Origin of the sequence: Neobacillus soli NBRC 102451, from assembly GCF_001591665.1 — a bacterium.
In the GTDB taxonomy this organism is placed as follows: domain Bacteria; phylum Bacillota; class Bacilli; order Bacillales; family Cytobacillaceae; genus Neobacillus; species Neobacillus soli.
Map to the genome: position 1 here is coordinate 1 of NZ_BCVI01000018.1, position 57,671 is coordinate 57,671.

General features: G+C 38.9%; 49 protein-coding genes and 7 pseudogenes. 17 read left to right on the forward strand and 39 right to left on the reverse strand.

Annotation, left to right across the window (positions count from 1 at the left end; translation table 11 throughout):
• Positions 1-115: 115 nt before the first annotated feature.
• The 5 genes and pseudogenes from BSO02S_RS26205 to BSO02S_RS28440 form a co-directional block, all read right to left on the reverse strand.
• Positions 116-295: pseudogene (locus tag BSO02S_RS26205) on the reverse strand (LysE family transporter); the annotation flags it as partial.
• 351 nt (positions 296-646) lie between these two features.
• The gene (locus BSO02S_RS06640; RefSeq protein ID WP_066064305.1) at positions 647-1,744 is read right to left on the reverse strand and encodes a HupE/UreJ family protein; all 1,098 of its coding nucleotides are present in this window, start codon (positions 1,742-1,744) and stop codon (positions 647-649) included.
• 711 nt (positions 1,745-2,455) lie between these two features.
• Positions 2,456-5,497: a LamG-like jellyroll fold domain-containing protein gene (locus BSO02S_RS06645; RefSeq protein ID WP_066064308.1), complete on the reverse strand. Its 3,042-nt coding sequence runs from the start codon at positions 5,495-5,497 to the stop codon at positions 2,456-2,458.
• A gap of 636 nt (positions 5,498-6,133) precedes the next feature.
• Positions 6,134-6,559: pseudogene (locus BSO02S_RS28435) on the reverse strand (DeoR/GlpR family DNA-binding transcription regulator); the annotation flags it as partial.
• A gap of 30 nt (positions 6,560-6,589) precedes the next feature.
• Complete coding sequence (locus BSO02S_RS28440; protein WP_342351998.1) at positions 6,590-6,925, reverse strand: DeoR family transcriptional regulator; 336 nt, start codon at positions 6,923-6,925, stop codon at positions 6,590-6,592.
• A 95-nt stretch (positions 6,926-7,020) separates the two neighbouring features.
• Between BSO02S_RS28440 and BSO02S_RS27890 the strand changes: the two are divergent.
• Positions 7,021-7,293 (forward strand): annotated as a pseudogene (locus tag BSO02S_RS27890) (hypothetical protein); the annotation flags it as partial.
• Positions 7,294-7,619: 326 nt separating this feature from the next.
• Here the strand turns inward: BSO02S_RS27890 and BSO02S_RS06655 are convergent.
• From BSO02S_RS06655 to BSO02S_RS26905, 6 genes and pseudogenes are all read right to left on the reverse strand, one after another.
• The gene (locus tag BSO02S_RS06655) at positions 7,620-7,877 is read right to left on the reverse strand and encodes a hypothetical protein (protein ID WP_066064311.1); all 258 of its coding nucleotides are present in this window, start codon (positions 7,875-7,877) and stop codon (positions 7,620-7,622) included.
• 206 nt (positions 7,878-8,083) lie between these two features.
• Positions 8,084-9,856, reverse strand: a pseudogene (ltrA, locus tag BSO02S_RS06660) (group II intron reverse transcriptase/maturase).
• A 954-nt stretch (positions 9,857-10,810) separates the two neighbouring features.
• Positions 10,811-10,990, reverse strand: a complete 180-nt coding sequence (locus BSO02S_RS06665) for a hypothetical protein (protein WP_066064314.1) — start codon at positions 10,988-10,990, stop codon at positions 10,811-10,813.
• An 862-nt stretch (positions 10,991-11,852) separates the two neighbouring features.
• Positions 11,853-12,332, reverse strand: coding sequence for a GNAT family N-acetyltransferase (locus BSO02S_RS06670; protein ID WP_066064316.1), 480 nt, complete (start codon positions 12,330-12,332; stop codon positions 11,853-11,855).
• A gap of 190 nt (positions 12,333-12,522) precedes the next feature.
• Positions 12,523-12,906: a VOC family protein gene (locus tag BSO02S_RS06675; protein ID WP_066064320.1), complete on the reverse strand. Its 384-nt coding sequence runs from the start codon at positions 12,904-12,906 to the stop codon at positions 12,523-12,525.
• A gap of 572 nt (positions 12,907-13,478) precedes the next feature.
• Positions 13,479-13,640 carry a hypothetical protein gene (locus BSO02S_RS26905; RefSeq protein WP_156482168.1) on the reverse strand — a complete coding sequence of 54 codons (162 nt, stop codon included), beginning with the start codon at positions 13,638-13,640 and terminating at the stop codon, positions 13,479-13,481.
• A gap of 1,028 nt (positions 13,641-14,668) precedes the next feature.
• Between BSO02S_RS26905 and BSO02S_RS06680 the strand changes: the two genes are divergently transcribed.
• Positions 14,669-15,892, forward strand: coding sequence for an IS110 family RNA-guided transposase (locus BSO02S_RS06680; RefSeq protein ID WP_066064323.1), 1,224 nt, complete (start codon positions 14,669-14,671; stop codon positions 15,890-15,892).
• A gap of 481 nt (positions 15,893-16,373) precedes the next feature.
• Here the strand turns inward: BSO02S_RS06680 and BSO02S_RS06685 are convergent, their stop codons facing one another.
• Positions 16,374-17,528 carry a glycerate kinase gene (locus BSO02S_RS06685; protein ID WP_066064327.1) on the reverse strand — a complete coding sequence of 385 codons (1,155 nt, stop codon included), beginning with the start codon at positions 17,526-17,528 and terminating at the stop codon, positions 16,374-16,376.
• 485 nt (positions 17,529-18,013) lie between these two features.
• Here BSO02S_RS06685 and BSO02S_RS06690 point away from each other — a divergent pair, with 485 nt between their 5' ends.
• Positions 18,014-19,438 carry a PQQ-dependent sugar dehydrogenase gene (locus BSO02S_RS06690; protein ID WP_066064330.1) on the forward strand — a complete coding sequence of 475 codons (1,425 nt, stop codon included), beginning with the start codon at positions 18,014-18,016 and terminating at the stop codon, positions 19,436-19,438.
• Positions 19,439-19,473: 35 nt separating this feature from the next.
• On the opposite strand, the gene BSO02S_RS06695 is transcribed toward BSO02S_RS06690, so the two are convergent.
• The 3 genes and pseudogenes from BSO02S_RS06695 to BSO02S_RS06700 all read right to left on the reverse strand — a co-directional run bounded on the left by BSO02S_RS06695 (position 19,474) and on the right by BSO02S_RS06700 (position 21,720).
• Positions 19,474-19,863 (reverse strand): cupredoxin domain-containing protein, encoded by a 390-nt coding sequence (locus tag BSO02S_RS06695; protein ID WP_066064334.1) that lies wholly within the window; start codon positions 19,861-19,863, stop codon positions 19,474-19,476.
• A gap of 255 nt (positions 19,864-20,118) precedes the next feature.
• Positions 20,119-20,277, reverse strand: a complete 159-nt coding sequence (locus BSO02S_RS26215; protein WP_157081399.1) for a class I SAM-dependent methyltransferase — start codon at positions 20,275-20,277, stop codon at positions 20,119-20,121.
• A 282-nt stretch (positions 20,278-20,559) separates the two neighbouring features.
• Positions 20,560-21,720 (reverse strand): annotated as a pseudogene (locus BSO02S_RS06700) (YhgE/Pip domain-containing protein).
• A gap of 170 nt (positions 21,721-21,890) precedes the next feature.
• Between BSO02S_RS06700 and BSO02S_RS06705 the strand changes: the two are divergent.
• Positions 21,891-22,508, forward strand: coding sequence for a TetR/AcrR family transcriptional regulator (locus tag BSO02S_RS06705; protein ID WP_066064337.1), 618 nt, complete (start codon positions 21,891-21,893; stop codon positions 22,506-22,508).
• 127 nt (positions 22,509-22,635) lie between these two features.
• On the opposite strand, the pseudogene BSO02S_RS28245 reads toward BSO02S_RS06705, so the two are convergent.
• Both BSO02S_RS28245 and BSO02S_RS06710 read right to left on the reverse strand, forming a co-directional pair.
• Positions 22,636-22,791 (reverse strand): annotated as a pseudogene (locus BSO02S_RS28245) (PEP-utilizing enzyme); the annotation flags it as partial.
• A gap of 51 nt (positions 22,792-22,842) precedes the next feature.
• A complete protein-coding gene (locus tag BSO02S_RS06710) occupies positions 22,843-23,328 on the reverse strand; it encodes a TraR/DksA family transcriptional regulator (RefSeq protein WP_066064339.1) in 486 nt (161 codons plus the stop codon).
• 280 nt (positions 23,329-23,608) lie between these two features.
• On the opposite strand from BSO02S_RS06710, the gene BSO02S_RS26910 reads away from it, so the two are divergent.
• From BSO02S_RS26910 to BSO02S_RS06720, 3 genes are all read left to right on the forward strand, one after another.
• Entirely contained in the window at positions 23,609-23,761 is a 153-nt protein-coding gene (locus BSO02S_RS26910) for a lmo0937 family membrane protein (RefSeq protein ID WP_142303729.1), read from the forward strand.
• Positions 23,762-24,114: 353 nt separating this feature from the next.
• Positions 24,115-24,285 (forward strand): hypothetical protein, encoded by a 171-nt coding sequence (locus BSO02S_RS27900; RefSeq protein WP_235846876.1) that lies wholly within the window; start codon positions 24,115-24,117, stop codon positions 24,283-24,285.
• 271 nt (positions 24,286-24,556) lie between these two features.
• Positions 24,557-24,778 carry a hypothetical protein gene (locus BSO02S_RS06720; RefSeq protein WP_066064343.1) on the forward strand — a complete coding sequence of 74 codons (222 nt, stop codon included), beginning with the start codon at positions 24,557-24,559 and terminating at the stop codon, positions 24,776-24,778.
• 368 nt (positions 24,779-25,146) lie between these two features.
• Here the strand turns inward: BSO02S_RS06720 and BSO02S_RS27660 are convergent, their stop codons facing one another.
• Positions 25,147-25,320 (reverse strand): hypothetical protein, encoded by a 174-nt coding sequence (locus tag BSO02S_RS27660; protein ID WP_174524227.1) that lies wholly within the window; start codon positions 25,318-25,320, stop codon positions 25,147-25,149.
• Between the two features lie 339 nt (positions 25,321-25,659).
• On the opposite strand from BSO02S_RS27660, the gene BSO02S_RS06725 reads away from it, so the two are divergent.
• Entirely contained in the window at positions 25,660-26,007 is a 348-nt protein-coding gene (locus BSO02S_RS06725) for a PadR family transcriptional regulator (RefSeq protein ID WP_066064345.1), read from the forward strand.
• The gene (locus tag BSO02S_RS06730) at positions 25,985-27,004 is read left to right on the forward strand and encodes an HAAS signaling domain-containing protein (protein WP_235846877.1); all 1,020 of its coding nucleotides are present in this window, start codon (positions 25,985-25,987) and stop codon (positions 27,002-27,004) included. Before BSO02S_RS06725 ends, BSO02S_RS06730 begins: the two co-directional genes overlap by 23 nt.
• A gap of 161 nt (positions 27,005-27,165) precedes the next feature.
• On the opposite strand, the gene BSO02S_RS06735 is transcribed toward BSO02S_RS06730, so the two are convergent.
• Positions 27,166-28,038, reverse strand: coding sequence for an SDR family oxidoreductase (locus BSO02S_RS06735; protein WP_066064349.1), 873 nt, complete (start codon positions 28,036-28,038; stop codon positions 27,166-27,168).
• A gap of 201 nt (positions 28,039-28,239) precedes the next feature.
• Here BSO02S_RS06735 and BSO02S_RS06740 point away from each other — a divergent pair, with 201 nt between their 5' ends.
• Positions 28,240-28,677, forward strand: a complete 438-nt coding sequence (locus BSO02S_RS06740) for an Rrf2 family transcriptional regulator (protein WP_066064351.1) — start codon at positions 28,240-28,242, stop codon at positions 28,675-28,677.
• 86 nt (positions 28,678-28,763) lie between these two features.
• On the opposite strand, the gene BSO02S_RS06745 is transcribed toward BSO02S_RS06740, so the two are convergent.
• Together BSO02S_RS06745 and BSO02S_RS06750 are read right to left on the reverse strand one after the other, a co-directional pair.
• Positions 28,764-29,606 carry an aldo/keto reductase gene (locus BSO02S_RS06745; protein ID WP_066064353.1) on the reverse strand — a complete coding sequence of 281 codons (843 nt, stop codon included), beginning with the start codon at positions 29,604-29,606 and terminating at the stop codon, positions 28,764-28,766.
• A 232-nt stretch (positions 29,607-29,838) separates the two neighbouring features.
• Positions 29,839-31,089, reverse strand: coding sequence for a dicarboxylate/amino acid:cation symporter (locus BSO02S_RS06750; RefSeq protein ID WP_066064356.1), 1,251 nt, complete (start codon positions 31,087-31,089; stop codon positions 29,839-29,841).
• A 242-nt stretch (positions 31,090-31,331) separates the two neighbouring features.
• Here BSO02S_RS06750 and dcuS point away from each other — a divergent pair, with 242 nt between their 5' ends.
• The 4 genes from dcuS (at position 31,332) to BSO02S_RS06770 (ending at position 35,081) form a co-directional block, all read left to right on the forward strand.
• Entirely contained in the window at positions 31,332-32,942 is a 1,611-nt protein-coding gene (gene dcuS, locus BSO02S_RS06755) for a DcuS/MalK family sensor histidine kinase (protein ID WP_066064359.1), read from the forward strand.
• Positions 32,935-33,648, forward strand: a complete 714-nt coding sequence (locus BSO02S_RS06760; protein WP_066064362.1) for a response regulator — start codon at positions 32,935-32,937, stop codon at positions 33,646-33,648. The genes dcuS and BSO02S_RS06760 overlap by 8 nt, the downstream gene beginning before the upstream one ends.
• 329 nt (positions 33,649-33,977) lie before the next feature.
• Positions 33,978-34,490 carry a hypothetical protein gene (locus tag BSO02S_RS06765; protein ID WP_066064367.1) on the forward strand — a complete coding sequence of 171 codons (513 nt, stop codon included), beginning with the start codon at positions 33,978-33,980 and terminating at the stop codon, positions 34,488-34,490.
• A 294-nt stretch (positions 34,491-34,784) separates the two neighbouring features.
• On the forward strand, positions 34,785-35,081 hold the full coding sequence (locus tag BSO02S_RS06770; RefSeq protein ID WP_066064369.1) for a DUF3243 domain-containing protein: 297 nt from the start codon (positions 34,785-34,787) through the stop codon (positions 35,079-35,081).
• A 101-nt stretch (positions 35,082-35,182) separates the two neighbouring features.
• Here BSO02S_RS06770 and BSO02S_RS06775 read toward each other — a convergent pair whose 3' ends face one another.
• The 10 genes from BSO02S_RS06775 to BSO02S_RS06820 form a co-directional block, all read right to left on the reverse strand.
• A complete protein-coding gene (locus tag BSO02S_RS06775) occupies positions 35,183-35,884 on the reverse strand; it encodes an ABC transporter ATP-binding protein (RefSeq protein ID WP_066064372.1) in 702 nt (233 codons plus the stop codon).
• 11 nt (positions 35,885-35,895) lie between these two features.
• Entirely contained in the window at positions 35,896-36,672 is a 777-nt protein-coding gene (locus tag BSO02S_RS06780) for an ABC transporter ATP-binding protein (protein WP_066064375.1), read from the reverse strand.
• 3 nt (positions 36,673-36,675) lie between these two features.
• Positions 36,676-37,971: a branched-chain amino acid ABC transporter permease gene (locus BSO02S_RS06785; RefSeq protein WP_066064378.1), complete on the reverse strand. Its 1,296-nt coding sequence runs from the start codon at positions 37,969-37,971 to the stop codon at positions 36,676-36,678.
• A gap of 9 nt (positions 37,972-37,980) precedes the next feature.
• Entirely contained in the window at positions 37,981-38,967 is a 987-nt protein-coding gene (locus BSO02S_RS06790) for a branched-chain amino acid ABC transporter permease (RefSeq protein WP_096190878.1), read from the reverse strand.
• Positions 38,968-39,052: 85 nt separating this feature from the next.
• Positions 39,053-40,243, reverse strand: a complete 1,191-nt coding sequence (locus tag BSO02S_RS06795; protein ID WP_066064384.1) for a branched-chain amino acid ABC transporter substrate-binding protein — start codon at positions 40,241-40,243, stop codon at positions 39,053-39,055.
• Positions 40,244-40,595: 352 nt separating this feature from the next.
• Positions 40,596-41,615 carry a threonine aldolase family protein gene (locus tag BSO02S_RS06800; protein WP_066064813.1) on the reverse strand — a complete coding sequence of 340 codons (1,020 nt, stop codon included), beginning with the start codon at positions 41,613-41,615 and terminating at the stop codon, positions 40,596-40,598.
• Between the two features lie 19 nt (positions 41,616-41,634).
• Positions 41,635-42,588 (reverse strand): WD40/YVTN/BNR-like repeat-containing protein, encoded by a 954-nt coding sequence (locus BSO02S_RS06805; RefSeq protein WP_066064387.1) that lies wholly within the window; start codon positions 42,586-42,588, stop codon positions 41,635-41,637.
• Between the two features lie 119 nt (positions 42,589-42,707).
• Positions 42,708-43,076 (reverse strand): coiled-coil domain-containing protein, encoded by a 369-nt coding sequence (locus BSO02S_RS06810; RefSeq protein WP_066064391.1) that lies wholly within the window; start codon positions 43,074-43,076, stop codon positions 42,708-42,710.
• A 134-nt stretch (positions 43,077-43,210) separates the two neighbouring features.
• A complete protein-coding gene (locus BSO02S_RS06815) occupies positions 43,211-44,461 on the reverse strand; it encodes a serpin family protein (protein ID WP_169802726.1) in 1,251 nt (416 codons plus the stop codon).
• A 79-nt stretch (positions 44,462-44,540) separates the two neighbouring features.
• Complete coding sequence (locus BSO02S_RS06820; RefSeq protein ID WP_066064397.1) at positions 44,541-45,080, reverse strand: HXXEE domain-containing protein; 540 nt, start codon at positions 45,078-45,080, stop codon at positions 44,541-44,543.
• 729 nt (positions 45,081-45,809) lie between these two features.
• Between BSO02S_RS06820 and BSO02S_RS06830 the strand changes: the two genes are divergently transcribed.
• Positions 45,810-46,718: an MBL fold metallo-hydrolase gene (locus BSO02S_RS06830; protein ID WP_066064404.1), complete on the forward strand. Its 909-nt coding sequence runs from the start codon at positions 45,810-45,812 to the stop codon at positions 46,716-46,718.
• Between the two features lie 149 nt (positions 46,719-46,867).
• Here the strand turns inward: BSO02S_RS06830 and glnQ are convergent.
• From glnQ to BSO02S_RS06850, 5 genes and pseudogenes are all read right to left on the reverse strand, one after another.
• Positions 46,868-47,026: pseudogene (glnQ, locus tag BSO02S_RS27665) on the reverse strand (glutamine ABC transporter ATP-binding protein GlnQ); the annotation flags it as partial.
• Positions 47,020-48,135 carry a mandelate racemase/muconate lactonizing enzyme family protein gene (locus BSO02S_RS06835; RefSeq protein WP_066064407.1) on the reverse strand — a complete coding sequence of 372 codons (1,116 nt, stop codon included), beginning with the start codon at positions 48,133-48,135 and terminating at the stop codon, positions 47,020-47,022. The gene BSO02S_RS06835 and the pseudogene glnQ, both read right to left, overlap by 7 nt.
• A gap of 229 nt (positions 48,136-48,364) precedes the next feature.
• The gene (fdhD, locus tag BSO02S_RS06840) at positions 48,365-49,186 is read right to left on the reverse strand and encodes a formate dehydrogenase accessory sulfurtransferase FdhD (RefSeq protein ID WP_066064409.1); all 822 of its coding nucleotides are present in this window, start codon (positions 49,184-49,186) and stop codon (positions 48,365-48,367) included.
• A 32-nt stretch (positions 49,187-49,218) separates the two neighbouring features.
• A complete protein-coding gene (locus BSO02S_RS06845) occupies positions 49,219-51,576 on the reverse strand; it encodes an FdhF/YdeP family oxidoreductase (protein WP_066064412.1) in 2,358 nt (785 codons plus the stop codon).
• 150 nt (positions 51,577-51,726) lie between these two features.
• Positions 51,727-52,086 (reverse strand): Na-translocating system protein MpsC family protein, encoded by a 360-nt coding sequence (locus BSO02S_RS06850; protein WP_066064415.1) that lies wholly within the window; start codon positions 52,084-52,086, stop codon positions 51,727-51,729.
• Positions 52,087-52,455: 369 nt separating this feature from the next.
• Here BSO02S_RS06850 and BSO02S_RS06855 point away from each other — a divergent pair, with 369 nt between their 5' ends.
• Together BSO02S_RS06855 and BSO02S_RS06860 are read left to right on the forward strand one after the other, a co-directional pair.
• Complete coding sequence (locus BSO02S_RS06855; protein ID WP_096190879.1) at positions 52,456-53,571, forward strand: C40 family peptidase; 1,116 nt, start codon at positions 52,456-52,458, stop codon at positions 53,569-53,571.
• An 82-nt stretch (positions 53,572-53,653) separates the two neighbouring features.
• Complete coding sequence (locus BSO02S_RS06860; RefSeq protein WP_066064417.1) at positions 53,654-53,836, forward strand: hypothetical protein; 183 nt, start codon at positions 53,654-53,656, stop codon at positions 53,834-53,836.
• A 73-nt stretch (positions 53,837-53,909) separates the two neighbouring features.
• On the opposite strand, the gene BSO02S_RS06865 is transcribed toward BSO02S_RS06860, so the two are convergent.
• From BSO02S_RS06865 to BSO02S_RS06875, 3 genes are all read right to left on the reverse strand, one after another.
• Positions 53,910-55,799: a Xaa-Pro dipeptidyl-peptidase gene (locus tag BSO02S_RS06865; protein WP_066064420.1), complete on the reverse strand. Its 1,890-nt coding sequence runs from the start codon at positions 55,797-55,799 to the stop codon at positions 53,910-53,912.
• Positions 55,800-56,023: 224 nt separating this feature from the next.
• On the reverse strand, positions 56,024-56,575 hold the full coding sequence (locus BSO02S_RS06870) for a DUF2062 domain-containing protein (RefSeq protein WP_066064423.1): 552 nt from the start codon (positions 56,573-56,575) through the stop codon (positions 56,024-56,026).
• Positions 56,576-56,874: 299 nt separating this feature from the next.
• Positions 56,875-57,615, reverse strand: coding sequence for an HAD family hydrolase (locus tag BSO02S_RS06875; RefSeq protein ID WP_066064426.1), 741 nt, complete (start codon positions 57,613-57,615; stop codon positions 56,875-56,877).
• Positions 57,616-57,671: the final 56 nt, after the last annotated feature.

A 57,671-nucleotide genomic window follows, 5' to 3' on the forward strand; every position in this document is an offset into this window, starting at 1 on the left:
TAACGAATATTCAAAAAAAAAAAAACCTTCAGATAAACAATTCTGAAGGGTTTCATTTTATTTTTGATTTAGCTTAAACTTATTTATTTTAGGGGGCATCGGAGTTTTAATAAGTTTAGTTAGGAGCTTTTGTTTGAAGCAGCTTAATCCCCATGCCAATAAAGATCACTCCAGTTATTTTGTTTAATACCATTCCAATTTTCTGGTTTCCTCTTAGTTTATTTATTACATATGAAGAAAAATACGCAACAATTAAACACCATAACAACCCAGTTGTTGTAAAAGTCAGTCCTAGTCTTGTAGATAAAGATGATGATGTTCCGGATGCCTATAGTATATGTCCGGATTGTACTCGAGAAATTAACCTAGAGAATGATGGTGGCAATGGCACTGCGTCCCCAGGTTTGTTCCGTCAAATTGCGGTTCATGCCGACCTGCATCTCTTGTACAGTAGTCCTCCGACACATAATGTGAACCCCGATCAGATATGATCTCTTCACGAGCTGCCTGTAAGCACGAGGCGACTAGGCTCTTACCTCGACCGGACTATACCAGCTAGTTGTCCCTGACTTGGTTAGACACGCAATAATAAAAAAGAGCTAGCAAAAATACTGCTAACTCTCGTATTGATCAATTAATGGCCTAATTACAATCTTTGATTCAACCAATAAAATGCTAAAACAAAAATAAGGCAAGACGCTGAGATCATCATTTTACGATACCATGGGAACCTTCGCAGCCATATTAAGAGGGGCAGTACTAGGCATAAGATTAATAGTTGGCCTGTTTCCACACCTAAATTAAACGTCAGGAGTGAGCCAAGCAGATTTCCTTTTGGAAGTCCTGTTTCAGCCAAAGCCCCGGCGAAGCCCATACCGTGAATCAGGCCAAATATGGCTGTCAATATCCACCGCCATTTCGCCTTTTGAACAAACATATTTTCCACTGCCACATAACAGATCGTCAAGGCAATCAAGACTTCGACCCAATGCGAACTGACCTGAATACGGTCGGTGGCCACCAAGAATAGTGTTATGCTGTGGGCGATTGTAAAAGCAGTAACAATTTTAAAAGCATCCTTGAAGCGAGATGCGATTAATACTAAGGATAACAAAAACAGCAAATGATCATAACCTGTCAAAATGTGTTCGATTCCAAGCTTAAAGTATTTCCACAAAACATCGCCAATCTTAGGCTGGGGAACGTTGCTCAGATTATCACTTTTAGTGCTATCAATATGGGGAAGGTTGATCAGTATATCTCTATTAGTGCTATCAATCATATCCTGCTGAAAATATTCCCCTGCATGGACCATAAGTACACTCGTATGAGCAGGAGCATCGTCAAACACCAGATCGTAATGAAGATTAAATTGTTCGATTTCTTCATCGGCGATAAACTTCAGTTGAAATTCCACGCCTCTTGCAGCACCCTTTTGCGCCATGTTCATCGAAACCACTTCCATTGTTAAGGGCTTCGAATCCGTATCTATGCGAAGACCTTTCTGTAGATAGGATTCGATTTTTTGCGAGGCGAGTTCGTCGTTCACCTGATTATCCAAATCAGTACCGAATTGTGGAAACAGGTCTTTTTGTTCAATAAAAAGATCATAGAGAATCTCGTTCCGTTCAATGGTTAAATCCGAGTAATTCATATTTATGGAATGCGCAAGTGAAGTTGTGGCAGTCCCAAAAAATAATAAGATCATGATGATGAACATGGACAGAAATGAACGCTGCTTCATAGCGGAACCTCTTTTCATGAAATGTTAGTATTACAATCTGCAATATAGTTTATCCGGTTACGAACGTTCATTCTGCAAAGTGAACATGTTGCTCGACTTATTTCAAGCTGTCCAAGAGTGTTATTACATTACATATGAAATATGAGCCGGTATCCCGTTGCAGAGCGAGGAAATGTAGCTTTAGTACACCTTTGGTACCATTAATCGTCCAAATCGATGAGGGGGAGAAAATTGATCTCCCCCAGTTTCATTATCGATCTATCCTAAATTTCGCTAATGTGATGACACCTGCGTGTATACTTTTGGTTTCAAACATTTGAATTGCTCTACTTTTGTGTCAATACATATTGAGCGTCTCGCAGCAATATTCAGCCGCTTCGCTTGAGATGTGCTTCCCGCTTTGAGCCTTCACTTCATTTACAAATCTGATCAAATCGTTGTCTGCCAATTTTTATACCAGACTATCGGTAATACCGGCATTATCGATCCCATTGTTATCAGCAAAGCGTGTCACCAATGCCTTTAAAGAATCGATGCTGGCCACCGTCGTAAACTGAGCGGTCTTGCTAACCCAGTTGCTGGCTAAGTCGGTGGAGGATACAACAAACGTATGCTTCCCAAGCGTCACCGTCGTTTTGCGTTGTCTACACCCGACAACGTATCGGATAGTGTAATCCGGGATGGCTGCGGGCACTGTTATGCTCTTTAACGTCACGGTTGAACGACTTGGAATGTCTTGCGATCCACTACCTTATAACCGTCATTGAGCAAAAAGAGTACATCATAAGTGCCAGGGGCCAGTCCATTGTTTAAACTAACTCTTCCAGATCCAGAATTTAAATAACTCCATCGCAAAGATTCACCGGCACCTGGAGGAACATCTCCGGTTCTGTAGATGCCGACCCAATCTTTCCCATTTAACGCTGCCCCAGTATAGGATAGGGTAATAGCTTCCCCTTGGATGTACTGGGATTTGTCTAGTGTTATTGGGCCTGTAGTTGCTCCAACTGCATGAACAGTTACGTTAATGCTTGTTGTCAATGGAACGCTGTTCGGGTTTTCAACTCCGGAAGGCAGGGTTACGGTCCCTGGCACCGAGAAGGTCTGCACCGTCTTGATAGCCGGATCGTAACTAACGCCACTTAAATCCCAAGTCACACTTGCGTCCACATTTCCTCCATCGGTTGCAAGATTTACTTCTGTGGGCAATTTAAGAGCTTCCGCTGTCTTGGCCGTTCCGTTGTTCGCAGATACCGATTCAGGCGCAGTGATGCTGTTTAATTTAACACTTTTACCCTCAATTTCAATGTCCTGCGACGTACGGTTATACATGGAATCGTCAGCGAATACCCTGAGTATATATGGAGTAGTCGGCGACAAACCTGTAAACTTATATTGTCTGTGCTGATCGAATGGCTTGTCTAGCGGCAGTGAAAGACTGTTAAACGATTTGTCCACTTTCCCGGTGAGCTTGTTGATAAGCTGAATATTATATTCCAAAACGCGCACATTGTCATCGGCTTGTTTTATTGTAAAAGCAAGTTCGTTATTTTTGTAGGAATCGACCTTAATATCCTCTTCAAACTGTGGAGCTATGAGTTCCCTTATATCACTCTTGCTATAAGTAAACGCCTCTTTGCCTTCACCAACGATTTTTACAGAAGGGATGCCTACATATTCATCTGTACTTAAATTATACTGTTTGATAATTACTTTTGAACCGTAAACCTCTAAGAAATTCACGATGCGAGGTGTGGTTTTATAGTTGATATACGCACCTTCAATATATCCACCGTATGGACCGTCATCAATATAACTGGAATATGAACTCGCACCGCTGTCGAGATACGTAGCCGCACCTTGATAGTGAGAACGCTCGTCAGTCGGGTCGTATTGCGTATGACCTGACATATATACCACTTGCGAAAAGTCATGGTCGGCAATATATTTACCTACATTATTACTTGCAGCGCTGCTCCATCTCCCTGACCACACGGTTCCGGTTATAGGGTAGTGAGAAGATACAAATATCGGTTTTGTTGGATCGTAATCTGCTTCTTTTCTAATTTCATCAAGGAAATTTTTGGCTTTTCCAGACGTGTTGTTATTGTCATAATTTCCGTCAAAACCGACAATATTATATCCTTTTACCTTTACCCGATAAGCACTATTAAAGAAATTGTTATCGTATGAATTTGTTGCGGCATTCCACGCGCCTGCTGAACCGACAGGTATAAATTGTTCGGCACCGCCCATATCATGGTTGCCTCTTACCATATAAAGCTTTGTATTATCAAACAGACCCTCACCTTTAAGTTTATTGTATATGTCTGTCAGATTTTTCATCCACACATATTCATTGGCGTTGTTTCCGCCAGTAACGTCGCCAGGAATAAAGAGTACGTCGGCCTGTGGGAATAGCTTCAGTTCCGTTCTGTAATCTTTTTCAATGCGCGCGATTGTTGCGGGATTAGCACTTACTTCCGGATCGCTGTCCACAATCATATTTAAATCAGCGGGAGTTAATGTTTTATTACTTTTTTGATAGATGAATATGGCGCTGCTTAGTTCACGTTCGTAATAATTGATGGTTTCCTGTGTAAATAATTTTTCCTTTTGCGTTGTGGCAACCGTAGATGCCGTATTCAAAACCTTTTTCAAATGATCAAAATCGGTTTCGCTGAAGCCGTTGCCGAGACCTTTTTCTACTATTTTATTTGCTTCTGCTATTTTGTCGTTAAGTGCCTTCAAATTTACTTTATTTACAGCGTAACTAGTATAATTCGCTTGAACTACGTCACTGCTAAATGCACCTTTCCAAACATTCAGATCAGCTATATCGAATGAATTTCCACCATTTTTGCCCAATCCGTCGCTACCAATATTTAATGGGTTCGATGTATCTAAAGTTCCGCTCCCTAGTGACGTTTCCGTCATTTTATAACCATCAATATACAATGATCCGAGCATTTTATCTCTGTCGACAACAAATGTCACATAACGCCATTCGGAAGCATGAAACGTGTCGCGACCAAATTTTACTGATGTGGTCGGGAATCCTAAATTCATATTGACCGAATTAGCTGTTGTATAAATCGCCCAGCCTTCGTTAGAGCTCTTAGTAAAATCCTTGTTTGATAATATTACCTGATTATTGTTCGTGTCACCCTTATACCAGAAGGATGTAGTAAAACTGTCTTTACCATAATTCAAGCTATGCTTCGTACCGACATAATTGCCGTCTCCGCTTTCTAAGTGCAGAGCTTTGGTCCCGGGTAATACACCGTCTACATAACTATAATTCCCGTTCCCTTTCAAGTTCTCTTGATTTGCATCGTCCTTCAAATTATTATCGAATTTCATCGATGCCATAAGGGGGTTGGCATTTAATACCGCGTTCGTAGGCAATGACGTTTTTCTGTCTCCATTTGCTGGTAAACCAACTACAACGCGCAATTTTTTACCAATATCATTTACCGATACGGTGTAGCTTTTGGATGTGCCAGCCGATTTTACATTAATATATTGATTGCTTGTCCGTGATTCTTGTACTTGCCATTGATAGGATAGATTTTTGCCGCCTGAACCTTGACCCATGGTTGCACTGGCGGTGATCGTTTGACCGTGAACCGGCTGCATATTATCGATTTTGATGAGTTTTTCGCCCGATGTGTTTGCAAATGCCTCTGTGGCGTTCGATAACATAACGAATATCATCATTAATACGAGGGTAATAGATAAGCTTCTTTTCATTACAGAAAACCTCCAAATTTTATGTATTTTACGAGCCTGTTCAAAAGGTTCGTAAAATGGAGTAAAAAACGTGCCGTAGCGATCTTGATGCGGAACCATTGATTATATCGATCATGTCGACGACTCCATTATGCCGGAGAAGGTCGCCCCGCTTTACAAAGATGGCGGGCATCCTCCCATCGTTCGGGATGAGAGGAGATTTTTCGTCACGGAAATCCCCCTTTCGTTTCCAATATTGGAACCTTGATTTTCTCCTTCTACTGCTCTCATTAAACTGAAATGGTGCTTTAATCCTGGTAAGCCGATATTTTGAACCATCACCTCCTAGAATAGGGGGAATACATGACAATAGACGCCACCTCAAAACAGCATAAAATATAACACAATCACACAAATTAACTATTGTATAAACAAATAATACACAATAATTATTGATTTTTTGTAAATATTGTGTATTATTTGTTTATATTAAAAAAACACACAAAAACACAAAAACACACAAAGAGCTGCTGGTGGATTTTATTTTCCTGGCTGAAAAAAATAAAAGATTTACTTTGCTACTTGAAATTTGAGGAGAGAAGCTGAAATGAGATAAACTGAGTTTAAATAACACATAAAAAAAAGGAAAGTAGACGGCTACTTTTCCTCCAAATTAATCTTATTCACAATTTCAATACCTTCTTTTTTATATTTCTGCAGTACCTTTTCGGATAGATTTGAATCAGAAATAATACGGTCGACCCTTTCAAAATTGCAGACTTTCAATAATGATGCAACATCAAATTTACTGCTATCCGCTAGTACAATGCAACTTTTAGAATTCTCAAGCATTTTCTTTTTCACTTGGTATTCACCTAACCCGTAATCCGTCAGCCCTTCCGTCAAGGAAATACCACTGATGCTCATAAAAAAAGTATCAATGTGAAACCCTTTAAAAAATTCTTCCGCAAAAGAACCTACTAGACATAATTCTTCATTTCGGAGTACACCCCCGGGAATCAAAATCGTATAATGAGGCATTTCTGAAAGTTCATTGGCAATGATTAAGGAATTTGTTAAAACGGTAAGTCTTTGAAACCTGCTTTTTAATTCTTACGCCAATTCGGTATTTGTTGTACTGACATCTAATGCAATGGATTGTCCTTCTGTAACATAATGTGCAGCAATCTTCGCTATTTCCTTCTTTTCCTCAATTTTTTTGGTTTCCCGCAATGAGAAATTGATTTCTTGACTGTCCGTATTATCTAAAACCGCTCCACCGTGCACCCTTCTTAAATACCCTTCTTTCTCGAGATATTCAAAATCCCTGCGGACTGTTTCGGTAGACACACCAAACGTTTTTGTGATCCAAGACACCTTGACAGACTTATTTTTTCGCAAGCATTCCATTATATTTTCATGACGCTCATGAGCTAACAATATTTTCACATGCTTTAGTTATTGGGCAAATTTGGTATTTCTTATTTTTTTTACTTATTCTATAAATAACACAAATTCGCATAAATTCACAACCTAACTCATGTTTTTTTGCGATTGGGGACGAAGTTCCGATTGAAGGAGTCATTCAACCTAAGTGGAAGGATATTATTATTGAAACGGATAGTAAGGGGATAGAAAGGGTTAACCGAATCAATTATGAGATCGCTGTTTTACAATCCCTTCGCACGGGACTTCGATGTAAAGAAATTTGGATTGAGGGCGCTGAACGATACCGAAACCCCGATGAAGATCTACCTCAATATTTCGAAGAGCACAAAGATGAATATTTCCAAGCGCTAAAAGCACCACTCAATGTGCTTTTCTAGAGGGATTACACGAATCCATCCCTTATTATTCCTACTGGTAATCCTAACCCTAACGTTGCTTTTATCCTCGAACCCTTGATTCAGTAAATGGAGCTTTTCTTTCATCAATTGTGTGATGCCCGAGATAAAAGGCTCTAATGCACCTTTCTCCTGTGTTCCCCATCATCTCTCCACTTATATGCTACTTTGCGGTCTAGAGCAGCAACCCTGTCACTAGGCCTTCAACTATTCTGCCCAGTTAGTGGAACTAGAAGAAGAGCCGCAGCTACGACCGCGACCATTTAGTTGAACAAAAATACAGTTATTTATGGAGTATACTAATCTGATTGATTTGAAATTAACGAAGTATGTTTTTCCCAATTTCCGCCTGGATTTCCCCAATAATCTCCCGTCTGTTTATCAAAAATTATACTGTAATCATCAGCCATTTTGATAAATTCATAACGATTTTGCTCCTGTTGTATCTTAACAACATCATTTTTTTTGAATCTTAAAGATTGTGAAATATCCCAAGAACTTAATACAATACATAACCCCAAAAAAATAATTGAAAGTGCCATTATGTTTTTATTCATAATTACCTCCATATTTTCCCTTTAATAATCTTTATTCTACAACATCAAAAATAACTCCTTCTTAATACAGATAGGTAAGGGTTTGAAGTTATCGCTCCCTTTTCCCCCTGTTCACACCGTACATGCGACTTTCACCGCATACGGCGTTCCAACTAATCCAATTTATTCGTTCTATGTATTAAGCAGACGAGTGCTGTTTTTCCAAGTTAGATTATTTCATTTAGACATCTTAACCGTAGCTTATTTACTTTTTCCTTCTGCTTACTAGTAAGCTTTAAAGATTGTAAAAGAGTTTCTATTTTGACTTTTTCTTTTAGATGAATTAATTGATGAATTGCTTTATGAACAATAATTAAATTTGAATAACTATCATCTTTCGAAAGATAATAAGGGTTTATGTGATGACAATGCCATTCATGAATCCCTAACTCTTCTCCTAATATCGCACATTTGCCATACTGGGCAATAAATTTACTGATTCGATTGTCGTTATATTCAATGGATCTGCTTGGAATGTAATTTCTCATGATGTAAGAAAGAGTATTTTTATCAATAGCCTTTAGGCTATTATGAATTTTCGCTCTACCTTCGGCAGTAAAGTTACATATTACTTGGGAGAATCCAAGTGTCTTTTTCCACCGTTGTGCGTGGATGGGGACAAAAACCATTTTTTGTATCCTATACAGTTTTGTCTTATATCCCTTGTATCTTTTCTGTAAGCTTTTAGTCATCTCATGAAAACTTGCCTCGGTTCTAATGTTCCTTAACTGATTATATAACGTTCTGCGTAGATGAGCGTTTAACTCATTCAGATTGATAGCGATGTTAGTAGCGACCGAGTAATAGTTTTGGATTCCCATGACGACTGTATTGAAATTCCAAACTGTCTGAATGCAAGGCTTTTTCTTGATTACTTTTATAGCTTCCTTAATCTTTTGAAAGGCGTTTTCTTTAGCCTTTTTCGACATATCAGACCTTGCTACATAGCCAAATCTTGTTTTTCCTTTCCTTACAACTTTCATTGAAAATCCAAGAAACTCGGAAGAGTTTTTCTTTAGATTAATAACCTTCGATTTCTCCTCACTTGTTTCCAACTGAAGTCTTTTTCTCAAGAAGTCTTTCAATGCGAAGTTCATTTTTATAGCGTTTGACCTAGTTCGGCACATTACCTTGAAATCGTCCGCATAGCGAACGATGAAGCACTCTTTCAAAGCTGTTTTCTTTAAATGTTGATATTTACTTCCATCTGTAGAGTAAGTATATCTGCTTTCAAACGTTTCCCATTGGTCACTTATCCACCAATCCAATTCATTCAATACAATGTTTGAAAGTAAAGGTGATAGTATACCTCCTTGCGGAGTACCTTTTGTAGGAATACCTTCTCCCTCAATCTCTGCTTTTAATAGCCTGGATATTATAGAAAGAAGTGATTTATCCCTTATACCTAGTGACCACAATTGTTTTAAAAGTTTACTGTGATTAACATTATCAAAGAAACCTTTAATATCAACATCAACACAATGATGGAGTCCAGACTGATTGATAAGAAATTCAAGCCTAGCTTTGGCGTGATGAGTGCTGCGGTTCGGTCTGAATCCATAACTATGTTTATGGAATTTTGCTTCACAAATTGGCTCTAAAATTTGAAGTATGCATTGTTGAAAGATTCTATCCCAAATCGTTGGAATCCCCAAAGGTCTAGTTTTTCCTTTTCCTTTCGGGATGAAAACACGCCTTACTGTTTGTGGTTCATACCTTTAAAACATGGATTGAACCTTAGCTATTACATCTTCCACTGTTAAATGTAAAATATCGTTAATAGTTAATTTATCTGTTCCCGCAGTTTTACTACCTGTGTTTCTTTTAATGTTTCGGTAGGCAAGTCGTATATTATCTTCAGAACGCATTAATTCTGTTAAGTCATAGAAGTGATGACCACTGACACTTTTAGCATATAGTGTATCGAAACAATCTTGCATACTATAATACTCGCTGTGTCTCAGTTTCTTCCGTTTCAATAAGTTGGTGACTCCTTTCGGAGTTAAACCTCTTTTAGTCTCACGAGAACCTTATTAATCGATAAAGAACTGCCTTACTTGGTTGAATAAATCTTTATTAGTCTAGTGGCTATCCCTCCATGTGGATTAGACATTTCATTGGTACTGTGCCACCACTTTCACTGATATAAAAGTAAGTTATCCAACAACTAGTTTCATTATTGTTTTCCTTACTAACGTTTCATTAGAAGTAAGTCCTCCACGTTATCAGCTTACAACGTTGAGTTATATCTATTATAGAATGAACTTAGGTGCTTCCTTTAAGCCTGTTAGCATTCATACGCCTGTAACGTATCATGGATTTTCATATTAGTTATTTTTACTCGCCCACATCTAACCTCACAATTTGGTGATATACACATTTCTATGTATCGCAGGTATAGACCTGTACATTCAGAAGTTCGTCAGCTTAACCTTTTATTCTAGGTTTATTCGCATTCTCACCATATTCATTCAACTCAAGCATCATGAATTACACCACTCCATCGAGTAGGCTTTCGTCAGCCGAACTGGTACGGTAATTTCTCACGCCTTTTCACCGAGCTTATAACACTATCATTCTTACTAAATCCAGTGCTATTCGACTAAGAGAGAACCCTTCAGGGCGTTACCCCGTCATTTGATTCTTTGATATAACCCTTCAGTTCCGTAAGGAACTGTCTAGCCTTTAGCAGAGAGATGTAACCATCCTCCATTTAAGCTAGAAACATTTCGCACAACTAAACTGCTACGTTACTTCAATAAGAAAAAAGCATTACCGTTGTTCCAGTAATGCCCCCGTTAATTTAAGTACAATCCTTCACAAACTTACAAATTGCATGAATAAATGATTGGCATTACCCCATTGTGAAGTAATGCTCTCGTTCCTTGAACAAGTTATTTGCTTTTTTCTAAAACTATAACTAATCTAATTATCCAATATAATATTATCCAAGGTAGAATGAACTTTGTAGCCCATTCTATTGCATTAAGCAAAGCATCTGATGTGAAGCCGAAAAACGGGAGTATGAACCAAAGAGCAAAGAAAACAATAATACCAATAATAATATTCTTCATTTTAGATTCCCCCTCTACAATACCATTCTACCATAAAAAACCATTTCTTTTCTTCAACAATTCTGCCTCGTTACTTGAATAAGAAAGAGGCTTTACCCCTTATAAAAGTAAAGCCCCTGTTAGCTTAGTAAGAAATTATTAAAAATTCTTCGATCTCTTTTCAAAAAATGTCCATATCAAGTAGATGAAAATAGATACACCAGCTATTATAAACCCTGCATTTGAGATAAATTCAAAATCCAATTCATTCACTATCTTTTTATCGATACCGAAATAATTTTGAATTACATAATTTGAATCCTTGTACTCCAGAAATAAGTAGGATATTAAGCCTCCAATTATTATTCCACCCAGTAATGATAAGAAGGTTTTTTTAATTAGTCATTCCCCCCGTACCTAATAATTCAATTGAACTATATGTCATCATATTTAATGTTGGCTCTCTTAAAGATTATTCGCTTAAAAGTGGAAAATTCCTCCTGAAATCAGTAAACTGCTTCTTTACAACTTTGCAACCAAAAAAGCTGTAAATAAACAGGTCCTTAATAAATTCCTGTATATTTACAGCTTAGTAGTTCTGCTTCAAAGCTATTAACGCACCCGTTAGTTGATTGTACTATTTGGGTACGATGGATGCACAATTAATTAGGTTGGCGAACATGTTTCTAAACGGAAAGTATTACCTAGTATTTAATTGACCTTTTAATTCTCATATAATGCAAACTAAATCACAACGAATGAATCCATTTTAATCAATCTTTATTTAAAATTTATGGTAATTAGCTAACCGTTTTTCTATTTGTATAATTGATAAATTTGGTGCATCGTAAAATGCAGTTATTTTTAGTTATGGTCTTATACATTATTTTATTGATAGTCTCATGATAATTTCTTCGCCGATACGTCCTATTTGTCTCTCATTTGTATCTTCAAATCCTACTTTTAAATATAGTTTTTGTGCTGGAATATTATCTTTATCTACAACTAATACAATTTCATCACATTTAGGGAATTCTGATTTAACAAACTCAATTAGTAATGACATCCCTTGTTTAGCGTAGCCTTTTCCTTGCTCTGTTTTATTAATTGATAGTGCAGGTAATAACAAAGCGTTCAGATTAGTGGAGTATTTCTTTACTCGTTCATTTGAATTTAGTAGAAAGAAACCAACAGGTGTTTTATCACTTAAAATAACAATACGATACTGTCCTTCTGAAACTTCCCCAAATTTGTTTGGTAATGCAGAAAATTGTTTTTGTTCTTCTGTAAGTACAAAAGAGTTCAATACTATCATATGCTCACTTGAAAAATGCTTTAGTTCAACACTGCTAAAATTTCCCATAATATAATTCCCCATTCATTTTTTCTATATCCTACCACTCTAAATGTAGTGATTACATCATTAAAGATAATTTATTTATCTATCCTTGTTAAACTAACCTGCTCGTTAGCACAATAAGCGATAGCCGTTGTTCTGCTATCGCACCCGTTACTTTAAGAATAATATTTCACAATCGCGACAATGTAGTTGCCTACTCTTCGTATGGACAACCAATCTCCCAATGGAAACCGAATGGGTCAGCCAAGCGTCCCACCCGCCAACCGTGTGCATCTTGCACAGGATAAACTTCTGATGCACCAGCAGTTAGAGCCTGCTGGAACACCAAATCTGGGCTTTGCACTGTCAAGATCATCCGAACTGAGTTGCAGTTTTCCGCTCCGATATCGTCGCTTACCCAGAATTCTGCCCCGCCTACTACAATCCTTGACACTATAGCACCACTTGGATCTTCCATATGATAGACTTCCTTTGCCTGAAAAGCACTTTTGTAAAATTCGACTGCTCTTTTCCCACTACGTACCGACAACCAAGGAGTTATCGTACTTACGAACGTAGAACCATCTGTTTCCGTCACACTAATCGACCTCCTTTTCTCACTTTCAAAAGCTAAATAATTTGTTTACATCAAACATTATAATCTACAAACAAATCAGATAGTCATAACTTCTACCTTCTTTGCAATCTTGGTCGTAATTAGATGGGTATCTATCTTTTATCATAGGACTTTGTTGCTAACCTATCCTTATATGTAGTATGATTTTTCACCGTATTCATCGTAAGTAAAGATACGAAAAATACCAAATTTGTATCTTTGTAGAAGCATTATATATAGTAAGTAATTATAGTTTTTAACGTTAACAAACATAGGACTTTACGTGGAGAATTGGGTATGATAGGCTTGGATGCCTGATGAAACAACGGCTTCAGGCTTTCATGACAAATCATGCCCACAGAGGCTCCACGTCAAGTTCTTAAACGCTTATCTATGGTTACATATAAACAATGATAAAGGGTGCACCATACCAATGTTTTGAAACGAATACTATATATAGCTGCCAGTTAGCACAATAAGAAAAGCCGCCAAAATAGCAGCCTGGTCTTGAACTCTTGCACCCGTTAGTGCAATGAATCCCGAAGCATTGTTTCCTAATTTTTCTCTAATATAACAAGTGAATAAACTGTTGCAACTGAACCACCTGACATAGCACTCTGAGAGACAACCTTCCATCCCTCTTGCAAAAGTTGATTTAAATCACTTAAGTTATTCTTCTTATCGGTAACATAATAAACTACGATTGCCTTTTGCATGATACACCTCCTGAACAAAATATATCCTACATATCCATTAAACTGCCCCCGTTACTTGAAGAAGAAGGCAATATCGTTGTTACAGTAAAGCACCCGTTAGCCATCCATGAAGCGCAAAAATCGGCGCTTCACCACAGAGAATGAAAATGGTTACCCTTGCCTATACTGTTTCTACGGCTGACGAAGAAGGTCGATCTATGGTGCCATAGAGCCCATCCGTTAGTCTGACTCCAACGATCACGGTGTACCACCGACTGTCGCGCCCTATATGGGTAGCACTCATGGGAGATTAATCCTTATTCTAGTCGTTGCGTCAGCCAATTCTATACTTTTAATAGAAGGAAGGTTTTTGATTACCTGTCAACTCAATAATGAACTCTCTGAAGGCTCAGCCTTTTTTTAAAAAGCGTTTTTACTGGGTCAATTATGCATTTTTCTGGATTTTGAGCTTTTTTAATTTTCATGGGAGTTGAGTTAGGATTTTTACTTACTGTCTTTCAAAAAATTAGAAATTAGGGATATTACTAAACCTAAAAATGAAACGCCTAATCCAAATGTAGTTGCGGAACCACTGGATGTTAGTATAAGTGCTATACCAAAAAGTGATATTGAAATACCTAAAAGTGATAAACGCATTTTTATCTTCACCCCACCTTAATGTAATAATTCTACACAAAGTCTAAATATCCCTGTTAAACTATCCTGCAACGTTAGTGCAATAAGAAAAAAGGAATCGCCGTAGCAATCCCATCTTCAACATAAGCACCCGTTAGCCATCCATGAAGCGCAAAATCAGCGCTTCACCACAGAGAATGAAAATGGTTTGAATCCGTCAATACTGATTCTACGGCTGGAGAGGAAGGTCGATGAACTATGGTGCGTTAGAGCCCATCCGTTAGTCTGACTCCAACGATTACGGTGCACCACTGACTGTCGCTCCCTTACGGGAAGCACACATGGTAGATTAATCCTATTCTGATTGCTGCACCAGCCTCCAATAATAAGAGCCGTAGAAAGGAATGTTCTCAATGGATATAGTCATTGAGCGAGCATGTGGTATGGATGTTCATAAGGCCAATATTACTGCATGTATTATTACTCCAAAAGGAAAGGAGATTCAAACGTTTTCTACTAAAACTGTATTTCTATTACAGTTGGTTGACTGGGTTAAACAACATAGTTGTACCCATGTTGCCATGGAGAGCACGAGTGTTTACTGGAAACCTATTGTGAATTTACTAGAGGCTGAGGATATTGAGTTTTTAGTTGTGAATGCCCAACATATGAAGGCAGTTCCAGGACGTAAAACAGATGTCAAGGATGCAGAATGGATTGCCAAACTTCTTCGCCATGGACTACTCAAAGCTAGTTATATTCCTGACAGAAATCAACGTGAACTGTCTGAACTTGTTCGCTATCGTCGGAGTATTATCGAAGAACGAGCTAGACAACATAACCGAATCCAGAAGGTGTTAGAAGGAGCCAACATTAAATTGGGATCTGTTGTTTCTGATGTTTTAGGTGTTTCATCTCGGGATATGCTTAACGCTATTGTCGAAGGCGAAGAAGATCCCGAAAAACTAGCAAACTTCGCTCGACGTACAATGAAAAAGAAAAAAGATGAACTAATGCTCGCCCTCAAAGGCTATATCAATTCACATCAACGCCTTATGTTGAAAACAATTTTAAAGCATATTGATTTTTTGACTGAGCAAATCGAGATGTTGGATCAAGAAGTTGCGGAAAGAGTAAGTACCCATCAAGAAGATATCGAACGGTTAGATTCCATTCCTGGGATAGCTAATAGAATGGCTGAGCAAATTTTATCTGAAATCGGGACTAATGTTAAGGATCAATTCCCAAGTGCGGCTCATATGTGTTCCTGGGCAGGCTTGGTTCCTGGGCACAACGAAAGTGCTGGAAAAAGGAAATCTGCTAAAACAAAAAAAGGAAACAAGTATTTGAGATCCGCATTAACAGAAGCAGCTCATTCTGTAAGAGGATCTAAAAACTATCTCGGAGCACTGTATAGACGTACAGCCTCACGAAAAGGTAAGAAAAGAGCAGGAATTGTAGTCGCTCATGCCATGTTACGTATCTCTTACTATCTATTAACCCGAAAAGAAATGTATGTAGACTTAGGCGAAGACTACTTTGATAAGCAGAGACAGCAATCGATTGTTCGGCATTCCTTACGAAGGCTTGAAAGTTTGGGATACACTGTTTCATTACAAGAACCTGAAGCATCATAATCTAGTCCACTCACTTACAATTGATCAATGAATTTGGCGCTCTCCCCTTTTTAAAAAATGACTGAGCTGCGTCTTCTTTAGTATTGCCTTTTACCCTATATTACAGAAGTTAATTTTCATGGTAGTTTAAGTGTAAAATTTCACAATCTATGTATTATCTCTATTACCATTTTAACACAAATATCCAAGTACCTTTGTTTCTGAGTGTAATTCACAGTTCAAATCGCGGGAAATTCACAGGACGGAAATAATTATTTCAATATCTGTGAAAATGGGTGTGATTTTCTATGTTAATTTAAAACAAAGGAGCGACAAATCCCTATATAGCTATAAAAATATCGCAGTGAATTCTAATGTGAATACCACTGCGATATTGTTTGTGAATGGCTTGTTTGCACCTCTGAAGTAAACTCGTTACCCTTATAGAGGGACGGTTTTCTTTTGATCTATGTTTGATTTATTCTTGTTGTTGGATAACAGGTTACAATTTTATTCCGGTTTGAACTGCTTGGAGTAACCGGAATAATTGCTTTGTTGATGTTCTTAAATTGTTGTACGTAACTTTTGAATTCATTGCTTCTTCCAGTGTCATCGGCGCATTTACAATCGAAAAATAAGAAGTGATACCAAGTTCATTTAATAATGACGTCTCTTCATTCACACCACCCGCCAGTGCAATGACAGGTATTTGATGCTTTTTGGCAAGTTGTGCTATACCAAGTGGTGCCTTTCCCATGGATGTTTGTCCGTCCATTTTTCCCTCACCAGTAATAACCAAATTGACACCTTGCAACTTCTTTTCCACCTCAATAATATCTAATACTAGCTCAATTCCTGATTGAAGTTGGGCATCTAATAACCCTGCAAATGCACCACCAAGTCCCCCTGCAGCGCCTGCACCAACTATATGATGAATATCTTTACCTAGCTCCTGAAGAACAATTTCGGCAAAGTTTTCAAGCCCTTTGTCTAGCTCTTTTATCATCTCTTCCGTTGCTCCTTTTTGAGGCCCAAATATATATGCTGCTCCGTTTGGACCATAAAGAGGATTGTTTACATCACAAGCTACTTTGAATGTGCAATCCTTTAACTCAGGGATTACATTGATACTATTAATCTTTCGAATATTTTGCAGTCCTTGCCCTCCCAGATCGATTTCCTCGTTAAGATGATTTAAGAAGCTAAAGCCCAGTGCTTGAAGCAAACCGACCCCGGCATCATTTGTAGCACTGCCGCCCAGTCCAATAACTAATTCGCGACAGCCTTTATCTATCGCATCCCTAATAAGTTCACCAACACCATATGTAGTTGTAATAGAAGGATTGCGCTTATTAGCAGGAACAAGGGGTAACCCGCATGCTGCTGCTACTTCAATAACGGCCGTTTTCTTATCTCCTAGAATTCCGTATATTGCTTCTACTTTTTCTTTTAATGGTCCAGTTACTTCTTTTTGGATAAAGTGTCCTCCCGTAGCATGTACTAACGCTTCCACAGTTCCCTCCCCACCGTCTGCTAACGGAAGAGTCATAATCTCTGCATTAACAAAAACATCTCTTATTCCTGAAGAAATAGCTTTACTCCCATCAACTGAAGAAATACTTCCTTTAAATGAATCAATGGCAATTAAAACCTTCATTTATCTACACCTCTTTTGATAGCTCACCGATAAATTTCGAAATATAATTATTTCTTATAAGACGATCAATATTTTCCATAATCATTTCTAATTCAAGTTTGGTATTTTCACGAAATTATTATTCATCGTTTCTTATTTCCTTTTCAATAGATTATCTTTTTTACTATTTTACCATCTTCGATTCCCCAAGTAGATGAAAAAAATGGATAACCCTGAATTCCTACACTTTGTTAGGCGGCCTTTTCAACATAAATTTGACCAAGAAATAGCAAACATCTATACTTTACCATCATCAACCACTGCCCGATTTGTAAGAGCCGTATTTGGAATAAAAAACTCTCCTTACTAAGGTAAGAAACGATGATAAATTAGCTATAGACCCAATCCCGACTTTCGGAGAAGGTCCACATCCTGATTTGGTACTAATAGAACAGTTCTACTCATATTCTTATAAAAGAAAATCATAAGAAGGAGTGGAAAGTTAGGTGATAAAAGTTAAGGTTCGTTTACGACCCATTGTTAGTAAGATCAATTTACCCACTGTTTTGAGAACAACTATACTTCCAGGTGACACAATTGAAAGGTTATTTATTGCAACCCAGGTAGGAGAGATCTTTTACATAGACAATGGAGTTATACGGACTTTTTTAGATATACGTCCGCGAATCATAAAACTAGGTACTTCTGAACCAGGAGTTTCTCGTGGTGGATATGATGAACGGGGATTGCTGGGTCTGGCATTTCATCCCCAATTTACTTATAACGGTCTATTTTATCTTCATTTTTCAGCAGCTGGAACACAAGGTCCAGGTGCTCTTTCTGAACATTTTAAGCCTGACCAGTGTGATCCAAACACCTTAAACTTAAGGTGGACAAATAGAGAAACTCAATATAATCATATTGATACAGTTGAAGAGTGGATTTTACAATCGAATAGTCAACCTCAAAAACGACGGACATTACTTAACTTAAGAAGACCATTTTTCAATCATAATGGTGTCAATAGCTTAAACTTTTCACCTGAAACAGGAAAACTTGTTTTAACAACCGGAGATGGCGGAGCAGGCTATGATCCATTTAATTTAAGCCAGGATAATATGGAAATAGCCGGTAAAATAATTGAAATTGACGTAGAAAAAAATACAAATATCTATAATCCACCCGTAGTCACACGTTTTAATGAACTTCCCGCACCTATACAGGAAACGCTTATGGTCATTGCCAAAGGGGTTCGCAATATACCAGGCATTTCATTTCAAAGGTTTTATAATCAGTATATCAAATATGTGGGAAATGTCGGACAGGATTTGGTAGAGTCGATTTTTTCATTCGTTCATTATAAACCAATACCGGTTACTCAGCTTATTCAAGCTTCTTTAAGAAACACTGAACCTGACCAAGCAGGATTTATTAACTTTGGCTGGCGAGGGTGGGAAGGTGCTTTTCCTACTTCGACTATAGGGCGCTGCGCTGAAAATCCGGCTTTGGATGAGAAAACAATTGCTTATTACGATGAAGCTATAAAAACTTCTGTGCGGCGTCTTCAGCCTTTAATTAGTTATTTTCAAAAAGATCCCCGTCCCGATAAGTTTGGAGGAACTGCACTTACAGGAGTGCAAGCCTATATGGGGAATGGAATCCGCGATTTAACGGGAAGCGTTGTATTTACCGATCTTGCCCGGGCTGATGAATCTCCAGTTAGAGGAGTTTTAGCTTATACTAAGGTAAGAACAGATGGTAAACTAAATGATTTAAGTGTTATTGAAACTGATTATAATTTTGGGTCTCAATCAGCTTATTATGTTAGTCTGGGAACGAATCTGGATCAAACCAGACTATATTTAGGGGTTTATAGCTCTATGAAAGTGACTGATTATAACCAAGGTACTGTTTTTGAAATTGTTCTATGATAACTAAAAAAGCAAGGCCCGATTGGCCCTGCTTGTTATTTGACTATAACTTTTCCAACCATTCCTCCCCTGAAATGGTACCGACATACCAGGTCATATGTACCGGGCTGAGTCGGTTTCATTGTAATGGTTTTTTCTTTTCCCGGCTGGACCTCGGCATCAATTCCGAGCTTTTCCACTGTAAAGGTGTGCTCTTTCACACCTTTGTTTTTCAAAATCAACGTGGTGGCTGTTCCATTGGGAATAGTGATGACTTGCGGATTAAAGTAATCATCGTTCAACTCGACCTCAATGGCTTTCACCGTCTCTATGGGCTGAGTTACAACACTGGATTCGGCAAATACGTCGAGTGAGCCCAGAGCTGTCACAACCACAATCATCGCGAGCAAAACGACCAGTCCTGTTAACCACTTTTTCGCAGACATTCGCAATCCCTCCTTTTCTATGAATTATTTTTTTCTAATTCATCAAATAATATTACTAATTTGGGTCCAACGAATTTTTGTTCTAATGATTTAATTTCATTGATTATAACTCGACTTATCCATTCCTTACGCTACCGGTGGGATTTTCGCTCCGCGTAATCTCGTTTCTAAACCTTAATCCCAAAAAATAAAAATAACACCAAGAAACGACCAACAACAGAAAGTTTAACTAACCAAAAATATACAAAGAACCAGTCACCTATTTAGACCAGTACCACTCCCATAGTCTATTAAAGATTTTGATTTACTATTTCGTGATTCTGGTCTTACTTCCTTAACTATAACTTTAGCTAATTCCATTCTTTCTTCTGTATCATATCTTTTTGCCATTTGATCAAAAACGTTATTTTTCATATTCCACTCCCCTATTTATTAAATATTAAAGCTACATCGTGGTCATTATAGCAAAAATCAAAACCTTAAGGCACGATTCTCCCCCTTAAACCCTTTCGTAATAGCCCCCGGTGGGCGCGGAAAATCTACATAGTGTCATTTGTTGTTCCACTTAACGTTTAGTTTTATAAGAAAAAAGAGTTGCCTAAGCAACCCATGAATTTCATCTAAAGCACACCCCGTTTAAGTGCGTAAACTTTTGCTAAAACAAGCGTATCCCATAAGGAAACAGCTTGTTTATTGTTAACCCTCTAATTTTTGATTTTGTGTTTCGCTTTTCATTGAATAAAGTTTTAAAGCAGAAGTTAGTATGATTACCATACTTACTACTCCAATCCATACAAGGATAGATAAAGGTGAACTCCAAGTTAATCCCTTTCCGAAGAAGAACAATTCACGCAAACCTTGTATCATAAATCGCATTGGCAACCAAGAATAAATCCAATCTCGATAAAATGGAGACATCATTTCTGGAGCCATCGCAAGCAATGGTGCACCAAAGAATTACATCAAGGCAAAAACAGCGATACTTTTAATTCCTAACAACGAAAGTACTGCTAAAATCATTAGGAAAAAGCTAAAGGATGTAATCGTTAGAAATAAAGCTGTATCCGTAAATTGTGGAATATTTAATCCTACCATTCCATCTGCTAACCACGTTAATCCAAATCCTACTACAAGTGAAACAATTGCCCCCATTAGAATTTGTACTAGCTTTGTCGCAAGGTCCTCTTTTCGATTAGCAATTGGTAATTTGCTAGCAGCAAGAAAGATAATAGCTGGAATAAGGAAATAGGAGAATTGCCGTTTGCACTATTAGTACCAATTTCATTCACATTAGTAACTGTTTTTGTAATAGGAGTTGCTAAGCTTGCAGCTTGTTTTGCTGTTAGGGTTGCTCCTTGTTTTTCAAAACCATCAAGGAGTTGTTTATGGACATTGTTGTTCATATTGTCAACTATCCCATTCAATACCTGTCCTGCCATTGTTGAAGCTGCTGTATTCATTCCCTGATTGATATATATTTGAACTTCAGGAGAAGAAGGTGCTGGAGTCCTTAATGATGCCTGCCTAGCACTGAAATCTTTCGGAATGACCAATGTTGCATAATATTTTTGGTTATCCATTCCTTTTTGTGCATCTTCTGCTGTTTTTACTTTAACCCATTTCACAGCAGGGTCTTCATCTTTTGTTTTTTGAATTTTTTTGCATCATTTCTACAATCGTTTGACCCGTATTCATTTTTGGCTGATTAGGAATTTCCACTCCTTCATCCTCATTTACGATTGCAATCGGCGGATTTTTGGTTTGTGGCTGGACCGATGGAAATAATGTAAGTGAGAAAATAAAAATAACTGCCAATGCAATGATTGGTGAAACAAATAACAGTTTGTTTTTGAACATATATTTATTCCTCCCTGTTTTTTTGTTATAATAATAAACAACCTGTTGCTGATTATATTTCAAATTTTATAATTGAATCCTTTTCTGTTCAATTATCTAAAATGTCGGATGTGTTGGTTACGGAACACTTTTTTATAAATGTGTTGGATAAAAGTTAGGGAGGAAGTACCTTGCGAGATAGTAATACTGATTTACGGGTCATTCGGACAAAAGAATCAATCCGAGAAGCACTAGTAGAATTAATCGATGAAAAAGGTTTCGAGGCAATTACAGTTAAAGACATAACAACCAGAGCGAAGATTAATCGGGGAACATTTTATGCACACTATCAAGACAAATTCGATTTAATGACTAAATGCGAAGACGAAATTATGCTTGAGATGTCCAGAATTGCAAAACAGAACTTCCCAAGTATTATTGCCGCACTTGAAACCAACTCACCGACCTCAACACCATTTTCCATTGCAGTTTTAATATTTGTGTATCTTAATGAAAATAGTGGTTTTATGAAAGCTGTGTTAGGTCCAAAAGGCGATTTATCTTTTCAAACAAGACTAAAAGATTTTATGTGGAAAACAATGTTTGGAAATGAACCAAACGCAATTTTAAAGGAGAATAGTTTACTTGTTCCAGGACAATATTTAGCTTCTTATGTTGCGTCTGCACATATAGGAGTAATTCAACAATGGTTAGACAATGGCAGGAAAGAATCTCCTCAAGAAATGGCACGAATCCTATCAACCATAACAGTTAATGGACCCTTTTTTGCAGCTGGGTTAAAAAAATAGAAAAGTCAAAGCAAAAGAGGCAATACCTTAGAAAAAACAGGTACTGCCTCCTTATTTTTAAATGCTTGTTTAACTATTCTGCATCCGTTCCTTTAAGATGGAAAAGGCAATCCTAAGGCTTCAGCAATTACACTATTTCGATGTACCCTTCTGTTCCATTGACAAGGATTCGTTGCCCATCTTTTATCAGTTTGGTAGCATTATCCACTCCAACAACTGCTGGTAAGCCCTATTCACGTGCGATCACTGATCCATGGGTCATCAGACCACCAACTTCGGTGACGAAGACCAAGGGAACGGTTCAACCGTCCTTCTGCTCTTTATATAAGCGTGGTTACTTCGTTTTATACGATGAATTCCCGTGTTCGTACTGCAGCTCATCTACCGTTTGAAGGCGATAATCACCTCTTTGATCGTCTATCGGAGTGGAAAAGGACAGCTCTGTTTGAGGAATGGAATCTGCCAATTCATCAAACTTTTTTTGCGCATTTACCGTACGTTTTGCATAGGGAAGAACCTCTAGCCTGTCATAAGGAATGTCATCTCCGGTATCCACACATTTTCCATATGTTCCGCTGCCAATTCGGTCTAACGCTTCATTTACTTCATTTAATATATGCTGAGCTGAATCTTTTATTGAAAATTGTACTTCTCTTTCTTCCAATTGTGAGGCCGTATCAGCAAAGTGGTTATCATAGCTTGCCAATTCCCCATAATCCTCGAATGATAATGGCTTGTTCGCTTCGATTACTTCAAGCATTTCCTGTTTCTTTCGTGTTAATTTTTTCTTAAAATGGATGAGTTCCCTTTCTGTTAACATATTATTTCCTCTCTTTCGTTTCTTTTACCTATTTTACATACCCTTTCAGCATAGAATTATAACTTGGACTTCAAATGAAATTTCGGGCTCAATAAAAAAAGCCATCCATCACAAGCGTTATGGATGTAACCAAATAATGAATCTGCTACATCCGAAGGCTGACCATCTGGCATTAATAAAGCATTCTATCAAAAAAAAATGATAGAAATCGATACTTTTTAGAAAAATGGGTATTATACCTTCTAGAGCAAATTATTTTTCTAAGAAAGAAGGGATTATCTTGATTTGGACAATTATTGGATTTTTACTATTATTTTGGGTTCTCGGGCTTGTTTTCCATATTGCTGGAGGGCTTATTCACCTGTTACTCGTAGTGGCTGTCGTGGTGTTCCTTTTTAAATTATTTTCAGGCAGAATGGGGAATAAAGCCTAAACACCGTCATTTTTCGGGATCAGCGGGGTTCTGTCCGGCTGGCCCCATTTCCCTCTCCGGACAGCATTCATTTCAAAGAGTCCAACGAAAAACAGAACCCGATCCTATCCTATTACTGGATGGGACCTGGTTCTTTTTGGGTCACTAAAAAAAGTTCAATCATGATTTTGTTCCTATGACTTCTACCATTACTCCTGGAGTTTTACAGGTACATTCCTTTGTCTTTTTTCATCCACTTTATCCAATGGCTGATTGAATGGGATTAAATATAGATCTGCCAAATGTTTCACCACAGCCTTATTCACATCTGGCATTTGAAGGTTATCAATATGCCAAGGTAAAAGGGATGGGAAATGAGTATAATGATCGTATACTTCGTGCCTTTTTCCAAGTGGAGCAAGATATTTGTAACGTTTGATGTACTTACAAAGTTAGCTGATGAGATTGGTCTTGATGAAAAGGAACTTCGAACAGCACTTGAGAATAGAACTTATCGGGAAGAGCACCAAAAAGCTTTGCAATAATGAAGCTGACATTACAGCAGTTCCCACATTCATTATTGGAGATACAGTTGTAGCGGGTATTCGGTCAAAGGAAAACCAGGAATGGCATATGGGATTGATGGTATTAGGTTTCCCATTGTTTTAGAAGACTATGCTACATGGAGTTTCCAGGGAACAAAACAGTGCCAGGCGCCATCCAAATTATGAAAAAAATAACTGGATGTAATGGAAAAAAGGTTCATGAATAGTAAACCAACTTTTTCAAAAAATAAAGTAAAGGTGGTGTTATTGTATGACCATTGCGCTTATTCTCGTAGGAATTGTAATAGTAGGCGGTTTATTTTATACGCTTAGAGTTGGTAAAGCAGTCGATGTGAGAAATAGCGAATTGGATGGAGAAATTCATAGAACAATTAGAAAAAATTGGATTACCTTAAATCCCGTTTTTCTTGCATATATCATAGCCATTGGAGCCATGTTGGTTTATATCGCATATCTTGCAGTTTCATGGTAAAATGTGTCATTCATAAACATTGAAGGGTCACTACTTTTAAAAAAGCTTAATTTTTAGAAGATAACAAACCCATTAGTTTATGAGTGGGATTTCAGGGTGGAATAAGGGGCAGACCCCAAGCGTTAGCGCATCGGGGGTCTGACACTTGAAGTTTTTACTTATCAAAATGTAAATCATCCGTACGATGTAATCGTTTGCCAAATTCATAATCTCAACGGTCGTTCGATAGTTTTTTTGTAAGGCTTGATAATTCGCATTAGGTAAGATATCTTTCAATACCTGCGCCCAACTATTCAAGCTGCGATAGGAATGAATCCCTTGTGCTAAATCTCCCACAATGATAAACAAGTCTGTATCAAAGCCCTTTTTTAAGCGGCAAATTGAAAATAGCTGTAATCCTGCGCTTCATCAATTAAGATAATCCGCATTTTATATTTTTCATCGATCCCTTCTAAATTTGTCTTCATATAAAAGAGCGGAGCTAAATCCACAAGTTCGTATGCGCCTCGATCAAAGATCCGCTGACAATACTTACTTAGCACCTTACACTCTTGATCTGTACTCCTGCACCAATCGACTGAATGACCCTGCCTAAAAGAAGAATTGCAAAATTAGGAACATTCCCGTCCACAACGGTTCCAAGAAACACGCTTTCTTATTTTTTGTATTAACGATTACTTTAACTTCCGTACATAATCGCATTGTGTTGTGCCGCAAACCAATAAATACTTTTCTTCTCCGTTACTTTTTTTTGCGGATGAAGGTTTTTTTAGTTATAAAACCTAATCATCTTTTTAATCATTGAATAATATACATTATGCATTGTTGGTAATACTCCAATAGTGTACGACATACAGTATAGAAAATGAGGTGATCTACGCATGGGTTCATTGTTAGATACATTCACGACAGAACTTAGAAGAGGAACGCTGACTCTTGCCGTTTTAAGTCAATTGCGGACGCCGCAATACGGTTATTCACTTGTACAGCGGCTTGAAGATGCCGGTGTGGCCATCGAGCAAAGTACATTGTATCCCCTGCTGCGAAGATTAGAGAAACAGGAACTCGTGACAAGCAGCTGGGACACAACTGAAAGCAGGCCGCGGAAGTATTATGTATTGAGTGACCACGGGATTAAGGTTTATAAGCAATTGAAGGATGAATGGAAAAAGATGACGCTGGAACTGAAATCATTATTACAAGGAGATGAAAACATTGAATCTGATTAAGGTTTATGTACATGAAGTAACAAAAAGGCTACCTGCTAAGACACGGGATGATATCGCCCTGGAGCTAAAGTCCACCATCGAGGATATGCTCCCGGAAAATTATTCGGAAGCAGATGTGAAAGACGCACTTTCGAAACTTGGCAATCCGGCAGTACTCGCTGCAAGTTATCGTGATACACCTATGTATTTAATTGGACCGAATCTATATGATATTTACATTTTGACAATGAAAAGGGTTATCCCCTGGGCCATTTTGATTTCCATCTGTATTCATATCTTCGAGAATATTGTGTTCTTTTCAGGTAAGGAAGCCATTCTTTCTGTGGCTATTAAATCGGTGTGGATAATTATCGGCAATGTCATAAATGTGCTTATCCAAGTTTTCTTTTGGTTCACCATTGTTTTTGTCTTCGTAGAGAGAGTTGGCTTATCAAACTCTGATCTGCCAAATAAAAAGAAGAGAATGATATGGACGCCAGAGGATTTAAAATATGTCGTAATCATTCCCAAGAAAAAAGCCATTTCAAAAGGAGATGTTGTGTTCGGCTTCATCTGGACTGCCATTTGGTCAATTGCTTATTTCAATGCAGACCATCTCGTTGGTATTTATCAATCCATTGATGGTAACGGATTACAATTCGTTATGCCTCTGTTTAATCAGGATACTTTGTTGTTATACTGGCCTTTCATCGTGATCTTTATCATTTTGGAAGCAGGTTTGATTGTTTACAAATGGAAAGCAGCCCAATGGACAATGAAGCTTGCAACTGCGAATGCCATTATTCATGGTTTGAGCGCAGTTACATTTATCGTCATTGCCAGCAATCCGAATTTGCTAAATGAAGCAATCATCCCCTATACAGCGCAATTGTTCGAAACCACTTCTTCCGCTGCTGCTAATTCCATGGAATGGATCTGGCGGGTCATCGTTGCCTCCTTCGTTGTCACCACTATGATTGAAATATTCGAGAGTTATCGGAAAGCTAGAATAAGATAATGGGTAAAGAAAATCGCTTTATAGCCATCGTTAACCGCCATTTAATTGCATTGATAATTAGCCATGGAAACCACATGAATATTTATTCAATACAACCTTTGGGATGACGTGGAGCATCATGAATCAAATTCATGATGCTCCACGTTTCCGGATTTTCAAATTTATTTTGCCTTCGAAAGCGCCTTAACTATTTCTTTGAGCGCTTCTTTTATTGGTGTAACAGGACGGCCGAGAACTTTTTCAAAATCCTTACTTTCAACATCTAATGAACCATTTCGAATGCTTTCTTGGATTCCTACTACAATCGGAATTGCAAAATCAGGCACACCTAACCCCTTCATGATTTCAGCATATGTCTCGTCATTACCTTGTTGTACGAGAATTTCTTTACCAATAACCTCACCGAGGACAGATACTAATTCTTCTTGAGTTAATACCGGACCAGAAAGTTCATATACAGTATTTTCGTGACCGTTCCCTGTAAGTACGGAAGCAGCGGCATCTGCATAATCCTGCTGCAATGCCCAGCCCACTTTACCTGATCCAGCTGAGGTTACCCATGGAGCACCTGCCAAAGCCCCTTGAATACTTCCTATTTCATTTTCTAAATACCAATTGTTACGCAATATCGAATATGGGATACCTGTATTAATGATGGCAGCTTCTGTCACAACATGAGGCGGCGCCATGATATTCTTGCTTTCTGTTGCATTTGCTAAGCTGGTGTACGCAATAAATTTAACTCCTGCACGTTTAGCTGCCTCGACGGCATTCGTATGCTGAATCATTCTTGTCTCATTGTCACCTTCCGCAGAAATGATTAATAAACGACCAATCCCTGCAAAGGCCGTATCTAATGTTTGTGGACGGTCAAAATCACCTTGGCGAACTTCTACCCCACGAGAACGAAGCCCATCGGCTTTCTCTGGATGGCGAACACTAACTGCCAATTGATTTGCAGGTATAGCTTTTAACAATGATTCTACAACCTTAGAACCTAATTTCCCAGTAGCTCCAGTAACTAAAATTTTCATTAAAAATCCCCCCATTTGAGTATCTTTTGTAACTAAGTTGATTACATGTACTCATAATAGTTACATGTAACTGATTTGTCAACAGTTAAAATACCTATAATCTATTTTGTCCGTAATTTGGTATAATGTACTTGTAATCAATTTAATTACACGATAAAATAAATGTTTAAAAACATATAGAGCATAGGGATGGTGTTGAAGATGTCTCTCAGCAGCCGGTTTGCTGTAGGAATTCATATATTAGCTCTCATCGAATTAAATAAAGAAGGAACAAGCTCTTCTGAATTTTTGGCGTCAAGTGTTAACACGAACCCAGTGGTGATAAGAAAACTTATGGGTATGTTAAAAAAGGCAGGTTTAGTAGAGGTGCATCCAGGTATTGCAGGAGCTAAACTTGCAAAAAAATTGTCGGATATTTCACTGTTTGATGTTTATAAGGCAGTAAATATTGTACAGGAAAATGAGTTATTTAGCGTACATGACAACCCCAATCCCAATTGTCTTGTAGGCAGGAATATCCAAAATACGATTGAACCATTATTTGTTGCTGCTCAAGTAGCGATGGAGAAAGTCTTGGAAGGCGTAACGCTTGAGGATGTTGTGAAGGATATTGCAGATAAGGGGAATATGAACTGTTAATAGAAAGCCTGTATCTAAAGTAAGACCAGATACAGGCTTTCTTTGTCGAAATCATTCCAAAGAAAAAGCCATTTCAAAGGGAAATGTTAAAATTCTTCGTATACAGCAGGGTCTTGGTTATTAAGCCTGCCATCGGGGCGGGTTAATCCTGAAATCAAGCTCATTTCTGTTTCATCCAGTGAAAAATCAAAGATTGATATATTTTCAAGTTGTCTTTCAGAAGATGAAGATTTAGGAATGGATATTGCCCCAAGTTGATAATGCCAACGTAAAATCACCTGTGAAATGGACTTGTTATGCTCGATAGCAAGCCGTTGAATTGTTTCATTTTGTAATAGTTTACTTGCTCGAGCCAATGGACTCCAAGATTCTGTCTTGATGTTATGCTCCTCATGCCATTTTCTTTGCCCTGCTTGATTGAAATATGGATGTAATTCAATTTGGTTGATGCTTGGCATAATGCCCGTTTCCTTTTCTAACCGCTCGATATGTTCAGGTAAGAAATTACAAACACCAATCGAGCGAATGAGGCCAGCCTTTTTAGCGTCAATTAATGCCTGCCATGCTTCCACATATTGATCCTGTTTAGGATTCGGCCAATGAATAAGATATAAATCATAATAATCCAGATTTGCTCGATATAAGGATTCTTGAATAGTAGTAACAGCTTTATCATACTGTTGGTAGCGGCCTGGTAATTTCGATGTGATTCGCAACTCTTCTCTTGGAACAGAAGTGCGTCTAACGGCTTCACCTACAGTTCCTTCATTTTCATAATTATATGCAGAATCAATGAGTCGATAGCCCATATCAACTGCACTTTCTATCGCATTGACACCCTCATTTCCCTTAAGTTTATATGTGCCTAAACCTATTACAGGCAACGTAACCCCATCATTAAGTGTGATCTCAGGAATTGAATGATTCATAGTTAAGCACTCCTTTTTAGTAATATTTTAAGATTAGCATATTTATGAATAAATTTCATAAATGGTGGCGCCTTGCCCCCACAATGTATTAGGAATCCACCTGAGGCCTACAGGATAATTTCATTCCTGCACTGTCTTATTATTGACCATAATCTGAACTATTTCATAGTTATTCAAACTCTGCCAAAAGAGCCCAGTACCATGAAGGGACTGGGCTTTGTATTGTTATCAATTAGGCACCAATTTTCTCCTCAACAACTTCTCGGGCAGGATTAAACTCCCCTTCTGTCTTAGAAATGATAACTGTAGCAACGCCATTACCAATTAGATTCGTGATTGCACGCGCCTCTGACATAAAGCGGTCAACGCCAAGGATCAGAGCCATTCCTGCTACTGGAATCGACGGGAATACCGTTAATGTTGCGGCTAGTGTTACAAAGCCCGACCCTGTGACACCGGCTGCACCCTTCGAAGTCAGCATCAACACGCCAAGAAGTGTAAGCTGCTGCCAAATGCTAAGGTCCACACCATATGCCTGGGCAATAAACAATGCCGCCATGGAAAGATAAATGGATGTTCCGTCCAAATTGAAGGAATATCCGGTTGGCAATACAAGCCCCACAACCGGTTTTGAGCAGCCATATTTCTCAAGCTTCTCCATCATACCAGGCAATGCTGCTTCAGAAGATGATGTACCAATGACAAGAAGGATTTCTTCTTTAATATAAGCAATAAACTTGAAGATGCTGAAACCAAACATTTTAGCAATACCGCCAAGAACTAGGACAATAAATATGGCCATTGTAATGTAAACAGAGCCCATCAGTTTTCCAAGATAAAGTAGCGACCCAATTCCGAATTCACCAATTGTATAGGCCATCGCACCGAAAGCAGCAAATGGAGAAACCTTCATAATGATATTGACAATTCCGAAGAACACGTCGGTCACCTTCTCAAAAAACTCAATGATTGGTTTGCCCTTCTTACCTAAGTGGGCAAGTGATACTCCAAACAATACGGCAAGCAGCAGAACTGGCAGCAGCTGGCCATTCGTGAATGCGCCCAGGAAGCTATCAGGTATGATGGAGAGAATAAAATCCATGAATCCGTGGCTAGTCTCCTCAGCCGCCTTCGTATACTTGGTGATATCACCCTCTCCTGCTTTTGCATCAATACCATTACCCGGTTTAATGATATTGGCAACAATAATCCCGATCGCCAAAGCGATTGTTGAGACAATTTCAAAATAAAGTAACGCTTTACCACCAATTTTGCCAACTTTCTTTAAATCCCCCATGCCCGCAATCCCAATAACGATGGTAAGGAAAATAATAGGGGCTATAACCATTTTCACCAACTTAATAAACATATCAGCAATAACCTTTAACTGCGAGCCAATATCAGGAAACACAAAACCAACCAATATCCCCATTAAAATCCCAAGGATCACTTGAGTAGTAAGACTCTTAAAACGAATTTTCATACACTTTCCTCCTAATAGATACTTTTCCTGTAAACGATTTCAATTTTTAGATTTATCAATATGTTACAATTTTGTGAAAAGTAAATATAGTTAATGTAACTTTATAAATTGTTTTGTAATTAAAGTAAGCAGAGATATAGTCGAAAACAGTTCTTTATTTTAAAGCCATTTCATTTTATAGTTGATGAAAGAGTAATCTTTCTTTCATTAGAAAAGCAGCAAGTATTTTTCGGAGGTTTTTTGTGGACAATCAACGATTCAGGTTTAAATTAAGTACGGTCATTATTTTCTTCGTTTGTTTAGTGGTTCTTGCATCGCTGCTAATCACTGATTTGTTTATTAATAAGAATGTCAGTGAAAGTATTCAAAAAAATCATCAGGAGAAGGCACAGATTGTGGCGAGGACAGTTGCCAAATCTACTATAGTCATCGATATATTAGAGAACAGCCAAAACACGAAGGCGATCCAAGATTATACGAAGGATATTCAAGCTGCCACAAACGTTTTGTTTGTTGTCGTAATGGATATGAATGGGATTCGCAAATCACATCCCAATCCCAAGGAAATCGGCAAGCATTTTGTTGGCGGCGATGAATTGCCAGCACTTATGGGGAAAGAGTATGTTTCCATCTCACATGGGACTCTAGGGGAATCCGTAAGGGCCTTCACGCCCATTTACAATACGGCAAAGGAACAAATAGGCGTGGCGGCAGTCGGCATATCCCTCAAAGATGTAAAAATATCGCTTGGCCGCAGCCAGCAAAGGATTCTAATTGTAACCGTTTTGGGCTTATTGATTGGGGTGATTGGCGCTATTTTTCTTGCAAGATATATTAAAAGGATTTTGCTTGGACTTGAACCCTTTGCGATTGCAAAAATTCTAGTGGAAAGGAGTGCCATGCTCCAGTCTGTCCATGAGGGAATTATTGCGGTTGATCGTGGTTCAACTATCACCTTGGTAAATAAATCGGCATTACTCATCTTCCAAAAGGCTGGACTTTCCCAAAATCCAGTAGGCATGAAAATTGATGATTATATGCCTTCGGCAAGATTGGATAAAGTTATGCAAACAGGAAATCCCGAACTCGATGTAGAACAGAAAATAAATGGTGTTTCCATCCTTTTCAATAGGGTTCCAGTTGTAGTCAATGGCCAGGTAGTAGGAGCGATTTCAACTTTCCGGGACAAGACTGAGGTCAACCAATTGGCGGAACAGTTAACTGGTGTAAGAACATATGCTGATGCCCTTCGCGCTCAATCACATGAGTTTATGAACCGCCTTCACGTTATTCTTGGCATGGTCCAAATGAAATTTTACGATGAACTATCAGACTTTATTCATACATTGGTAGACTTTCGAAATCAGGAATACGGAAACATCACTCAGTATTTCAAGGACCCAGTTGTTGGTGGATTTATCATGGGAAAATTATCGTATGCCAGGGAAGAAAATGTAGAATTTACAATCAATTGTGCGACTGTTATTCCTGAACCGGCAAATCAAAAGACAACGTATGAGCTAATGACCATTCTTGGCAATTTGATTGATAATGCCATCGAGGCAATGGCTGATAGCCTTGAAAAAACGCTAGAACTGAATATTACCTATGCCGATCAATGGTTAACCATTGAAGTTCTCGATTCCGGACCTGGAATTTCTAATGAGCTGCAAAAGAGAATTTTTGAAAAAGGTTGCTCAACAAAAGGGGAAAACCGTGGTTATGGTCTTTATTTAACTGCAAATGCCATACACAACCTCGGTGGAGAAATAACGATTGATTCAAAACTATTACTTGGGACTGAATTCCATATAAGAATTCCTTATGAAGTAAAGAGGTGGGAAAATGATTAAGGTCCTCATTGTCGAAGATGATCCAATGGTTGCTGAGTTTAATAAGCGCTTCCTTCAAGAAGTGAAAGGGTTCTGTCTATCAGGAATCGTCAATACCGTAAACGATGCCAAGGATTTTCTTAAAAATACACAGGTTGATCTTATTCTACTTGATATTTATATGCCCGGTGCTAATGGGCTTGAATTGCTAAAGTTTACTAGAGAGCAAAACAGGGAAACCGATGTGATCTTGATTACAGCCGCAGCAGACAAAGAAAAAATTCAAACTGCCCTAAGATATGGGGCAGTCGACTATTTAATCAAACCGTTTGAGTTTGACAGGTTTTATCAGGCAATGATGCGGTACAAGGGGAAATACCATTTTTTCGCCAATACCGAAATACTAAGGCAGGAAGACCTAGATGAACAGATCCTTAGCACTGATCAAAAACAAGCAGAAAAATCGATACATAATCTGCCTAAAGGTTTAACCACAAGTACCCTGCAGTTGGTCATCGATGTCATCAAGTCAAAAGGTAACAGCCAGTTTTCAACCGATGATATCTCCGAGGCCACCCTTATCTCAAGAGTGTCGGTACGAAAATATTTGAAATTCTTGACCAATCTTGCTGTCCTCGAAGAAACCTTAACATATGGGATTGGGAGACCCGTTAATTTATATACTCTGAAGGCAGACAAACTGGAGCAAGTGAATAGATTTCTTTAAAATCAATGCCTGCCTTCCACTGTGATTATGCTTTAGCAGACCTGGGGGCAGGCACCAAGAACCTTGGATTCTTTGCCGCGATTCGCAAAAGAGCAGAAAAAAACGGCAGACCCCCAGTATAACGGGTTCTCTTTTGAGGTGCAAATTAGGAAAAGACAATGTAAATCGTATAGGACTTAGTATATAATTTCTCAATTAAAAATAGCAGTACTCAACTACGTATTTTTATATTAAGCGAGAATCCCTTGAGAAATATTGATCTTAATAGAATTAGTAGGTAAACAACCCAATCCAGTGTATTAACCAACAAAATAATTGGGGGAGTATATTTGAAAATTTCAATATTTTTATCTGTAATTTTTATTCTTTCATTTCTCTTATTATTTTGGTTTATTCATCATGAAAACAAAAAAGAGGAAAATAAAGACAGTTCACTAACTGTAATAGTCGTTGCCATTTTATTTTCAGTGATTATCACATTCGTCTTTGCATTTTTTCTTTTTCTTATAATGGGTTCCACAAGTATTATTGATACAATATTTTCATTAAATATAAATACCAATCAACTAATTGTTATTGGCATTTCTTTTCTTATTTATTGGCTTACAATTGATAATATTTTTGAAAAGTTCTTCAAATACCTATTGGGCGAAAATATCTATGCCATTCTATCTTTAGCATTGTCAAGGGTAGCATCCTTCTACATAATTGGAATAATAATTAAATTAAATGAAGTCATAAATATGACCATTTCTATAGGTGTATCTTTCATCTTGTTAGCGATTGAAGTGCTATATTTTTTTAAAAATAATAAGTCAAAAATCGCTAATACAAAAGAGTGACTATGAGTTGTAGGTAATTTTTATGATTCTATCTTAGCGGTTGTGAATGTACCCTATTTACGATGCGGTTCACAATTTTGTACCCATAAAGAGAACCCGTTAACCCCCGGTACGTTGCCTTTTTTTAATTGAAAACAACATTTTATTAAACCACGTTACGCCCCCATAAATTAATCAAAGTTCTAAAAAGTTAATCATGGCCTCTCAAATTAGGTTTTAACTAGTCGACACGGGGTATGTATTTTATAAACACATAAATGAATGTTAAATAACCCCTAAGGAGGAGTGATTTTCATGGACAAGCCGGTAACTGATCAAGAAATAGCAAACCATGTGTATAAAAACGGTGATGCCTTAACTAGTTTTGATGATTTTCGAGAATTCCTTAGTGGTAAAGTGAATTTAGGAAAAAAACTAGGAATGGATGAGGAGCAATTAGCCAATTCTGCCCAGAAAGTTGCCGCATATTTGGCGAAAAAGCAGTCACCTAAAAATTCTGAGGAACATCTATTACAGGAGCTTTGGAAAGTGGGAACCGAGGAAGAGCAGCACAAGCTGGCACATATGCTGGTACGATTGGTCCAGGATTAACCAAAAAGTTTGTTTAACTAGACAGTTATTACAAGAAACCAATCCTTCTCTTAAGAATGGGTTGGTTTCTTGTTATTGTTATAACATTAAAATTTAGGCAGTTACGCCAAGTATGCCTCGCGAACTTCATCATTGGTGATCAGCTCATGTCCGTTCCCTTTGAGTTTAATTTCCCCCGTTTGGATAACATAGCCACGATCGGCGATTTGTAAGGCTTGGTAGGCGTTTTGTTCAACGAGCAGGATTGTGATGCCTTCGTCGTTCAATTCCTTGATGATTTCAAAAATTTGTTCGACAATGATGGGTGCAAGCCCCATGGAAGGCTCGTCTAACATCAGTAAATCTGGTTTCATCATCAGGGCTCTCCCGATCGCGAGCATTTGCTGCTCCCCGCCACTCATCGTGCCCCCCTTTTGCTCCAGCCGACCCTTAAGCTTGGGGAAATAGTGAAAGACTTGTTGCATTCTTTCCTCAATCACCTGTTTACTTTTTACCGAGAAGGCTCCCATCAATAAGTTTTCTTTGACCGTTAGTCTTGGAAAAATCCTTCTGCCTTCGGGAACATGGGCTATCCCTAGCAGTGTTGTTTCATGAGCCGGTTTATTAGAAATATCGGTTCCATTATAAAAAATAGTTCCTGCTTTTACTTTTGTCAGTCCACTGATAGATTTTAATGTGGTTGATTTGCCAGCACCATTACTGCCAATTAGTGTGACAATTTCTCCTTTTTCAACGGCAACGTCAATTCCTTTTAACGCTTGAATACCGCCATAAAAGGTTTCAACATTGTTTAATTGAAGCATTGATTTTCCCCCTATCCCGCATGAACCGCCCCAGATCCTAGATATGCCTCAATCACTTTTGGATTATTTCGGATGTCTTCAGGCTTTCCTTCTGCAATTTTTTCACCATGATCGAGTACGAAGATTTGTTCAGAAATTTCCATGACCAGCTTCATGTCATGTTCAATAAGAAGGACGGTTAAATTAAATTCATCTCTCATCTTCTTAATCAGCTGGGTAAGCTCTTTGGTCTCCTTTGGATTCATGCCAGCTGCTGGCTCATCTAATAATAAAATCTTAGGGCTTGCAGCGATTGCTCTTGCGATTTCTAATCTTCTTTGGGCCCCGTAGCTTAAATTGCACGCTTTTTCATTTAGAAAGGAATCCAGTCCGACATATTCCAATAATTGATAGGCCTTTATTTCTGTAGCAAGTTCTTCCTTCCGTGTGGTAGGAAGATTGAATAAAATCCCGAAGAGGCCCGCTTTTAAATGGGTGTGCATGCCCACCATCACATTTTCAAGTACCGTCATTTCATTAAATAACCGGATATTTTGAAAGGTTCTAGAGATTCCTCTTTGACAAACTACATGTGGCTTTAATCCATTTAATTTTTCATTTTCAAGCAAAATAATCCCTGAAGTAGGCTGATAAACACCGGTAATCATATTAAAAAAAGTGGTTTTTCCAGCCCCGTTTGGTCCAATAACGGCTGTGATCGAGTTTTTCTCTACTGTCATCGATACATCCTGATTTGCCGTCAGACCGCCAAATTTTTTCGATAAATTCTGTACCTCTAAAATGGACATACTCTACACCTCCTGAGCCTTCTCGATAGGTGATTGTTCTGGAATGGTTTCACCGGCAGCCCCCTTGCTTCCCTTTTGTAATGCTTTTTCATTATATTTCCGATTCCTAGCCGGCAGGAGCCCTTGGGGTCGGTATAATGCAAACAAGATGAGGAGCAATCCGAAAATCATCCTTTGCATCTTTGAAGGAGACAGTGCATCCGGAATGGAAATCGCTCCTGACGTACTTAGTTGATTCAACCAATTGGTTACCTCCGTTAATACTTGAAGGTTTAGAATCGTCATAACGGCTGCACCAAGGATGACACCCGGAACACTGCCCATTCCGCCCAAGATGACCATGACTAGGATCGTAATCGACTCGAGCAACGTAAAACTTGTCGGATCAACAAAGGCTTGTTTTGCAGCAAAGACCACGCCCATCATACCGGAGAAGGAGGCGCCAATTGCAAAAGCCATTAATTTTGTTTTCACTAAAGGGACACCCATTGCCTGTGCAGCTATTTCATTTTCCCTAACCGCTTTCCACGAACGGCCTATTTTTGAATGTTCAAAACGAAGGACCGTAAAAATCGTAAATATCAGGATGACCAGCACAACGTAATAGAATTGACTTGGGTAAATAAAGTCCATTCCAAACAGGCGCGGCGGTGTCACAGAAGAGAGTCCCATGGCCCCGTTTGTGATGTTAAGCGGGCGGTCCAGATTATTAAAGATAATTCGAATAATCTCACCAAAGCCTAGTGTAACAATCGCCAAATAATCTCCTTTCACCCGCAGTACCGGTATTCCCAGTAATACTCCGAACAAGGCTGCTACAAAGCAACCGAGTAAAATAAAAATCCAAAAACTTTCTCCTGAAAGTGGAAAATGCCCAAATGGCATAAAATTATTTGCTTGCGCTGTCGCAAAAATTCCATAGGTGTAGGCCCCGACGGCAAAAAACGCGATAAATCCCAAATCAAGAAGCCCGGCCATCCCGACGACAATATTCAATCCCAGCGCCATCGAAATATAGATTCCAACAAGTGTAGCTACTTCCATATAGGATTGATAGCCATCGCCATTACTTGCTGTAAAGGGAAGTAAAAAGACGAGCACCACTCCAGCAATTAACCATTTGGTGAGATTCTTGAAGCTCGTAAAATATAATAGTAAAAGGGATGCTAATAGAAGCAGGAAGGCAGTTACTGATTTTTGTGCTAAAAATAAACTTAGCGATGTGACTCCAATGTAAATAAGAAGAAAAATTCCTTGGGCAAGCTTGTTTTGTTTATATTTTTTCCAAAGTGCCTTCATTCTTCTCACCTACACTTTCTCGGTTACCGGTTTGCCAAATAAGCCCTCCGGTTTAAAAAGTAATACAAGAATTAAGATGATAAACGCAAAAACATCTTTATATTCGGCACCAAATATTCCGTGAGATAACAGCGTTAAATTGGCTGACGCAAACATTTCTAATAAGCCAAGCAGTAATCCTCCGAACATGGCTCCACGAATGTTACCAATCCCGCCTAAAACCGCTGCCGTAAATGCTTTTAAACCTAGAATAAAACCAATATAAGGGTCAATGGTTCCATATTGGACAGCAAAAAGCACCCCTGTTGCTCCGCCCAGGGCGGAACCAATAAAGAAAGTTATTGAGATTACCTTATTCACATTAATGGTCATTAATGAGGCGGTTTCACGATCTTGCGCAACAGCTCTCATTGCCATTCCCCACTTGGTTCGATTAACAAAGAGATCAAGCCCAATCATCATGATCACCGCCGTAACAAGAACAATCACAAAAGATGTTTTAATCGTTGCATCATTAAAAATGGAGCTCACTGATGAGGCTTTAATGGAAAGCTGGTGGGTAAATAAACTTGGGCCCGTCACAATGTAATTCCCTTTTTTTAATTCGGCAATGAATCGAACAATATCCTGTAATAAGAATGAAATACCAATGGCCGTAATCAGCGGGATTAACCGAGGTGCATTTCGCAATGGCCGGTAGGCCACCCGTTCGATTCCCATTCCCAAGAAACCTGTTAAGACAGCAGTAATTAAGAGGACCGCGATCAGCATCACAATCGCCGGTAGGGAGGAGACCCAGCCTATTCCCGTTAATACGAGTAAAATGGCGGTCCCTATAAATGCACCTGACATGAAAATTTCTCCATGTGCAAAGTTGATTAATTCCAAAATCCCGTAAACCATGGTGTACCCAATGGCAATAACGGCATACACCGCTCCCAAGGTAAGACCATCGATCAAGACCTGTGGGATTGTGTGGAGTACCTCGTTAAACAAAGGCTTTCCCTCCTTGTCCAAATTTTTCATAGAAGAAAAGGGCATTCTCACTCACAAAAATGAGTTATACCCTTTTCAATCTTGTTTATTTACTAACTTCGCCAACTAATTCAGCTGGATATTTCGCTTCCTTAAAACTATAAATAAACACTTTCGCAAAATTATTGTCGCCGATGTCGTCAAAGCTGACTTTTGTCAAAACACCTTGATAATCCTTCACACCACGAACGGCATCCCTTACTTGCGCGCGAGCCGGCATTTTGTTGTCATTCGCTTTAATGGCATCCTCAATACCCTTTAATACGACGCCCATCGTATCATAGCCGTAGACCGAATAGGATTCCGTATCTTTGTTAAATTTCGCTTTGTAGCTCTCTTTAAACTTCTTACCTTCTTCTGATTTCGTTGAATCCCCGGCGAGTGAAGTAATATAAGTATCTTTGATTGCATCGCCGGCTATTTCAACCAGGGTAGAAGCATCTAAACCATCCCCGCCAAGGAATGGAACCTTGATCCCCTTTTCACGGGCTTGTTTAATAATTAGACCGCCCTCCGCGTAGATTCCTCCGAAATAGACTAAATCAGGCTTTTTGGAAACGACTTGGTTCAGAACCCCATTAAAGTCTTTTTCTCCAACGGTAATTCCTTCAAAGCCGAGAATCTCAGCACCTTTTTCTTCTGCCGATTTCTTGAAAGCTTCCGCAAGCCCTGTTCCATAGGCAGTTTTGTCCTGGATGATAAAGATTTTCTTGGCTTTTAATGTATTAACGGCAAATTCAGCACCGGCAGGACCTTGGAAGTCATCACGAGCGACGATACGGTTGACAGTTTTTAATCCTCTCGATGTGACTTCTACCGCAGAGTTAGCCGGTGAAACCATTGGAATCGCATATTTTTCATAAACCTCTGATGACGGAATCGCTACTCCAGAGTTAAAGTGTCCGACCACTGCCAAAATGGATTTATCCGCCCCGATTATTTGCGCATTGGCCACCCCTTTTTTCGGATCTCCCTGATCATCATAAGGGACTAGCCGCAAATCAAAGCCTAATTCTTTAAACTTTTTCTTTTCCTCATCTAATTTCATTTGTGCACCCAGTTTTATAGCTTCGCCAATGGTTGCACTTCCACCTGAAAGCGGGGTTTGCGTAGCAATCTTAATAACTTTTGCACTGCTTTTTCCATCATCCCCGGACTTTGAGCCGCAGCCCGCTAAAAAAATACTTGCGGCCAGGCCCCCCGTTAACAATAACGCTAATGATTTTTTCAATCTCATATTGACCCTCCCCCTTTTTATTAAAATGCTCGTCCCCTTTATGTATATTTAACCGAAGTAAAAAATAGGACATTTTATTCATTCCAATATTAGGAAATACAGTGAGCGGAGCGAACCGATGTTGACTTATCGTAGGGCGGAGAGCGAAGGTTAGTAGCCGCTAGGACGCTGGAGCTGGACAATTCTCAAAGTCAAAATTTATACTTTCCTATCTGTTTAAAAAAAAGAACAGGATTTCCCTAAGGAACCCTGTTCTTATTTCTATCTAACTTTTTCCACTGTTTCTCTTTTAGTAACAAGCGACTAAATCACAAATCCATCTTGGTTGTCAGGCACCAATTATTAAAATATTTTATTTTCTAATATCCTCAATAAAAGCTTCTACCATTTCCTCTTTTGTTGCCCAAGATGTCACTAGCCGAATGGCGGAGTGTTCCGAATCGACCTTTTCCCAAATATGGAAGGCATACTTGCTTTCCAGTTCGGTAATCAGGGCATTCGGTAAAACCGGAAAGATTTGGTTTGAAGGAGACGGAGTTAAAAATTTAATATTTGCTTGGTTTAGTCCATCTATTAGCATTTCTGCCATCTTATTCGCATGCATAGCTAAATCAAAAAACAGATTGTCCCGAAACAATTCAAGAAACTGTATACCTAATAATCTCCCTTTTGCAAGCATGGCCCCTTTTTGCTTTAGATGATAGCGAAAATCCTCCTTAAGAGAATCACGGCAAATAACTAATGCTTCCCCGATAAGTGCGCCATTCTTCGTTCCACCAATATAGAAGGCATCCACAAGTACCGGTAGATCGCTTAATTGCAGGTCATTTTCTTTGGAACACAATGCTGAACCCAGTCTTGCACCATCCATGTACAATAGAAGATTGTTCTCACGGCAAAAGTCACTTAACTGCTTTAGTTCGCTCCTTTTATAAATAGAACCTATTTCAGTCGAATTAGATATGTATACCAACTTCGGTTTCACCATATGCTCATCTATATGAGCGTCGAGTACTGCTTTCACGCCCGATGGAGTAAGTTTCCCGTCTTCTGCTTCTATCGAAAGTATCTTATGACCTGTCGCTTCAATTGCCCCAGTCTCATGCCCAAGAATATGCCCCGTACTAACTGCTATTGCCGCCTCATGAGGTCTTAAGAAAGCGGAAAGAGCAGTAAGATTCGTTTGTGTCCCACCTGATAAAAAGTGAATATCTACGTCAGTCCGTCCCATTCTTTCCTTTATCAGTTCCATCGCTTTTTGGCTAAATCGATCTTCCCCATACCCTTCCTCTTGCACAAGGTTTGACTCTACTAAAGCATTCAATATTCTAGGATGTGCACCTTCACTGTAATCGTTCTTAAAACTGTACATTTTGTTGCCTCCGTCTTCGTTATTTTTGGCTGTTAGCCAGCGTCTCTCCTTGTTCCGTTTCATTTGGCTTTACCTCCGTGGAGAACCCCCATGTCTTGCCGTTATCGTTTGAAAGAAACTTGCCTTTTACTTTTCCACCTTTATAATCGCCATTGGGTCCTTGATTAATAAGGACGGCTAAATGGTCTTTTTCCTTAAAAGGCAATTCAGCCGTGACAAAAATTTTATGGTATTGATCAGGAATATTAATAGTGGCCTTCATCCAAGAATTCCCTTCATCTTGCGTCACATAAAGGTCAGGTTCTTCAGGATTAATAAATCCATAGGATAAAAAACCTGTTTGTTCATCGACAAATCCTCCGTCTTTCACTAAATTTGTCACATTCGAAGGATTCGTTTCACGCCAAGACTTGCCGCCATCATGGGTGAGATAGACATTGGACATTTCCTGTGAAACTGTTCGATCACCGGAAAGTAAACAGTAGCCAAAATTATCATTTAAAAAATTCACTTTTCGGAATCGGAGCGATGGATAATGTTCCGCGATAACCGCATCCCGCCAAAGCTTCCCTTGATCAAGTGTGTACGTTAAGTATATCTTATTATCGGACCCGTCAGGACCGTCGGAGTATAAAAAAGCAGTCCGATTTTTTAAAAGGATATAGCTATTTTCAATGGGCTCTTGTTTATTCCCGCTATACTCGCCTTCAAATAATTGATCTTTTATAATTGGAACGGGAAGCCAACTATTTCCTTTATCAAAGGTTATTTTGAGTTCATCGTTTTGAAGAGAGTAATCAACGGTGTGTTCAGCATACAAGGGTTGTTCCTTTTGATTCGTTTGAGGTTCTGAATCTTTGGTTACTTTATTTTCCTTTTGTGGTGCCAGCACTAATGAATATTGATAAAATACTAAAGCGATGATTAAGGAAATCATCATTACACCGCTTATTCCATAAAAAATCTTTTTCACTTTTAATGCTCCTTATTAATTGCTAAAAAATATAAAAACCCCATATCTATTTTAACAATAAATACGGGGAATTTGATAATTTGAAATTGGTTTTTAGTGAGGTATTCTTTTGGAGTGATTTAATTATTTTTTAACTTGTAAATTTCTCTGGAGTGTTCGGAAATCATTTGGTCATAATACTCAAGATCATTTTTCGTGGCCATATTAGTTTTGATTTCTTTAACATCATCTATGACAGTGTCTACTTTGTTTTCAAGGCGGTCTAGTCTTTCGTTCGTTTCGGAAATCTTTACATTCGTGGCTGCTACTGTTTCGATTAAATGGTTTATCATTTTTCCATGAATTTTTAGTTCCTGATCCATGCTGTTTACCTTTTGATCCAGCGAGCTTACCTTTTGATCAATGGCGCTTATCTTTTGATCCAGCGAGCTTACCTTTTGATCCAGGTTATCAAGTTTGTCCAATATCAACTTTAGTGTCTCTTCCATTATCTTCACCTCCTTCATTTATGATTATAGCAGATTAATGTAAATATTTGTCGATAGGTAGTAAATAATCTATCGAAAAAGAAAAAAAGTGCCTTATCCCGATAATTAGAAGGGATAGGCACCCTGAATCAATTCTACATCCCTTCCTGTGGATTTGAAATCGAACCCATGAATAATATCATGTCTGTTTTATTGTCTGTAATCGAAATGAAAAATGGTCGATTTACTTCCATATGGAATGGGCCATCGAGAGGTGCCGACTCTTTAACCATCTCTATCGAAGTTGCCGCAGCCGCCTCTGTACCTTCTTCATTCACATCAATAAATGATTTTTGTTTCACTTTACTAATCCATATTGGATCCGTTTCTTTAATCATTTTCGTAAACTCTGCCCCTTCAGAAAATGCAGTTTTCATTCCAATCCTCTTTAATGTGTCATTCAACAATACTTCGTATTCCAATTGAAATTTTGGCAGCATGATTGTTCCCTTTTCTTCATGGAATTCTGAGTTCCATGTCTTCCAGTTATCATATGTGAGCATTTTTTTGAGTTCTACCAAACTCGAGTTTACCATTGGAAGGAATACGTTCATGCTCATTTCCCCATTGCCGTAAGGGAGAGAAACAGCCTGGAAGTTTTCATTTTCCAAATAAGCTAATTTTTCGTTAAGGGACATTACCGGTACCTCTTTTGTGGTTCCGTTATCTAAATAAAAAGGGCGTTTCTCTGTTAGCTTTTTATCAAATTCATACTTCCAATTTCCTTTAAAATAAACCGCATTTATAAGAATTGCCACTAAAGAGGAATCTAAAGGCGTATCTACTATTTTTTCAATTTTATCATTCGTCGATTGTTTTACCCAGTTATTGATCATTTTAGGGGACTGACTGTCGTTTATTTCAATTTCCTGAATTTTAGCATTAAAATAATCTTTGTTTTTTTGAGCAAACTCGGTCTGAAAATGATAGTCTTTGTTTAACCAAATCGAATTCGCGACATTCAACTGAATTTCTTTTGAGTCACGATTCAGTATTGACATTAAGGATACATTTGCTTTATTCAGCTCATTTACATCCATTCCTTCATTCTGCAAAACCTTTGCTATTTCTGTTTTCGTCACCCCGTCTGCTCCGTTAGATAGCATCGACAATGCCATGAATAAACTCATAGGGGAAATGAAAATGTTGCCATGTCTGTCCGCCTCTACTCCCGACAACAATTCCAATCCCAATTTATTATTTAAGGGAATGATCTTTTTATAATCGTTTTTGCCAAAGTCTACATCGCTAGAAATCTGCAAATTTCCTGAGTTATTTCCCGTCCCACATGCCGTTACCAATAGGAATAAACTTACTAGTAAAAGCGGGGCCACTACTTTCTTCAAATCCATCACCGCCCTTTCTATATAAGACTATTAAAGTTAGGAAAGGTTTCAGCAAGAAATGCCGAAAAACATCGATTGATTAGCGGATCAATCGACGTCCTAAAAAATTCCCGATAAGAAAAATTGGAATCAAAAATACGCTGAGGGGAAGACTTTCGAGAAGTAAATGTCCATCTATGAGAGCCGACTCAAACAAGCGGTAATAGGTTAGAAGAGAATAGGGAATGACGATAAATAACGCGGTTATCACACCAGGTGTATAACCTTGGAAGATACTGGTCTGGGCTATATGGGAAAACGCCTGTAGAAAAAATACATTTAATGCAGCAGTAAAAAGAAGAAAGTTTTCTCCGATTGGAAGAAAGTATGCGGTCATAAATGTGATAAATGTTAAAATAAGTAAAATCCATGCAGCGACGATAGAAAGCTGGGAAGATTTCTTACCCAATGTTTTTTTTATGGTTAACGTAAGTTTAGCAAGGAAAGTCTTTGGGACTATGGTTTTGTACTTGGTCATAAAACTCTCAACTGTTATGATTTCTTCTAAGTCATGGAACATAAAAATGATTGGAAACAACCAAATAACTGTTTCAATGGAGAATAATTCATGTAATACCACTTGATCTTGTCCCCTCCTTTAACTAGGGATAATTGGATATTTCCACAAGGCAATCGATGGGTTTTACCGCCTTGTTATTAATCATATTTGTCCATGAAAAAACTATGACAAAGACTGGGGCCATAAATTCTTTTAGATATGGTTATGTTAGAGGCAGCTGTTGTTTTTAAACCTTTACTGCCCTTTTATATATGCCCGATTGGATACCCTTTAACGATTTTCTAACGGAACGGGCTCCAAAAAGCCCGATTGGATACCCTTTTCACGATTTTTCTGACGGAACGGGCTCCAATAAGTCCGTTTGGATACCCTTTTTCCAATTTTTCTGACGGAACGGGCTCCAATAAGCCCGATTGGATACCTTTTTCACAATTTTTCTGACGGAACGGGCTCCAATAAGCCCGATTGGATACCCTTTTCACGATTTTTCTGACGGCATGGGCTCCAATAAGCCTGATATCCTTAATTACTATTTCAAGAGAGTTTGAGATATTAATACAAGATATGTTTGTGGTGTATAATGGGATTAAGCTAAAATAATAAGGAAGGATGTGGCAGATAAACATCAAAAGATCATAACCTACAAGGAATATGCATCCTGGGGTGAAGAGGGACGAGAGGAATAATGATGAATCATCTGGTCTGGAGATACCGGCAAACAGTGTCCGTCATTGTTTGCCATAATGCATGATTTTTAAACCAAACATATAGAATCAAGGTGAGGTATCGATGCAGAGATATACTAATTTGGATAACGTGACAAGCAGCAAATCGTTTAAGGATATGAAGAAGTGGCAAAAAGAACGAAGAAAGAAAGTAAAGGATTTAACGGTAAATATCGAACAGTGTCCGGCTAAAAGAGTGAGCGAAATAACCGAAAACAGAAGCCGGACTTCTTATACGTGGATTGGCCATTCAAGCTTTTTGATTCAGCTGAATGGACTAAATATTTTAACAGACCCTGTGTGGGCGAAACGGATGGGCTTTGAAAGAAGACTTACGGAACCAGGCATCTCACTTGCTGCTCTGCCGGAAATTGACCTAGTCGTTATCTCCCATGGCCATTACGACCATTTGGACTTCCCTACTCTAAAAAAATTAAAAGGTGCTCCCCACTATCTGGTTCCAGTTGGTTTGAAGTCTCTTTTTACAAAAAAGGGCTATCAAAAAGTGACCGAAATGAGCTGGTGGGAAAGTACCGAACTTGAAGGAATAACTATTCATTTCGTCCCAGCCCAGCATTGGACGAGACGATCGCTGACAGATATTAATACATCCCATTGGGGCGGCTGGATTTTTCAATCTCAGCAAGAAACGCTTTATTTTGTGGGCGACACCGGCTATTTCAGCGGCTTTAAACAAATAGCGGAGCGATTTACGATTGATACGGTGTTTATGCCGATTGGTGCCTATGAGCCCGAATGGTTTATGGCAGATGCCCATATATCACCGGAAGATAGCGTGAAAGCGTTCATCGAATTAAAGGCAAACCATTTTGTGCCGATGCATTATGGTGCCTATCGTTTAGCAGACGACACTGGCCCGGAGGCATTAGAACGCTTGTACCAAGAATGGGAAAACCAGCAGCTCCCGAAGGAACAATTAAAGGTGCTTTTGCTTGGAGGAACCGTGATGTAGTATTCGATGTCCAATGTCCGCTATACCTATATATCTTTCCGCTCGAAATGAAAAAAGCTGCCGATATATCTCAGCAGCTTTAACTTATTTTCAATCCAGCTAATTATTTTTATAACGGAAAATAATTCCGAATATTTAAACAACTCTTTTTAGAAACTTTTCAATCGGTCACTCTTCGGACTACTAAAGAGTTCTGCTGGCGGACCTTGTTCTTCTATGACACCATCACACATATAAATAACCCTGTCTGCAACCTCTTTTGCAAACATCATCTCGTGCGTGACTACGAGCATAGTCAATCTTATCCTAGTTGAACCGTCTCTTTTTTAATCGTCAATTCTTGAAGCGTCTCCTCTTTCACGTCAATGCCCAATCCCGGTTTTCCACTTAAATGAACAAAAGGAATTCGATATTCCAAATTACCAATATCCTTACTAAATAATAATGGTCCAGTCAATTCGGTACTTATGATATTTTTTCTTGCTATCGCGGTATGATAGCCGGCTGCCGACCCGATAGAGGATTCGACCATCGATCCTACTTGGCAGGAGATGCCTGCATATTCCGCCATTTTAGCCATATGAATCGCTGGATAAATGCCGCCAGATTTCATTAATTTAATATTGATTTTGTCTGCCGCATTTTTCTTAATAATTTCATTAAGATCGGAACCATTGTGAACACTTTCATCCGCCATAATTGGGATAATCGTTTTCTTCCTTAGCTCCGCGAGCCCATCGATGTCTCCCATTTTAATCGGCTGCTCCAACCAGGATATACGGAGCGGTTCTAGTAATGGAAGAGCCCCAGCTGCGGTTGAGTAATCCTTCCAGCCTTGATTTACATCCACTCGAATCGGAACCTCAAAGCCAACTGCATTTCTAACCGCCTTCACTCGTTCCAAATCCATAAAAAGATCAAAGCCAACTTTCAGTTTTAAAGAGCTATAGCCAAGGGCAACCGCCTGTTTTGCTTTCTCGGCCATAATTTCAGGCTCCTCTATACTTAGCACTTTCGCAAAAGTGAGCGCGTCATGAAATTTACCGCCAATTAAATCGTAGATTGGCTTGTCCGTATTTTTCCCCATGAGATCAAAACAGGCGATATCAATCGCAGCTTTTGCAGCAGGGTTGGCATGGATGCGGCTTTCCATTATGTTGTGGATTCTTTCAATTGCAAATGGACTCTCTCCCATAATAGCTGGCAATAATTGGTGTTTTAATACTTCAATGGTGCTAAAAAAACTTTCACCCGTTACATGTTCATCTGGAACGGCCTCTCCATACCCTAGCAAGCCATCATCCGTTTCCAACTTCACAATAACGGAAGGCATATAGTTATATGTCTCATAGGAGATAATAAATGGTGTTTTTAATGGCAAGTGGATGCCAATGATGTCAGCTTTAATAATTTTCAAATTGATCTCCCTTTCTCCCCTAGCGACAATGTCGTTAGGATGTCGCCAATTAGGCGGCAAGTGAGCCATCCCTTGCCCGAAGCCAAAACACTCACTACTGAAGTCACGAGTGTTCTGGGCTATTTCATAAATAAAGTTGAACCTAACACACCAATAACAATCATTCTTACAACTCCTATGGTATTTATAAAATGTTTTTCCCTACCTAAACAGGAGTACCTGCAAATTTTTACAGATAGGCTGATGATGGACCTTTATAGCAGTTTTCTTGGATTCGTTCTTGATGGGTGTAAACATTAAATCCGTTTCCACGAATAAAACCAACCGCCGTAATTCCAAGGTCTTCTGCTAAATCTATTGCAAGATTGGTAGGAGCGGATTTTGATAGAATGATTCCCGAGCCAATCTTGGCTGCTTTAAGTAAAACTTCCGATGAAATTCGACCGCTAAAGGCAATAATTTTATCCTTTAGTGGAACTCGATGGATGATGCAATAGCCAAATAATTTATCGAGTGCATTATGCCGGCCAATATCGGTTCGAGATATTACAATTCCATCCCTCGTACATAATGCGGCATTATGGACACCGCCGGTTTGTTGAAAATGGGAAGAGCTTTCCTGCATCTCGTTCATTAACTCCCGGCATTGTTCTGGGGTAATCGTCAATTTCGTCATAACCGTTTTAGCCGTCTTCACATCATTGTGGAAGTAAAATTGCCGGCCTTTCCCGCAGCAGGAGCCAATAAATCTCTTCGAGTGAAAATCCTTTTGGATAGAATGTTTATTCACCAGATCTACATAAGCAAATCCCTTTTCTTCATCGATGTGGAGCACTTGGATATCTTGATAGATTCGAATCACGCCTTCGGAAGCTAGGAAGCCCACCACCAACTCTTTCAGGTCAGAAGGAGTACATACCATGGTGGCAAACTCGTTTCCATCTAAAATAATCGTTAATGCCGATTCAACTGCAATGTCGTCCTCTTCTTCAATAAAGGTTTGTCCATTATACCTGACAATGTTTTGAGAGGTTGTAATTTCTTTAATCACCTGCGATACCCCTTTCCATGGTTCCTTCCATCTTAACCTACCTCTGTTTCCAGATCAGGAATTGGCTTTTCTAGATATTGGGTGTCTTTACGAGCGTTATATCGTTCTGCTTTTTCCACATGAACGGTGATGTTGTAATCAGGGATACCGGCAAATTTCTCATACCGGCCGCGCGGCAGCAAAAAGTTACCCTCAGGGAAGTGTACTTCTAAATTTCTTGGCGCAATATCGACAAACTTTGCACGGCCTTGGAAGACACCAAAACCATTATAGACAACGATTCCTTCACCTTCAGCAACGCTTAATTTTTGCCCATCGTCAGGGTTCATTAATACATCATAACGACCTGCACCGTTTAACGGATCAACTTCTTTATACACCATGGAGTTAAACTGCTTACCACGGCGGGATGTGACGATAAATTGTTCTGGCTTTTTATGTAAATCCGGAATGTCAACCGGGATTAACGTCCCTTTTCCATCAGAAGTTGGACAGATTCCGTCTTCACATAACCAAGCGCCGCCCCACTGGAAGACGTCTCCTTGATTTTTCAAGTGTTGGATGCCGTCATAATCTGGGTTTGCCTTGGCAATTTCGTCACGAATAGCTTGACCGTCAGCAAAATCCACCAAGTGGGCTGTATCCGGTTTCACCCGCCTTGCAAGGTCAAGGTAAATCTTCCATTCTGCACGCGCTTCCTCAACGGCATTTTTGTTTCCTTGAATTTCAGGTGAAAAATAAACCATCCGTTCCGTTGACGTACTAGTACCGCCGCCTTCCTGCTCATAACGCGTTTTCGCAGGTAACACAATAACCGCTTCTTTTGCATCAACGAGAGTCGAAGTGTTTAATATTATATCTTGATGAACCCGAATCTCCAGGTCAGATAAGGCCTGTTCAATAAAATCAGGATCCGGCATCGTCTCTAAAAAGTTCCCACCAGATAAATAGTAAAGTTTGACCTTACGCTCGTGGTCTTCTGGAAGAACGATGTTTTCAAGTGTAACGCCAACAATATCCCCCTGCCACTTGGGAAGTTCAAATTCCCAAAGCTTTTCGATTCTCTCAACATTGTTGGCATCCCAACCACCGCCCGGTAAAACGAAGGGATCTGCTCCCATTTCGCCGCTCCCTTGAACACTGGAATGTCCCCGGAAGGGCATAAGACCAGCGTGTTTGCGGCCTAAATGTCCACGAAGGAGGGCTAGATTAGCAACTTGTGAGATATTATCGGTTGCAAATGCATGCATAGTAAGACCGAGCGCCCAAGCATATACGGCATTTTTGCTGTTTGCTAAAAGTTCCGCTAATTCAATGATTCGTTCTTTGGAAACACCTGAAGAATCAATGATTTCTTTCCATGATTGCTCTTGGACTTTTTTCTTTAATTCTTCATAGTCGTTAACGTGGGCCGCGACAAACTCATGATTAATCGCAGACCCAACTGCTTTTTCTTCCATAACAAACCAGTGCTTCATGATTCCATGCATAAAGGCTATATCCCCGCCAATATTAACCTGATAAAAGTCATCTGCAATTTTTGTGCCGAATAATGCGGACTCGGGGTTTGAAGGGATCCAATATTTATCCATTGCTGGTTCACGGTAGGGATTAACAACAATGATTCTTGTTCCCTTTTTCTTTGCTTCTAGCATATATTTCGATGAAACAGGTGAAGAGTTTGAAGCAACACTTCCCCAAAACAATAAAACATCTGTTCCAATCCAGTCAAGATAATTAGATGTCGAAGCTCCCACTCCAATGGAACGTTTTAATGCAGTTTTACTTGGAGCGTGACAAATACGAGAGGCATTGTCAATAAGGTTGGTCCCAAGAAAACGTGCTACTTTCGCTGCTACATAATAGCTTTCATTGGTAATCCCGCGTGCGGTTAAATAAAAGGCATATTGTTTGGGATTCAGCTTTTTCATTTTAGCCGCAATCATATCCATTGCTTCATCCCAAGTAATACGAGAGAATGTTCGTTCTCCTTGCCGACGAATCATCGGATAGGGAATACGTCCTAGTTTGCGAAGCTGAGTACTATCATATTTCCTAAGTTCATCAATATCTGCATGAAGAATTTCTGCTTTAATTGCGGGCATTGTATTTAGCCTAAGCACATTTAGCCGAGTGGTACAAACATGTGGTCCATCTAGTGTCTGGTCATATAAACCGGATACCCCAAGGGCGCAGCCGTCACAAACGCCTTTTGTAATGATTCGTGAGGCATAGCCAAGGTTATCGATATTCTCCCAAGCAATTTTCATTGTATCGCGAATATGCTGCGGCTTAATTTTTCCTAGTCCAAACGGAATTGGACTAACCCAGTGTTTAGGTGCTGGTACCTTTGACTTCTTTTGTGGACCTGGATGTATCGTTTTTCCCATTTTGATTCCTCCTCTAATAAAAAACCACCTGGGAAAGCCTTCATCTAGTAAAACTAGAATGAATTCTCCAAGGTGGTTAGTCTTTAACAGGTTCGCTGCCAAGTGCCAACAATATGTAGTTGGTTAGAATTGATGGTTCCTGTTTAATTTTTACATTTTAAACTTATCCTCAATATCTTGATCAAAAACGAAGATGGACATTCCTTTGTCATCTTCAATATCAATATCAACAAATACGGTGATAAATTTTGTTCCTAAAAGTTCTTCCAGCTCATAAGGGTAATTTTTTTTATAAATCTCCTTGACCATTTCTGTACGAGCAGATCGTAACATTTGTTTACCGTCTTCCGCCGTCGCAATAAACTTTTCAATCGGAGATAAATTACCCTCTAATTCGCAAATAGCCCAATTCTTACAGAAGGTTGTTCTAACTTGACTAGGTCCCTTACCCATATGACGTTTTCGAAAGGCGCGAACAACATTACTAAATTCTGCTTCATATTTATTCACTTAACTCATCTCACTTGCTTTTACTTAGAGGTTCATATTTATATTATTACATAATTCACAAAATATTCACATTTAATGTTTTCATAATAACATGGGAGCTGGTTCATTACAATAGAGAATATTTCATTCCTATTCAACAACATCCGACCAGCGATTGAAGTACACTATCGGAAACACTCTTCTCTTATTTGTAATGGTGCCTGACACCAATATTTATTAATCTGTTACCTAATTGTAAAACTCTTATAACACAGTTGACAGAATGATTTGCTATAATCTCTATATATTGAATAGTACGAACATTCAGGAAATTAATAGTGAAGGTATTAGAATAGATTGATTATTTTATAAAGAAGGTAGTGATGTTAAGTGATCAAAAAGGTGCTAATCCTGTTGAGCATGGCCCTCATGCTTGCTGCAGCTGGTAACAAATTTTCCATTGATACGGTCCAAGCGGAAGCATTAACTAACCAGCATAAAGATAACGAATTAACCGAGGCCGCGTCTTCTCCTGTTCAAAAAGATTCACTGTCAACTGAACCGGAATTCCCCAACAACCAAGGAAACCACGTTAGCGTAAATGACCAAATGATGCGGGTAACCCAAGCCATCAAGGAGAATAATCATTCGATATTAAAAACTGAAATTGAACTTACCGCAGGAAAATCAGAGGTAAAAAAACTCGAAAAAGAGATTCGTATTTTAAAAGAAGGGATCAATAAGCGAAATCAGGCTCTAAAGGAACGTGCTCTCGCCTATCAGCAAAGTGAAAAACATGTCACCTATCTAGAAGTACTGCTTGGGGCTACAAGCTTTAGCGATTTTGTCGACCGTGTAGGTGCAGTTGCGGCAATCGCTGAGGCCGACCAAACTCTTTTGAAACAGCAGGAAAGCAAACAGCAGGAATATGATAACAAAAAAGCTGCCTTGGAATATAAACTGACGGACCTTGCCAGTCTGAAAAAAAGTTTTGAAACAAAGCATGCGCTCCTACTTAAACAACAAAACGAAGTTAAGACGTTAAAAGAACGACATGAACAAGAATCCACGAAAGATGAAAGCGAACAAACATACATAGAAGCATCACCAATGATTGAAAACGAAAACATACGTACGGTCATTAACGCAGGCAAAAAGTATATTGGAAACTCTGTTTATGTGTTTGGCGGCGGAAGAAATGCCCGTGATATTGCCCATGGAAGATTTGATTGTTCCGGCTTTGTTCATTGGGCGTTTACCCAAGCAGATATTGAAATTGGCACCAATACCGCTTCGATAAGAAATGATGGACAACGGGTTTCGCCTGATGAAATGCAGCCGGGAGACCTTGTCTTCTTTGACACATATAAAAGAGACGGACATGTCGGTATCTATCTTGGAAATGGAAAATTCATCGGTTCCCAAAGCTCAACCGGTGTCGCGATAGCCGACATGACCAATGGTTATTGGAAAAACGCGTTTAAGGGGCATGTGATTCGAATTTGACAGAAAAACAATAGGACGCACCGCCCATTTTCCATATCAAAAAAGCCCTTATTTTTAATGTCAAAGATGGTCATTCCAATTAATGCATGCACTCTCCCAAGTAGAAGCTGGCAAAACAGTCGCTGTTCCTGTTTACGTGAAGATTCCTAAGGGCGGAAAAGTTCAGCCGGTCCCAACTAACCTCACCTTCACAAGCACTTCAGCAACCGATGCAAATAAATCTGCTTCGATGACTCGCCCTGTTTGCCCTGGTAATGGAAAGTAAAGAATAATAGTTAAAGAGGAAGTATCACTAGATACCTCCTCCTCTTTTTTAGCAAGATTATAAGATTACAAATTTAAAAATTTACAGCCTTTTTGCCTTCTACGATTGGCAGGTTGATAAAACTTTGTCCAAGATGGACTTTGAAGGTAGCTCCTGTTGTCGAAGGAAGTGTCCGTTGATACGAGCTCCCCGCAATAATCACTCCAATGCGATGTCCCTTCTTAAAGACATAGTCATGCGGTAACGCGCCCCACTCGAATTTGTAATTCTTTCCGGGGTTTAATGGATCGGTTTTTAAAAGGGATTTCCAATTTTGCGGGTCAAACCAGCCTCTAGAAACAATTTCATATGGTGCTGTATAGGTGTTTTTCACAGTATCCCTATAGCAGGCGTCATCGGTATCCGAGCTCTCTCCCCAGCAGGATTCTGTTGTTAACGTTCGTATCCCTTCCCCGCTGGCTCGGTAATTTACCCGGGTATCCATCCCATAATCAACAATCATTACTGTTAAATTGGAATTATCTTTATCTACTGTTGCTCGAAGCGAAATTTCCGGTACGCCACTCATACGGGCATCCTCATTTAGCGGATTAGTTAGGAATACCAAACGGTCGCTTCTAACAGTCATTTCATTGGTGACCATCGCTGTCTCTGTTTGCCTTGCATTATCGGTAAAAGTTTGCGTAAAGTTCCCTTTTACTGGTCCTGTTGTTAACTCCCCAGGAGAATTTTCGTTTTCCCCAGGTGCAAGGCGAATTTTAAATGATTTGGCATTCGTTTCAGGCCATGATGCATGGGTTTCCCAAACATCCGCACCTCGTTCAATATCAACAGCGGGTTCATCCATAATGCCATTTTGAATGCCCATGAGCCAATAATCAAACCAGCGATGGAGCGTATCGACCCACTCTGCCCTGCGGAAATCAAATGGATCGACGTGGCCAGTTTGTGCAAGCCACAGCTTCCGAGGAACCTTCTCCTTATTGAGTGCTCCCCACCAATCATTAAAATGATTCATCTTCACGTTTAGGTCATTTAAACCATGAATCGCAAAAACACTGGCTTTTACATTTTTGATATCTTTCACATAGTTTCTTTCATCCCAAAAATCATTGTAGTCACCTGTTGCATCGTCCGCTTCTTTATTAAGACGATCAAATACAGGTTTACAAATGGCTCGGCGAGAACTATTCGCCACTGTGTTAGCTAATCCGCCAGGCCCGTTATTATAGTATGTAAGGCCTGCATAGCGATAATAATTATACCAATTGCTTATGGCTCCAATAGGAACAATGGTTTTTAAGCCTTCTACTCCCGTTGCCGCCACACCATTGGCTAATGTTCCATCATAGGATTTACCAATCATCCCGACATTCCCTGTTGTCCAAGAAGCCTTTACCTCTTGATTATTTTTATCAACGGCCTTTGCTCGTCCATTGAGCCAATCGATGACCACTTTAATACTCTCAATCTCTTCATAACCGCCGGTAGTTGGGCAGCCATCCGATTGATTGGTGCCTACCATTTCTGGCAAGGCAACCGCATAGCCTCTAGGAACAAAATAGTTATCATAATAAAGAGGAAACTTCTCATTTATTCCGTCTTTATTTTTGTCCTTCACTTCACTTTCATTGCCTCTCCCTAAGCTTTCATAATAGGGGCTGGCATCCATAATGACAGGTACCTTTAGTCCCTCATTTGATTCTTTCGGACGGATGATGTCGACGGCAATTCGGTCAGGTACCCCGTTTTCATCCGTATCAAGGCTTGATTGGACAAATACCGTCTCGCGAATGGCATCCTTATAAGAATATTTCGGCTGCGATTTTAAATCTCCCAAAGAATTCACCGCTTGATTCTTCTTTGGTGCTATTGTTTCCGCATTTGTATAATTCACAGATGATAGAGTTAACGCAATGGTTGTTAAAAGAGTTGTAACTACAGAAAATGTTTTCTTTTTCATTAAATCCCTCCTTTATCCTAGTTAAAATAATTGTAGAATATGGGGGATTTTTAAAATAGTGTAAAAACTACTAATATTTGCAATTTTCACACTTGTTTAATAGGATAAATGCCTTATTTTTAAGACCAACGAAAACGAGGGCTGTCCGCTCATGCTGAAGAGCGGTCTCCAGTTCGGAAACCGCTCTCCCTTATTTTCCTGCCAATTAAAACTTAAATAAAATTCTAATTGATCACTTGAATACGAATCTCATGTTTCTGGCGTCTTCTTTTTAAACGATTCGTTTTTTCTTTTTCATAGAGGTAATGAACAATAAAGTAAGAAATAAAGCTCAAGATAATCCCAAAGATGGTCATTCCAATTAACGTATGAACGCCTCCGTGAAGCAGTCCTACTAGACCATGGAAATCACCGTGCATTAATTTTTGAAAAGAAAAAGAGGTATGGTGATCTATTCTGACCCTCATTGGGAAGATGGCCTTCCCCAGTGTTCTAGCAAAAGGGATAAGAATGACAGGGAGCAGCGAGAGTTTTCCAATCACATTCCCGATAATCGATGCCGGTAAGGAACCTCTAGACAAACGGACAATAGGTACAAACAATATATATATTAGTGAGGCTGTTGAAAGGACTAACATTTCCAAGCCAAAGCCAAGCGCAAATCCCAATGAAACTTTTTTAGCCCCTCCAGGAGATCGTAGGAGTCTCGTAAAATTCAACTTAAAAGCACGTCCAAGTCGTTGAAAAAAATTATATTTTTTTTGTTTTGTGCTCATAAGGTACCCTCCTGATGACAAACTAATTAAATTTATTAATTAATTATAATCTATATTAGCCGTAAAGTATTTCATATTTCTAAAAAATAGGATGATTAACAGTAGTTTGTTCCCCTACAAATTCTATTCTACACCTTTTTGATTAAAAATTAATAAATATTCTATTAGATAATGGTGAATGTTAGTGGAAAAAAATAATAGTCAAACATTTCAAAGACAAAAAGCTCCAAACTCTTATTTAAAAGAGGTTGGAGCCCTTGGTTTTTGTGACTAATGAAATTTCCTTACTAGGCTTTTTTCTAGTTGGCAGATTTAAAATAACAGTGTTCTCTTAAAAACTCCGGCAAATCGAGGAGGGATTTTAATTGGGCAAAAGTACCATTTGGTTCAATCTCGATATCGACGATATTATAGCTCCATTCTATTTCGGCTGGGATATGAATAGCATTGATACCAAGCTCAATTGCTGGCTTTATATCTGTTTTGAGAGAATTCCCGATCATCCAAGTATTCCTGTTGTCCGCTGTTATTTTGTTAAGGACCTTTTGTAAGGCCGGCGTATTTTTATGTTCATCAATAAATATTCCTTTTTCAAAGTAGTCATGTAAACCCAATTGCCCAATTTTCCTCTTTTGATTTGCTTCATCTCCACCCGTGTATAAATACAATTGATGACCATCTTCCTGCAGCAGGTCTAAAATTTCATACATATAGGGAAAGGGCTTCACCCTTCTTTGAAAAACCATTTTACCAATATTTCGAATTTGGTTTATTTCTGATTCCTTCACTTTTCTGCCAACTTTTCCGCAAAAATATTGATAGGTTAACACAAGTGATTGTGGATAGACCGAAGAATGCAGGCCTTGTTCAGCTACATGATTCAAATCAATTTCCAATTGTTTTTCGATTATTTCCTCTTTTGATATTGATTTAAACCATTTCTTCATTTGATTGGCAAATCTGTTTTTTGATTCCGCAAAGTATTTCGTGCAATGAATTAAGGTGTCATCGAGGTCCAATATTAAGGTTTGTTGATTCATGAACCAATTCCCCCTTTAATAGTGGTGCAATGTAATTATATGGGTTTACACCATAT

Excerpts from the sequence above, each read along its gene's own strand:
- BSO02S_RS06730 (WP_235846877.1), top strand. The coding sequence starts at position 25,985 with ATGAAAACATTGAATCTGATTAAGGTTTATGTACATGAAGTAACAAAA.
- BSO02S_RS06735 (WP_066064349.1), bottom strand. The coding sequence starts at position 28,038 with ATGAAAATTTTAGTTACTGGAGCTACTGGGAAATTAGGTTCTAAGGTT.
- BSO02S_RS06870 (WP_066064423.1), bottom strand. The coding sequence starts at position 56,575 with ATGAGCACAAAACAAAAAAAATATAATTTTTTTCAACGACTTGGACGT.
- BSO02S_RS06780 (WP_066064375.1), bottom strand. The coding sequence starts at position 36,672 with ATGTCCATTTTAGAGGTACAGAATTTATCGAAAAAATTTGGCGGTCTG.
- BSO02S_RS06695 (WP_066064334.1), bottom strand. The coding sequence starts at position 19,863 with ATGTCTGCGAAAAAGTGGTTAACAGGACTGGTCGTTTTGCTCGCGATG.
- BSO02S_RS06810 (WP_066064391.1), bottom strand. The coding sequence starts at position 43,076 with ATGGAAGAGACACTAAAGTTGATATTGGACAAACTTGATAACCTGGAT.
- BSO02S_RS27900 (WP_235846876.1), top strand. The coding sequence starts at position 24,115 with ATGAGTATAATGATCGTATACTTCGTGCCTTTTTCCAAGTGGAGCAAG.
- BSO02S_RS06680 (WP_066064323.1), top strand. The coding sequence starts at position 14,669 with ATGGATATAGTCATTGAGCGAGCATGTGGTATGGATGTTCATAAGGCC.
- BSO02S_RS06795 (WP_066064384.1), bottom strand. The coding sequence starts at position 40,243 with ATGAGATTGAAAAAATCATTAGCGTTATTGTTAACGGGGGGCCTGGCC.
- BSO02S_RS06670 (WP_066064316.1), bottom strand. The coding sequence starts at position 12,332 with ATGGGAAATTTTAGCAGTGTTGAACTAAAGCATTTTTCAAGTGAGCAT.
- BSO02S_RS06845 (WP_066064412.1), bottom strand. The coding sequence starts at position 51,576 with ATGGGAAAAACGATACATCCAGGTCCACAAAAGAAGTCAAAGGTACCA.
- BSO02S_RS06710 (WP_066064339.1), bottom strand. The coding sequence starts at position 23,328 with ATGTTAACAGAAAGGGAACTCATCCATTTTAAGAAAAAATTAACACGA.
- BSO02S_RS06685 (WP_066064327.1), bottom strand. The coding sequence starts at position 17,528 with ATGAAGGTTTTAATTGCCATTGATTCATTTAAAGGAAGTATTTCTTCA.
- BSO02S_RS06785 (WP_066064378.1), bottom strand. The coding sequence starts at position 37,971 with ATGAAGGCACTTTGGAAAAAATATAAACAAAACAAGCTTGCCCAAGGA.
- BSO02S_RS06745 (WP_066064353.1), bottom strand. The coding sequence starts at position 29,606 with ATGAATCATTCAATTCCTGAGATCACACTTAATGATGGGGTTACGTTG.
- BSO02S_RS06640 (WP_066064305.1), bottom strand. The coding sequence starts at position 1,744 with ATGAAGCAGCGTTCATTTCTGTCCATGTTCATCATCATGATCTTATTA.
- BSO02S_RS06830 (WP_066064404.1), top strand. The coding sequence starts at position 45,810 with ATGCAGAGATATACTAATTTGGATAACGTGACAAGCAGCAAATCGTTT.
- BSO02S_RS06750 (WP_066064356.1), bottom strand. The coding sequence starts at position 31,089 with ATGAAAATTCGTTTTAAGAGTCTTACTACTCAAGTGATCCTTGGGATT.
- BSO02S_RS26215 (WP_157081399.1), bottom strand. The coding sequence starts at position 20,277 with ATGAAAAATAACGTTTTTGATCAAATGGCAAAAAGATATGATACAGAA.
- BSO02S_RS06725 (WP_066064345.1), top strand. The coding sequence starts at position 25,660 with ATGGGTTCATTGTTAGATACATTCACGACAGAACTTAGAAGAGGAACG.
- BSO02S_RS06720 (WP_066064343.1), top strand. The coding sequence starts at position 24,557 with ATGACCATTGCGCTTATTCTCGTAGGAATTGTAATAGTAGGCGGTTTA.
- BSO02S_RS06645 (WP_066064308.1), bottom strand. The coding sequence starts at position 5,497 with ATGAAAAGAAGCTTATCTATTACCCTCGTATTAATGATGATATTCGTT.
- BSO02S_RS06760 (WP_066064362.1), top strand. The coding sequence starts at position 32,935 with ATGATTAAGGTCCTCATTGTCGAAGATGATCCAATGGTTGCTGAGTTT.
- BSO02S_RS06665 (WP_066064314.1), bottom strand. The coding sequence starts at position 10,990 with ATGAAGAATATTATTATTGGTATTATTGTTTTCTTTGCTCTTTGGTTC.
- BSO02S_RS06775 (WP_066064372.1), bottom strand. The coding sequence starts at position 35,884 with ATGCTTCAATTAAACAATGTTGAAACCTTTTATGGCGGTATTCAAGCG.
- BSO02S_RS06865 (WP_066064420.1), bottom strand. The coding sequence starts at position 55,799 with ATGAAAAAGAAAACATTTTCTGTAGTTACAACTCTTTTAACAACCATT.
- BSO02S_RS26905 (WP_156482168.1), bottom strand. The coding sequence starts at position 13,640 with ATGCAAAAGGCAATCGTAGTTTATTATGTTACCGATAAGAAGAATAAC.
- BSO02S_RS06800 (WP_066064813.1), bottom strand. The coding sequence starts at position 41,615 with ATGTACAGTTTTAAGAACGATTACAGTGAAGGTGCACATCCTAGAATA.
- BSO02S_RS06875 (WP_066064426.1), bottom strand. The coding sequence starts at position 57,615 with ATGAATCAACAAACCTTAATATTGGACCTCGATGACACCTTAATTCAT.
- BSO02S_RS06655 (WP_066064311.1), bottom strand. The coding sequence starts at position 7,877 with ATGAATAAAAACATAATGGCACTTTCAATTATTTTTTTGGGGTTATGT.
- BSO02S_RS06770 (WP_066064369.1), top strand. The coding sequence starts at position 34,785 with ATGGACAAGCCGGTAACTGATCAAGAAATAGCAAACCATGTGTATAAA.
- BSO02S_RS06740 (WP_066064351.1), top strand. The coding sequence starts at position 28,240 with ATGTCTCTCAGCAGCCGGTTTGCTGTAGGAATTCATATATTAGCTCTC.
- BSO02S_RS06860 (WP_066064417.1), top strand. The coding sequence starts at position 53,654 with ATGCATGCACTCTCCCAAGTAGAAGCTGGCAAAACAGTCGCTGTTCCT.